Here is a 51,455-nt window from a genome sequence, read left to right on the forward strand (position 1 = left end):
CACTGCGGCCGCCTCCGTTTAACCATTAAACCGGTCCCCCGCCGGTGCCCCGCTCGGTTGCGCCCCCTGCCGGGTCTATCTCGCCCCCCCCCCCCCCCCCCCCCGGGGGGGGGGGGCCCCGGGGGGGGCCCCCCGCCGCCGTCGTCCGTCCGGGCCCCGCTCAGAACGGCCGCAGGGCCGGCTCCTTCCGCCCACCGCCGAGCAGCCGCTCCAGCGCCCCCTCCACGTCGCCCCGCCAGGAGAGCGTGGTCCGCGCCTCCAGCCGCAGCCTCGGGTAGCGCGGGTGCGGCCGTACGGTCTTGAAGCCGACCGCGAGCAGATGGTCGGCCGGCAGCACGCAGCTGGTCGGCGTCCCGCCCGCCGAACCGAAGGCCTCGATCGCCCGCACCCCCCGCCCCAGCAGGTCCTTGGCCACGGCCTGCACCAGCACCCGGCCCAGCCCCTGCCGCTGGTAGCCCGGCAGCACCCGGCTGACCATCAGCTGAACGGCGTCCGGCGAGACCGGACTGGTCGGGAAGGACTGTGAGCGGGGAACGTAGGCCGGCGGCGCGTAGAGCACGAAACCGACGGGCTGGTCGTCCACGTAGGCGATCCGGCCGCAGGACCCCCACTCCAGCAGCACCGCGGAGATCCACCCCTCCTTCTCCAGCTCCGGCTTCCCCGACTCCACCGCCTCCTTGCCGCTGACCGGGTCCAGCTCCCAGAACACACAGGAGCGGCAGCCCGTCGGCAGGTCCGCGAGGTTGTCCAATGTCAGCGGAGCGATCCGGCGTCCCATGGCCCGTACCTCCTCCTCCCTTTCACGGTCGAGCATTCCCCCACGAACGCCGATGGGTGCATGTTTCACGTGAAACAGCGCTCACGTGGCACATGCACCCATCGGGTCGTTTGCCCTCGATCCGGTCGACCGGCTCAGCCCTGCGACAGCCGCAGACCGTCCTCGCCCGGAGCCATGCTGTCCAGGATCCGGTTGAGGTCCTCCACCGAGCCGAACTCCAGCACCACCTTGCCCTTGCCGAGCTTGCCGCCGCGCTGCGACACCTCGACCTTGACCCGGGTGTCGAAGCGGTCCGACAGCCGGCTCGCCAGGTCGTTGAAGGCCGGGGAGATGATCTTGCCCGCCTTCGGCGCCTGGCGCTTCGCCCCCCGCGACTCCTCCGAGCGCAGCAGCACGACGATCTCCTCGACGTTGCGCACCGTGAGGCCCTCGGCGATGATCCGCGCGGCCAGCTTCTCCTGGTCCTCGGGATCCGTCAGCGGAAGCAGCGCCCGCGCGTGCCCGGCCGTCAGCGTGCCGGCCGCCAGTCGACGCTGGACGGACGCCGGGAGCTTCAGGAGCCGCAGGGTGTTGGAGACGTGCGGCCGCGAGCGGCCGAACCGGTCGGCCAGCTCCTCGTGGGTGCAGGAGAAGTCCCGCATCAGCTGGTCATAGGCGGCCGCCTCCTCCAGCGGGTTCAGCTCGGCCCGGTGCAGGTTCTCCAGGAGGGCGTCCAGCAGCAGCTTGTCGTCCTCGGTGGCCCGGATAATCGCCGGGATCCGCTCCAGCCCCGCCTCGCGGGAGGCCCGCCAGCGGCGCTCGCCCATGATCAGCTCATAGCGCTCGGCCGCGACCTGGCGCACCACGATCGGCTGGAGCAGGCCGACCTCCCTGATGGAGATCACCAGCTCGGCCAGCTTGTCCTCGTCGAACACCTCACGCGGCTGGCGCGGGTTGGGGGTGATCGCGTCCAGCGGCAGTTCGGCGAAGGAGGCACCGGGGACCGGCGCCGGCTGCTCCGCCTGGCGCCCGACGGCCGCCCGGGCCGCCACCGTGGCGCGGCCGCCCGGCAGCACCGGCACCGAGGCCGGCGACGTCGTGCCGGTCGCCACCACCGAGGTCGGCGCGGACGTGGCGGCGGCGGGCTGCGCCGCCCCGCCGTCCGCCGGCGTGGCGGGGCCGATCAGCGCCCCGAGCCCTCGTCCCAGACCCCTGCGACCACTCACTGCTGACCCTCCGTCGTACCGTGCTGTGCCATCGGGGCGCCGTGCCCCGTACCGCTGCCGCCCCGCTGCTGACCCACCAGCGAGCCGCCGCCCTGGCCCGCCGCACGCAGCGCGAGCTCGCGGGCGGCCTCCAGGTACGAGAGCGCCCCGGTCGAGCCCGGGTCGTAGGTCAGCACCGTCTGCCCGTAGCTGGGCGCCTCCGAGATGCGTACCGAGCGCGGGATCGCCGTGCTCAGCACCTCTTTCTGGAAGTGGGTCCGGACCTCCTCGGCGACCTGGGCGGCCAGCCTGGTCCGGGCGTCGTACATGGTGAGCAGGATCGTCGAGACGTGCAGCGTGGGGTTGAGGTGCGCGCGCACCAGCTCGACGTTGCGCAGCAGCTGGCCAAGGCCCTCCAGCGCGTAGTACTCGCACTGGATCGGGATCAGCACCTCCTGACCGGCCACCAGGGCGTTGACCGTCAGCAGGCCCAGCGAGGGCGGACAGTCGATCAGGATGTAGTCCAGCGGCTGCTCGTAAGCGGCGATCGCCCGCTGCAGCCGGCTCTCCCGGGCCACCAGCGAGACCAGCTCGATCTCGGCGCCGGCCAGGTCGATGGTCGCGGGGACGCAGAAGAGCCCCTCGACGTCCACGACCGGCTGGACCACGTCGGCCAGGGGCTTGCCCTCGACCAGGACGTCGTAGATGGACGGCACTTCGGCGTGGTGGTCGATGCCGAGGGCGGTGGACGCGTTGCCCTGGGGGTCGAGGTCGACCACCAGGACGCGCAGCCCGTGCATGGCCAGCGAGGCGGCCATGTTCACGGTGGTGGTGGTCTTGCCCACCCCGCCCTTCTGGTTGGCGACCACGATCACCCGGGTGGCGGCGGGCCGGGGCAGCCCCTCCCCCGCTCGGCCGATCGCCTGAACCGCAGCCTGGGCAGCCCGTGCGATGGGCGTGTCATCGATCTGGTCGATGGTCTCCGAGTCCTGCATGGGGCTCAGTGTTTCACGTGAAACCGGAGCGGCAACAGTCGCCGCCCGGCTGCGACCAAGGATTCCGGAGAGCAGAGAGCGACGTTTCACGTGAAACACCATGCCCGCTATGTCGGAAATCTGACGTTGCGACACTCCGGTGGCCCGCCGCAGGCCCGCCGGTCATCCGAACGACGACGGGCGGACGTTCCCCCTCGGAGAGGGACCGTCCGCCCGCTGTCGTGGTGCTCGCCGGGGTCAGCGGGTGCGGCGCCGCCCGCCCCGGGCGCCCTGGCCGTTCTTGGCACCGGTGTTGCGGCCGGCCCGGGCCATCTTGGCCCGCCGGGTCGCGGCCTTCACCCCGCCGGGGCTCTCCCCCGCCTTGACCTGGACCACCCGGGTCGAGGTCTCCAGGGTGCCCTCGCCGACCGCGATCACGCTGCACTCGATGGCGCCCAGCTTGGCCAGCCCGGCCCGCGAGTCGGCCAGCTCCTGCTCGGCGCTGTCGCCCTTGAGCGCCAGCATCTGCCCGTGCGGGCGGAGCAGCGGCATGCCCCAGCCGGCCAGCCGGTCCAGCGGGGCCACGGCCCGGGCGGTCACCACGTCCACCGCGAGCTTGCCGACCATCTCCTCGGCGCGGCCGCGCAGCACCGTGACGTTCTCCAGCCCCAGCTCCCGGACGACCTCCTCCAGGAAGGTGGTCCGGCGCAGCAGCGGCTCCAGCAGGGTCACCGAGACGTCCGGACGGGCCAGCGCGACCGGGATGCCGGGCAGGCCGGCGCCGGAGCCGACGTCGCACAGGGTGGAGCCGGCCGGCAGCAGCTCGGCCAGCACCGCGCAGTTGAGGACGTGGCGGTCCCACAGCCGGGGCACCTCGCGGGGCCCGATCAGTCCGCGCCGGACGCCCGCCGTGGCCAGCAGCTCGGTGTAGCGGACGGCGGCGTCGAAGCGGTCACCGAAGACCTCCCGGGCGGCGGCCGGTGCCTCGGCCAGTACGTCCAGCTCGGGCACCTCGGTCCGCTCCTCGGCGTCAGGGTTCACGTCCGCCCCCGGACGGCCGGTGGCCGCGCTCTCCGTGTCCATCTCGACTCTCCGATCTCCGGATCCACCGACCCGCTCAACGCACTGTTTCACGTGAAACATCCCAGAAGGAACAACGACCCCGCCCGCACGAGGCGGACGGGGTCGCGTTCGGTAAGGCCCACCGGCCGCCGCGGCGACCGGTCGTCGGTCCGACGGCCTCAGGCCGGCAGCACGACCACGCACCGCTGGGGCTCTTCGCCCTCCGACTCGCTGCGCAGACCGGCGGCCGCGACCGCGTCGTGGATGACCTTGCGCTCGAAGGGCGTCATCGGCCGCAGCTTGACCTGCTCGCCGCTGCTCTTGGCCTGCTCCGCGGCCTTGGCGCCCAGAACGGCCAGTTCCTCGCGCTTGTGGGCGCGGAAGCCGGCAATGTCCAGCATGAGACGGCTGCGCTCGCCGGTCTCCCGGTGGACAGCCAACCGGGTCAGCTCCTGCAGGGCCTCCAGCACCTCGCCGTCCTGGCCGACCAGCCGCTGCAGCGCGCGGTCGTTGCCGTCGCTGACGATGGAGACCAGGGCGCGGTCGCCCTCGACGTCCATGTCGATGTCACCGTCGAGGTCCGCGATGTCGAGCAGACCCTCCAGGTAGTCCGCCGCGATGTCGCCCTCCTGCTCCAGGCGGCTGATGACGCTCTCGTCCGTGCTGGCGACGTCCTCGGCCTCGACGGCGGAGGTGGTGCCTTCCGTCACTGATGGACTCCTTCGGAGATGGGCCCGGCTGGCGGGCGGGGAACGAAGCTCTACGCAGAAGTCCGGTCAGGACTTCTTCTTCGGCCGCTGGCCGCCGCCGCGCTTGGGCTGCTGCCGGGTGCCCTGCTTGGTGCCGCCGGGCTTGGCCGCGGTCTGCTTGGCGGCCGTCGGCTCGGCACCGGAGTCGGCCGGGGCGGCGTCCTCGGCGGGCTGCTCGACCTGGGAGTCCTCGCTCGGCTCGGCCGCCTGGGCGGCGCCGCCGTGCTGGCGCTGGGCCTTGCTCTGGCGACGGGGCTGCTGGCGGCTCGCCCGGACCGACTCCTCGACCACGGCGGCGGCGGAGGCCGCCTCGGCGATGGCCGCCTTGGACGGGGGCAGCATGCCCCAGAGCGCGCCCTTGATCTCCGTACCGTCCGAACGCAGTCGGCCGGCCTTCTTCAGGCGCGCCTGGCGCTCCTCGAAGGCCTTGCTGCCCGGGGTCGGGTTGTTGTGGATGACGACCAGCTGCTGGCCCATCGACCAGACGTTGGTGGTCAGCCAGTAGACCAGGACACCGACCGGGAAGTTGATGCCCATCACGGCGAACATGATCGGGAAGACGTACATCAGCATCTTCTGCTGCTGCATGAACGGCGTCTTCACCGTGAGGTCGACGTTCTTGGTCATCAGCTGGCGCTGGGTGACGAACTGCGACAGCGACATCATGATGATCATCACCGCGGTGACGATCTTGACGCTGGTCTCGGGGCTGCTGACGAAGGTCGCGGAGAGCGGGGCACCGAAGATGTGCGCCTTGCCGGCGCTCGTCAGCAGGGAGCCGTGGATCACGCCGATGTCGTGGCCCTTGGCGACGTTGGACAGCACGCCGTAGAGGGCGGTGAAGAACGGCGCCTGAACGATGATGGGAAGGCAGCTGGAGAACGGGTTGGTACCCGCATCCTTGTACAGCTTCATCATCTCTTCGGACTGGCGCTGCCGGTCGTTCTTGTAGCGCTCCTGGATGGCCTTCATCTTCGGCTGGATCGCCTGCATGGCCCGGGTCGCCTTGATCTGCTTCACGAAGAGCGGGATCAGGCAGATCCGGATGACGACCACCATCGAGGCGATGGCGAGACCCCAGGCCCAGCCACCGTCCGGGTCGAAGATGTTGCTGTACAGCGAGTGGAACTGGACGATGATCCAGGACACCGCCGTGTAGAGGGGACTCAGAAAACCGAAGGTCACCGGTCAGACTCCTTGGACATCGGGCTTCGCCACCGGCTCCGGCTCGGCGGTCCCGCTCTTGGGGCTCAGCAGATCACGCAGCCGGCGGTGCCACACCGGGTGCTTGCGAGGCGGAACGTGGTCCACCCCGCCGGGCGACCAGGGGTTGCAGCGCAGGATGCGCCAGACGGTCAGCCCGCCGCCTTTCACCGCCCCGTGCACCTTCACGGCCTCGTAGCCGTAGTGCGAGCAGGAGGGGTAATAACGGCAGACCGGACCGAGCAGTGGGCTGATGGTCCACTGGTAGACCCTGATCAGTCCCATCAGCAGGTACTTCATCGCCCTGCTCCCGTCGGCGCCGTCGCGGCGGGCTCGACCCTCAGCAACCGCTTGAGCGCCGTGTCCAGGTCACGTTCGAGGTCCTGGTACGAGGCGGTCGCGGCCTGGGGCAGCGCACGCACCACTATCAGGCTACCGGCGGGCAGCCTGGACAGACGATCACGGAGAAGATGGCGCAACCGGCGCTTCACCAGGTTGCGAACGACCGCCGGGCCAACGGCCTTGCTCACGACGAAACCCGCACGCGCCGAAGGAGTCCCCTCGGCGACGTGCGGGCGGATGTCGCTGGTCCGGTCGGTCTGCCCCTGCTGCTCGCCCTCTCTGCTGAGATGGACGACCAGAAGGGGCCGGCCGGCCCGGCGACCGCGTTTCACCGCGGTCGCGAAGTCCTGGCGCCGCCGCAGCCGATTCTCGGAGGGCAGCACAACAGACTCTGGTGCGGATCAGGCGGACAGGCTGGTGCGGCCCTTGCCACGGCGGGCAGCCAGGATGGCGCGGCCGGCGCGGGTACGCATCCGCAGCCGGAAGCCGTGGGTCTTCGCGCGACGACGGTTGTTCGGCTGGAAGGTGCGCTTGCTCACTCGGGGGCTCCTGAGGTGAATCGTAGGATGACGGGAGGTCGCTTGGCCGTCACCGTGCGTCCGCGTGATCTCCCTGTGATTCGGAAATCCGGCCCATCGCCCCAGTTCGGCTGGGGTCTGAGGCAATCCACGGCGCCCGTGCTGCGCGCCTTATGGAGCGGGCGGACCCGCGGACATGCGGCAGCGGCCATCGACAACTCGACCTGGTTACGGTACGCGGGACGGGGGTCGAGGGTCAAACCAGCCGCCCGGGGGGCGTTTACCCACAGCCTGTGGACAACGACTTGATCCGTCCCTGTTCGCTGACTACCGTTGCAGGACTTGTCTGGTTTTGTTCTTGGAAAGCGTGCACCAGTGGCTGATGTCAACAGCGACCTCGTCCCGGTCTGGGCGAGGGTCGTCGAGCGGCTGGTCAGCGACCCCGATGTCGGGGAGATGGACAAACAGTGGGTGCAGCGCACCCAGCCCATGTGGATGATGCACGACACCGCCCTGCTGGCGACCCCGAACGAGCGGGCCAAGCAGGTGCTGGAGGGTCGGCTGCTGCCCCAGCTGACCGACGCGCTCAGCCGCGAGCTCAACCGGCCGGTCCGGATCGCCGTGATGGTCGACGCCAACGCCGCGCCGACCACCCCCGCCCCCCAGGCCCCCGCCGAGCCGTACCCGAGCCCGGCCGAGGACGACGCCGACTACGGCGACCAGGGCTACCGGCAGCCGTACGAGCCGGACTACGAGCGCCCCCGCTACGACACCGGCGGCTACGAGCAGCGCCCCGCGCCCTATGGCGGCCAGCCGGCCCAGCCCTGGCCCGGCTACCAGGAGCCGCAGGCGCCGTACCACGAGACCGAGGAGCCCCCGCCCCGCCAGGCGCCGCGGCACCTTCCCAGCCCGCCCTCGACCACCCAGGGCGACCTCTTCGGCGGCGCGTACGGCCCCGGCCCGGGCGAGCAGCCCCGCGCCGGCGCCGGCCGCCGCGGGCACGGCACCCGGCCCTCCGGCGGCCGCCCGGCCGAGAAGCCCGCCGCGGAGCGGTCCGCCGAGCGCCCCGGCGTCCCCGGAGTGCCCGCCCCGCCCGGCGCTCCCCCGGCCGGCGGCTCGCGCAAGGACGAACCGGCCGCCCGGCTGAACCCCAAGTACCTGTTCGACACCTTCGTCATCGGCGCCAGCAACCGCTTCGCGCACGCGGCGGCGGTGGCCGTCGCCGAGGCCCCGGCCAAGGCGTACAACCCGCTCTTCATCTACGGCGAGTCCGGGCTGGGCAAGACCCACCTGCTGCACGCCATCGGGCACTACTCGCGCAGCCTCTTCCCGGGCACCCGGGTGCGCTACGTGTCCTCCGAGGAGTTCACCAACGAGTTCATCAACTCGATCCGGGACGGCAAGGCGGACACCTTCCGCCGCCGCTACCGGGACATGGACATCCTGCTCGTGGACGACATCCAGTTCCTGGCGAGCAAGGAGTCCACCCAGGAGGAGTTCTTCCACACCTTCAACACCCTCCACAACGCGAACAAGCAGATCGTCCTGTCCTCGGACCGGCCGCCCAAGCTGCTGACCACGCTGGAGGACCGGCTGCGCAACCGCTTCGAGTGGGGGCTGATCACCGACGTCACCCCGCCGGAGCTGGAGACCCGGATCGCGATCCTGCGCAAGAAGGCGATCCAGGAACAACTCAACGCCCCCGCCGACGTGTTGGAGTTCATCGCGTCCCGGATCACCCGCAACATCCGGGAGTTGGAGGGCGCGCTGATCCGGGTCACCGCCTTCGCCAACCTCAACCGGGCCCCGGTGGACCTGGAGTTGGCCGGGATCGTCCTCAAGGACCTGATCCCCGGCGGGGACGAGGACGCCGGCCCGGAGATCACGGCGCAGGTCATCATGCAGCAGACCGCCGCGTACTTCGGCCTGAGCGTGGACGACCTCTGCGGCTCCTCGCGCAGCCGGGTGCTGGTGACGGCCCGGCAGATCGCCATGTACCTGTGCCGGGAGCTCACCGACCTCTCGCTGCCGAAGATCGGCGCGCAGTTCGGCGGCCGCGACCACACCACGGTGATGCACGCGGACCGCAAGATCCGCTCGCTGATGGCCGAGCGGCGCTCCATCTACAACCAGGTCACCGAACTCACCAACCGCATCAAGAGCTAGCGTCACGGCGCGAGTTGGGTGCCGTCGGCCGCGAAGCCCGGCCCCGGCACCGGGACGGGCCCCGAAGGGCGTCAGGAGCGATCCTGACGCCCTTTCGCCGTTTCCACAGGTGTGCGTCGCGCCTCGGCTGGGCAGGGATCCGCTCGACGGACGTTCCACCAGTCCACAGCCCGCGCCGAACAACTGAGCGGTGATTCGAAAACCGAGGGCGCGCAGGGCCGTTGTCCACAGGACGGGCCCCTTCTGCACGGTCCACAGGCCGGGGAGTCCGGAGTTATCCAGAATTCGTCCACAGGCCCGTCGCCGCTACGCTCTTCCGCGCAGGTCAGGTGCCTGTGGACTTGTGCACAACGGTTATCCACAGGGTGTGGACAATTGACGGGCCGCCAGTGGGCCATCCGGGTTATCCACCGGTTGTCCCCAGGGACGGGGCGGTTATCCCCAGGTTGTCCACAGCTGGGTCCACAGTTCGACAACCTTGTGCCGCCGTTCATACCCTGGTGTGAAAGGCGTCACGAAAAGTTGACCGGCGCCCGTGGATAACCGGGCCCGGATCTGGGGACAGCCCTGGGGATAACCTGTGGATACCCTGCGTGCCCTGTGGGTAACGCTCGGCTGTCCACAGCGCGCTCTCCCCGTCCACAGCCGCCGTCCACACCCACTGTGGACAAAATTTGGGCGCTGACCTGCGGAAACGGGGTTATCCACGGTTTCCACAGGCCCTACTACTACCGCTACACAGTTAGACCGTGAACCTGCTTTCAAAGTGGGTGGGCCCGAAATCTGTGGACAACCGCTCCCCGACATCTGTTCGGTTTGCTTCCGCCCGTCTGCCCCGTCTGTCGGCGGAGTACGTCAGACTGTCCTTTGCGACTGGAAGCGGAGTGGTAGAGCTCGGCGGACAGGCGGACCGACGATCAAGATCAGACGAACCAGAGTGCGAGCGGGAGCGCTCGATCCAGGAGGCGGTTACCGGTGAAGTTCCGGGTGGAGCGTGACGTCCTCGCGGAGGCGGTGGCCTGGGCTGCTCGCAGCCTCCCGGCACGGCCGCCGGTGCCGGTGCTGGCCGGCCTGCTGCTGACCGCGCAGGAGGGCAGCCTGGCGCTGTCCGGCTTCGACTACGAGGTCTCGGCCCGGGTCGAGCTGGAGGCGGACATCGAGGAGGCCGGCACCGTCCTGGTCTCCGGTCGCCTGCTCAACGACATCTCGCGGAACCTTCCCAACAGGCCGGTGGAGATCTCCACCGACGGCCAGCGGGTCAGCGTGGTCTGCGGCAGTTCCCGCTTCACCCTCCCCACCCTGCCCGTGGACGAGTACCCGGCCCTGCCGCAGATGCCGACCGCCACCGGCACCGTCTCCGGTGACGTCTTCGCCTCCGCGGTCAGCCAGGCCGCCGTCGCGGCCGGCCGGGACGACACCCTGCCGGTGCTCACCGGTGTCCGGGTCGAGATCGAGGGCGACCGGATCACCCTGGCCGCCACCGACCGCTACCGCTTCGCCGTCCGCGACCTGCTGTGGAAGCCCGAGCAGTCGGACATCTCCGCGGTCGCGCTCGTCCCGGCCAAGACCCTCCAGGACATCGCCAAGTCCCTGGGCAGCGGTGACACCGTCTCCATCGCGCTCTCCTCGGGTGGCGCGGGCGAGGGCCTGATCGGTTTCGAGGGCGCCGGCCGCCGCACCACCACCCGGCTGCTGGAGGGCGAGTTCCCCAAGTTCCGCAGCCTCTTCCCGACCGAGTTCAGCGCGGTCGCCGCGATCCAGACCCAGCCCTTCCTGGAGGCGCTCAAGCGCGTCTCGCTGGTCGCCGAGCGCAACACCCCGGTCCGGCTCAACTTCGAGCAGGGCGTGCTGACCCTGGAGGCCGGCTCGGGTGACGACGCCCAGGCCACCGAGCGGGTCGAGGCCGACCTCGAGGGCGACGACATCTCGATCGCCTTCAACCCGGGCTACCTGGAGGAGGGCCTCAAGGCCATCGACTCCCCCTTCGCCCAGCTGAGCTTCACCACCCCGACCAAGCCGGCCCTGCTGAGCGGCAGGGTCTCGGTGGACGCCGAGGAGGACAAGGCGTACCAGTACCTGATCATGCCGGTCCGCCTCTCCGGCTGATCCCCGGCCAGGTCGGTCATCCACAGGCTGTGCACACCCGCTGTGCACAGCCTGTGGACGTCTCCCCCGGTCGGCCCGGCAGCGCGGAGCCCGGATCCGCCGGAAGCGTAGGCTCGGGGAAGTGCGGCAACGGCGCCGCCGCCAGGCACGTCCCCACAGTAAGGATTTGGTCATGGAGCTCGGCCTCATCGGTCTCGGCAAGATGGGCGGCAACATGCGCGAGCGGATCCGCCGCGCCGGCCACACCGTCATCGGATTCGACCGCAACCCGGAGATCTCCGACGTCGAGAGCCTGCAGGAGCTCGTCACCAAGCTCCAGGGCCCGCGCGTGGTCTGGGTGATGGTCCCGGCCGGTGCCGCGACCCAGGCGACCGTCGACGAGCTCGCCGAGCTGCTCTCCCCCGGTGACGTCGTGGTCGACGGTGGCAACTCCCGCTGGACCGACGACATCAAGCACGCCGAGACGCTGGCGGCCAAGGGCATCGGCTTCGTCGACTGCGGCGTCTCCGGCGGCGTCTGGGGCCTGGAGAACGGCTACGCGCTGATGTACGGAGGCGACGCCGAGCACGTCGCCCGCGTCCAGCCGGTGTTCGACGCGCTCAAGCCCGAGGGCGACTTCGGCTCGGTGCACGCGGGTGCGGTGGGCGCCGGCCACTTCGCCAAGATGGTCCACAACGGCATCGAGTACGCGATGATGCAGGCCTTCGCCGAGGGCTGGGAGCTGCTGGAGGCCGCCCCCGAGGTCACCGACGTGCGCGAGATCTTCCGCAGCTGGCAGGAGGGCACCGTCATCCGCTCCTGGCTGCTGGACCTGGCCGTCCGCGCCCTGGACGAGGACGAGCACCTGGACAAGCTGCGCGGCTGGGCCGCCGACTCCGGCGAGGGCCGCTGGACCGTCGAGGCCGCGATCGACCACGCCGTGCCGCTGCCGGCGATCACCGCCTCGCTGTTCGCCCGTTTCGCCTCCCGCCAGGACGACTCCCCGCAGATGAAGATGATCGCCGCGCTGCGCAACCAGTTCGGCGGCCACGCGGTCGAGTCCAAGTAACCGACCCGGCCGGGGCCCGGGGGTCGTCCCCCGGGCGGCCACAGACACAGAAGGCGGGCGCAGTCCACAGCCATGCACGTCGCGCACCTGTCGCTCGCCGACTTCCGGTCGTACGCCCGGGTCGAGGTTCCCCTCGACCCGGGCGTGACGGCCTTCGTCGGGCCCAACGGCCAGGGCAAGACCAACCTGGTCGAGGCGATCGGCTACGTCGCCACCCTGGGCAGCCACCGGGTCGCGACCGACGCCCCGCTGATCCGGCTGGGCACCGAACGGGCGGTCATCCGCACCTCGGTGGTGGACCGCGGCCGCTCCACCCTGATCGAGCTGGAGCTCACGGCCGGCAAGGCCAACCGGGCCCGGATCAACCGCTCCGACAACGTCCGCCCGCGCGACGTGCTGGGCCTGCTGCGCACCGTGCTGTTCGCCCCCGAGGACCTCAGCCTGGTCAAGGGCGACCCGGGCGAGCGCCGGCGCTTCCTGGACGAGCTGCTGACCGCCCGGGCACCCCGGCTGGCCGGGGTCCGGCAGGACTACGAGCGGGTGCTCAAGCAGCGCAACGCCCTGCTGAAGACCGCCGCGATGGCCCGCCGGGCCGGCGGCGGCAAGGGCGCCGACCTGTCCACCCTGGAGGTCTGGGACGGCCATCTGGCCCGCGCCGGAGCCGAGTTGACGGCCTTCCGGATCCAACTGGTGGCCGCCCTGCAGCCGTTGGTGACGGCCGCGTACGGCCGGGTGGCCCCGGGCGGCGGCGAGACCACGCTGGAGTACCGCAGCTCCTTCGAGGGCGAGCTGCCGACCAGCCGGGAGCAGGCCGAGGAACAGCTGCTGGCCGCGCTGCAGACGGTCCGCAAGCAGGAGGTCGAGCGGGGGATCACCCTGGTCGGCCCGCACCGCGACGAGCTGGTGCTCAAGCTGGGCCCGCTGCCCGCCAAGGGCTACGCCAGCCACGGTGAGTCCTGGTCGTTCGCGCTGGCGCTGCGGCTGGCCTCGTACGAGCTGCTGCGCGCCGACGGCGGCGAGCCGGTGCTGGTCCTGGACGACGTGTTCGCCGAGCTGGACGCGGCCCGCCGGGACCGGCTGGCCGAGCTGGTGGCCGACGGCGAGCAGGTGCTGGTGACGGCGGCGGTGGCCGAGGACGTGCCGAAGGCGCTGGCCGGCGCCCGGTTCGCGGTCTCCGACGGCGCCGTCCGCCGGATCGACGCCTGATCCCCTCCCAGCCACACCACGGCACTGCAGGTGCCGACGTCCGGCGTCCGCGCACTCCCGTAGGCTGGACGGCTCATCGGGTTGTCCACAGGCTGGGGAAAGGAGATCGCCATGAGCGAGTCGGCGGAGACCTCCCCCGGCCCCGGCGCCGCCGAGCCCACCGGTGCCGACCTCGCCCGGTCCGCCCTGCGGGCCGCCCGCGCCCAGGCCCGTCAGCGCGGTGAGCAGGTCCAGCAGAAGCGCGAGGCGAAGCGGCACGGGCTGCGCAGTGGTGCCCGTTCGGACGGCCGCGACCCGGTGCCGCTGGGCGCGGCGCTGAACCGGCTGCTGACCGAGCGCGGCTGGGAGTCCTCGGCCGCGGTCGGCGGCGTGATGGGCCGTTGGCCGCAGATCGTCGGCCCGGACATCGCCGCGCACTGCCACCCCTCCTCCTACGACGAGGCCGCCGCGGTGCTCACCGTGCAGTGCGACTCCACCGCCTGGGCCACCCAACTGCGCTGGCTGGCACGGCAGTTGGTGGCACGTCTGAATCACGAGCTGGGCCACGGCACGGTCCGCACCATCAAGGTGCTGGGCCCGGCCGCGCCGGCCCGCGGCTACGGCCGGCTGCGCGCGCCGGGCAGCAAGGGCCCGGGCGACACCTGGGGCTGAGCCCGGCCGGCGCCGGTCGGCCCCGGCCGGGATCGGAGCACGATCTTCCGGAACCCCTGACGGCCCTTCCAGGCGCCTCAGGCCCCCCGGGCGAGTATCGGGACTCGTGCCGAGGGGATTCAGGGCGGCATATCTGCCTTCAAGGGCTGCCAAACGCCCATCTCTGTCAGTCGTACCGGTAGACTGAAAGCCAAACACTGTTGCTAGTGGCAACCGAGTCGAAACGCCGTGGTCGCACGCCCGCCCGCACGGGGTGGGAATGCGGCCCGTGCTGTGCCAGAGAGGGCGCTTCGTGGCCGATTCCGGCAACCCCAGCCAGACCCCAGACCAGACCGAGCAGGCTTCCTACACCGGTAGCAACATCCAGGTGCTGGAAGGCCTCGACGCCGTCCGCAAGCGCCCCGGCATGTACATCGGTTCCACCGGCGAGCGCGGCCTGCACCACCTGGTGCAGGAGGTCGTGGACAACTCCGTCGACGAGGCGATGGCGGGGTACGCCGACACCATCGACGTCACGATCATGGCCGACGGCGCGATCCGCGTCGTCGACAACGGCCGAGGCATCCCGGTGGACATCGTCCCCGGCCAGGACAAGCCCGCCGTCGAGGTCGTGCTCACCGTCCTGCACGCCGGCGGCAAGTTCGGCGGCGGTGGCTACGCCGTCTCCGGCGGTCTGCACGGCGTCGGCGTCTCCGTGGTGAACGCGCTGTCCACCAGGCTGTCGGTGGAGATCCACAAGGACGGCAGCGTCTGGACCCAGGACTACAAGATGGGTGCCCCGGCCACCCCCCTGGCCAAGGGCGCGGAGACCGACCGCACCGGCACCACGGTCACCTTCTGGGCCGACGGCGACATCTTCGAGACCACCGTCTACTCCTTCGAGACGCTCTCCCGGCGCTTCCAGGAGATGGCCTTCCTCAACAAGGGCCTGTCGATCTCGCTGACCGACGAGCGCCCCGAGCACGTGGACGAGGAGGGCAAGCCGCTCACCGTCACGTACAAGTACGACGGCGGCATCGCCGACTTCGTCGCCCACCTCAACTCCCGCAAGGGCGACGTCATCCACCCCTCGGTGATCGACTTCGAGGCGGAGGACAAGGACAAGGCGATCTCGGTGGAGATCGCGATGCAGTGGAACTCCTCCTACACCGAGGGGGTCTACAGCTTCGCCAACACCATCCACACCCACGGCGGCGGCACCCACGAGGAGGGTTTCCGCGCCGCGCTGACCGGCCTGGTCAACCGCTACGCGCGGGACAAGAAGCTGCTCCGCGAGAAGGACGACAACCTCTCCGGCGAGGACATCCGCGAGGGTCTGACCGCGATCATCTCGGTCAAGCTCGGCGAGCCGCAGTTCGAGGGCCAGACCAAGGACAAGCTCGGCAACACCGAGGCGAAGACCTTCGTCCAGAAGGTCGTCCACGAGCACCTCAACGACTGGATGGACCGCAACCCCACCGAGGCCGCGGACATCATCCGCAAGTCCATCCAGGCCGCCACCGCGCGCGTCGCCGCCCGCAAGGCCCGCGACCTCACCCGCCGCAAGGGCCTGCTGGAGTCCGCCTCGCTGCCGGGCAAGCTCTCGGACTGCCAGTCCAAGGACCCGTCCGAGTGCGAGATCTTCATCGTCGAGGGTGACTCCGCCGGCGGCTCGGCCAAGCAGGGCCGGGACCCGCGCACCCAGGCCATCCTGCCGATCCGCGGCAAGATCCTGAACGTCGAGAAGGCCCGGATCGACAAGGTGCTGCAGAACACCGAGGTCCAGGCGCTGATCTCGGCCTTCGGCTGCGGCATCCAGGAGGACTACGACGAGTCCAAGCTGCGGTACCACAAGATCGTCCTGATGGCGGACGCCGACGTCGACGGACAGCACATCCGCACCCTGCTGCTGACCCTGCTGTTCCGCTTCATGCGGCCGCTGGTCGAGTCCGGGTACGTCTACCTCGCCATGCCGCCGCTGTACAAGATCAAGTGGGGCAAGGACGACTTCGAGTACGCCTACTCGGACCGCGAGCGCGACGCGCTGATCGCCGCCGGCGTCGAGGCCGGCCGCCGCCTGCCCAAGGACGACGCGATCCAGCGCTTCAAGGGTCTCGGCGAGATGAACGCCGAGGAGCTCCGGGTCACCACCATGGACGCCGAGCACCGGCTGCTGCTCCAGGTCACCCTGGAGGACGCCGCCCGCGCCGACGAGCTGTTCTCCGTGCTGATGGGCGAGGACGTCGAGGCCCGCCGCTCCTTCATCCAGCGCAACGCCAAGGACGTCCGCTTCCTGGACGTGTGACGCCTGCGACCCAGGCCCCGCACGTACCAGTCCGCGTGAAAGGAAACTGACCACCAGTGGTCGACGACAACCGTCCCGAAGGCGAACAGCCCGAGACTCCCGAGACCCCCGCGGCCACCACCCAGGTGACCATGCGGATCGAGCCGGTCGAGCTCGAGACAGAGATGCAGCGCTCGTACCTCGACTACGCGATGAGCGTGATCGTCAGCCGGGCGCTCCCCGAGGTCCGCGACGGCCTCAAGCCGGTGCACCGCCGCGTGCTCTACGCGATGTACGACGGCGGGTACCGCCCTGAGAAGGGCTACTACAAGTGCGCCCGCGTCGTCGGCGACGTCATGGGCAACTACCACCCGCACGGCGACACCTCGATCTACGACACCGTGGTCCGGCTGGCCCAGCCGTGGTCGCTGCGGATGCCGCTGGTGGACGGCAACGGCAACTTCGGCTCCCCGGGCAACGACCCGGCCGCGGCCATGCGCTACACCGAGTGCAAGATGATGCCGCTGGCCATGGAGATGATGCGCGACATCGACGAGGACACCGTCGACTTCGCCGCCAACTACGACGGCCGCTCGCAGGAGCCGACCGTCCTGCCCGCGCGCATCCCCAACCTGCTGGTCAACGGTGCCACCGGCATCGCGGTCGGCATGGCCACCAACATCCCGCCGCACAACCTGCGCGAGGTCGCCTCCGGCGCGCTCTGGGCGCTGGAGAACCCCGAGGCCTCCGCCGAGGAGCTGCTGGAGGCCCTGATCGAGCGGATCAAGGGCCCCGACTTCCCCACCGGCGCGCTGATCGTCGGCCGCCGCGGGATCGACGACTACTACCGCACCGGCCGCGGCTCGGTCACCATGCGCGCCGTGGTCGAGGTCGAGGAGATCCAGGGCCGCCAGTGCCTGGTCATCACCGAGCTGCCCTACCAGGTCAACCCGGACAACCTCGCGCTGAAGATCGCCGACCTGGTCAAGGACGGCCGGATCGCCGGCATCGCCGACGTCCGCGACGAGTCCTCGTCCCGCACCGGCACCCGCCTGGTGGTCGTGCTCAAGCGCGACGCGGTCGCCAAGGTCGTGCTCAACAACCTGTACAAGCACACCGAGCTGCAGACCAACTTCGGCGCCAACATGCTGGCCCTGGTCGACGGCGTGCCGCGCACCCTGTCGCTGGACGCCTTCATCCGGCACTGGGTCAACCACCAGGTCGAGGTCATCGTCCGGCGCACCACCTTCCGGCTGCGCAAGGCCGAGGAGCGCGCCCACATCCTGCGCGCGCTGCTGAAGGCCCTGGACCTGATCGACGAGGTCATCGCGCTGATCCGGGCCTCGGCCAGCGCCGACGCCGCCCGCACCGGCCTGATGGGCCTGCTGGACATCGACGAGCTCCAGGCCAACGCGATCCTGGAGATGCAGCTGCGCCGGCTGGCCGCCCTGGAGCGCCAGCGGATCATGGACGAGCACGACGAGCTGCAGCGCAAGATCGACGAGTACAACGCGATCCTGGCCTCGCCGACCCGTCAGCGCGAGATCATCTCCGAGGAGCTCACCGCGATCGTCGAGAAGTACGGCGACGAGCGGCGCTCGACCCTCATCCCCTCGGACGGCGACCTCTCCATCGAGGACCTCATCGCCGAGGAGGACATCGTCGTCACGATCACCCGTGGCGGCTACGTCAAGCGGACCCGCTCCGACCTCTACCGCTCGCAGAAGCGCGGCGGCAAGGGCGTGCGCGGTGCCCAGCTGAAGCAGGACGACATCGTCGACCACTTCTTCGTGACGACGACCCACAACTGGATCCTGTTCTTCACCAACAAGGGCCGGGTCTACCGCGCCAAGGGCTACGAGCTGCCGGACGCCGGGCGCGACGCCCGCGGCCAGCACGTGGCCAACCTGCTGGCCTTCCAGCCGGAGGAGCACATCGCCCAGGTGATGGCCGTCCGCACCTACGAGGACAAGCCGTACCTGGTCCTCGCCACCCGGGCCGGCCTGGTGAAGAAGTCCCCGCTGAAGGACTACGACTCCCCGCGCTCCGGCGGCCTGATCGCGATCAACCTGCGCCAGGACGAGGAGGGCCAGGACGACGAGCTGATCGGCGCCGAGCTGGTCTCCTCCGAGGACGACCTGCTGCTGGTCTCCAAGAAGGCCCAGTCGATCCGCTTCACCGCGACCGACGACGCGCTGCGCCCCACCGGCCGCGCCACCTCCGGCGTCAAGGGCATGGCCTTCCGCGAGGACGACGAACTGCTCTCGATGAACGTCGTCCGTCCGGGTACCTACGTGTTCACCGCCACGGACGGCGGGTACGCCAAGCGAACGGCCGTGGACGAGTACCGTGTCCAGGGACGCGGCGGCTACGGCACCAAGGCGGCGAAGATCGTCGAGGGCCGGGGCTCGCTGGTCGGCGCACTCGTGGTCGACGACAGCGACGAGATCATGGCGATCACCCTGTCGGGTGGGGTGATCCGCACGAGGGTTTCCGAGGTTCGTGAAACCGGACGTGACACCATGGGCGTCCAACTGATCAACCTCGGAAAGCGCGACGCGGTCGTGGGCATGGCCCGCAACGCGGAGGCCGAGGACGAGGAGACGGCGGAGGACGAGGTCGCCGGCACCGAGTCCACCGAGACGGCCGAAGGTACGGAGACGGCGGTCGGCGGCGACGCCGAGGTCTGAACCGAACCGCGGACCGGTGCCGTCGCGTCCAGAGAAGAGGACGCGGCGGCACCGGACGCCGACCAGTACCGGGCAATCCCGCCGGGCGCTGGATGACGAGTGACGGATCAGGGCGCCGCCCTGGTGGGAAGTGCGGGAGGACCAGGTGAGTGGAGCCACGGGTGCTGCGGGAGGACCCTCCGGCGGCCGTCCGGGCGCGCAGGGCGGGGGGTCGTACGGCGTGCCAGGACAGCCGCCGACCGAGCACTCGGCCGCGTCCACGTCGCTGATGCCGCCGGTCGGTGGAGCGGGCCAGGCCGGTGCGACCTACGGGGGCCAGACCCCGCCCCCCTCCGGCAGCCCGGCCGCCGGACAGAGCGGCTTCTCGCCGCCGACCACGTACGCCAAGGGCCAGCCGACCCCGCCCCGGGGCACCCGGACCAGCGGCAACACCCCGGCCGGCGGCACCCCGGTGCCCGGCGCGCCGCGCCGCCCCGCCGGCGGGCCCGCGACCGTCGGGGGCGGCCTCGGCCGGACCCGCAAGGCCCGGCTGCGGGTGACCAAGGTCGACCCGTGGTCGGTGATGAAGGTCAGTTTCCTGCTGTCGCTGGCCGTCGGCATCATCATCATCGTGGCCTCGGCCGTGCTGTGGATGACGCTGGACTCGCTCGGCGTCTTCGACTCGCTGACCAAGACGCTCAAGGACGTCACCGGGGGCGGCGCGGACAACGCCAGCAGCCAGCTCAACCTGATGGACTACATCGGCTTCGGCCAGGTCATGATGTTCACCACGCTGATCGCCGTGGTCGACGTCGTCCTGCTGACCGCGCTGTCCACGCTCTCGGCCTTCATCTACAACGCGGCGGCCGGCTTCACCGGCGGCGTCGAGCTGACCCTGGCCGAGGAGGACTGATCCCGGCCGGATCCTGACCACAGGTCAGTTCACCGTCCACGGACGGAATGTACGGGCCCCGAAGGCTGTTGCAGCCTTCGGGGCCCGTCGGCATTTCGGGTGACAGCCGGCACCCGCGGCGTGCCGCCCGGAAACGGGTTGCCCGCGGTGGGATTAGCTGGACGCCGCCCGTTCCCACCCCTGGGAGTGCCGCAGGCCGCCCCGGTCGGTCGACCGGGTCAGATGAGGTTCCGCAGGACGGCTGACGGAGGCACGCGGTGGCGAAGCTCGCAGGTCAACTGGTCGAGGCCCTGGACGGGCTGCTGGGCATCCCGGTCCCGGTGCGGGTGCAGGCCTGGGACGGCAGCGTCGCCGGTCCGCCCGGAGCGCCCACCGTGGTCCTGCGCAACCGCCGGGCACTGCGCCGGCTGATCTGGCAGCCGGACGAGCTGGGCCTGGCCCGGGCCTACGTCTCGGGGGACTTGGACCTCGCCCCCGGCACCGACCTGTACGAGACGCTCTCCGTGGTCGCCCGGTTCGCCGAGCTGCCGGAGATCCGCACCAGGGCCCTCGGGCCGCGCGACGTCCTCGGCGCCAAGGGCCGCCGGGCGGTCGCCGCCGCCCTCCGGGCCGGGGCGATCGGCCCGGAGCCCACCCCGCCCCCGGAGGAGGTCCGCCGGGCCCAGGGGCGGCTGCACAGCCGCAGCCGGGACCGCGCGGCCATCAGCCACCACTACGACGTCGGGAACGACTTCTACGGCCTCGTGCTGGGCTCCTCCATGGTCTACTCGTGCGCCTACTGGACGCCCGAGGCGAAGAGCCTGGAGGCCGCCCAGGAGGCCAAGCTCGACCTGATCTGCCGCAAGCTCGGCCTGCGGCCCGGGATGCGGCTGCTGGACGTCGGCTGCGGCTGGGGCTCGCTGGTGCTGCACGCGGCGAAGCACTACGGGGTCACCGCGGTCGGCGTCTCGATCTCCGAGGAGCAGGTCGCGCTCGCCCGGGCCCGGGTCGAGGAGGCCGGCCTGGCCGACCGGGTCGAGATCCGGCTCCAGGACTACCGGGAGATCACCGACGGCCCCTTCGACGCGATCTCCAGCGTCGGCATGGCCGAGCACGTCGGCGAGGAGCAGTACCGGGTCTACGCCGACGGCCTGTACCGGCTGCTGGCCCCCGGCGGCCGGCTGCTCAACCACCAGATCGCCCGCCGCCCCGACTACCCGGGCGAGGCGCACCGCACCAGCCCCTTCATCGACCGCTACGTCTTCCCCGACGGCGAGCTCTCCCCGGTCGGCTCCACCGTGGCCCGGCTGGAGGAGGCGGGCTTCGAGGTCCGGGACGTCGAGGCGCTGCGCGAGCACTACGGGCTGACCCTGCGCGAGTGGGTGGCCAACCTCGAGGCGCACTGGACGGAGGCGGTCCGGCTGGTCGGCCTCGGCCGGGCCAGGGTCTGGCGGCTGTACATGGCCGCCTGCGCGCTCGCCTTCGAGCAGAACCGGATCGGCGTCAACCAGATCCTCGCCGTCCGCGGTACCGAGGAGGGCGGATCGGGCCTGCCGCCGACCCGCGAGGAGTGGCTGGTGCGCCCGGCCGCCGAGGTCATCGCCGCGACCCCGGCCGGAACGGATTTGGGAGATCGGCGGTCGGTCCGCTAATCTTTCAGTGCGGCAAGGGCCTATAGCTCAGACGGTTAGAGCGCTTCCCTGATAAGGAAGAGGCCACAGGTTCAAGTCCTGTTAGGCCCACCACCGCGAAGGGCCCGGAGTGATCACTCCGGGCCCTTCGACGTTTTCGCGGATCGAGCGGCTTCCGGTACGCTCTGCTGTGCAGCGAGGGCCTATAGCTCAGACGGTTAGAGCGCTTCCCTGATAAGGAAGAGGCCACAGGTTCAAGTCCTGTTAGGCCCACCGCCCCGAAGGGCCCGGAGTGATCACTCCGGGCCCTTCGACGTTCCCCGGTGGACAGGCTCCGACGGGCCTTCCCCGGGCGGACCGCGTGCGGACGATCCGTACGACAGGAGGTGTGGCGTCAATCCTCGGACCGGACCGTCGGGTTGACGGCGCCGGTGGCTGGTCACGATTGGGACACCGGTGTGTATCATCGGCCGCAAGGGCAGTCTGGCACCCGGCAGCCCGTTCGCGCTCGAAACACATCTGGACTCGTCGGCCCGGTCGGTCCGGCCGGAGCACCGGCTCTTGAGTCCATCAACGCAAGAAGGACGAGGTCCCGCGGTGAAGAAGCTCCTCCTGGTCGCCCTGGTCGCCCTCGGCGGCTTCTTTGTCTACCGTCAGGTCCAGGCGGACCGCGCCGAGCAGGACCTGTGGACCGAGGCCACCGACCCGGTTCCGGCCGGTCGCTGAGCCCCGGTCGATCTGACGATCGACGGTCTTCGGAGGCGCTGATCGCGCCTCCCGAACCGGTCGGCCCGTTCCTTCGATCGGACCGGCCGGTTCCCCCCAGGGGGACGGCTCTCGGAACCACGCCGGAACCCGGTACGCTAGTGCCCGTTGGCACGGGCCGTGCCATCGAGGGGCATTAGCTCAGTTGGTAGAGCGCTGCCTTTGCAAGGCAGATGTCAGGAGTTCGAGTCTCCTATGCTCCACAGCGCCTGAACGGCGGTCGACCTGTTCTCCAGGTCGGCCGCCGTTCGGCTTTTCCGGGCCCGACCGCTAGGACTGCGGGCGGTCGTCCTCGGAGCCGTTCACCGGGGCGGTGGCGGCGGTCGCACCGGTCGGCGGCGGCGACTGCGGGGCCGAGGGCTCGACCAGCCACTCCGGGTTGCTGTGCCGGCGCCACCACTGCCAGGCGACCAGGCCGCCGCCGACCGCCAGCACCCCGGCCACCACGAGGCCGGTGGACCAGCCGCACCGCTGCCGCCGCTTGGCGTTCCGAGCGGCCAGTTCGCTGATCTCGGCCGAGCTGACGTTGCCATGGAGGGCGGTCAGCGCGGCGGCGCCGCGGAACTGGGCCTCGTGCGCGACCGGGGAGACCGCGGCGCGGGCCTCCTCGACCGCCAGGGCGACCCTGGGGCCGACCGTGGTGCGGGCCTGGTCGGCGGCGTGGGCGGCGGAGAGCCGGGCCGCCAGGGCGGCCTCCTGGGCCCGGTGGAAGGCCCTCAGGGCGTTCTGCTGGGCCTCGGGCGGCAGGCTGGCGAAGGCCTGGCAGATTTGCGGGGCGAGGTGCTTGTCGTAGTGGACGCGGAGTTGGTGGGCGGCCTGGGCGGCCTTGGGGCCGAGGGCGTCCAGGGCGGGCCCGAGGCGCTGCTTGGCGCCGTCCGCGAACTGTGCGGCGGTGTCCCGGGTCCTGGTGGCGGTCTCACGGGCCGAGTCCGAAAAGCTCACGAGTCTCTCCTCCTGGGTGGCGTCCTTTTATGCACATATCCACCTGAATGCTGATCATGCATGTGGATTTGTCCCCCGGCACGCCGGGGTGGGCCGTACGCGGGGTCCGCGGGGGAGCGGGGCGGGGGAGAAAGGCCGGCCGCCGGGGCGGGGGACCGCAGTAGGCTGGCGGCTTCGGTGATCGGGTAGGGAAGGGGAAGCCGCTGATGCTCCCGGACGAGCCGCGACGGTCCACGGGCCGCTCCCCCGAAGCCGAGCCGCCCGGCTGCTACCGGCACCCGCGGACGGCCACCGGGATCTCCTGCACCCGCTGTGATCGGCCGATCTGTCCGCAGTGCATGGTGGCCGCCTCGGTGGGCTTCCAGTGCCCCGAGTGCGTCGGCGAGGGCCACGCGGGGGCGCGGCGGGCGACCACCCGGTTCGGTGGGGCGCCGACCCTGGACGGCGGGCTGGTGACCCGGGTGCTGGTCGGGATCAACCTGGTCGTCTGGGTGCTGGCCGCCTACGTGCTCGTCCCGCGCCTGGGCGAGGTCTGGGCGCTGGCCAGCGCCGGGCGGGCGCACGCCGGCGGCCCGTACGGGGTCGCGGACGGCCCGGGGCAGTGGTACCGGCTGCTGACCGCCACCTTCCTGCACCTCCAGTGGTGGCACATCGGGCTGAACATGCTGGTGCTGCTCTGGCTCGGCCCGCCGCTGGAGGAGGCGCTCGGCCGGCTGCGCTTCCTGGCCCTCTACCTGCTGGCCGGCCTGGGCGGCAGCACCTTCACCTTCCTGGTGGCGGGCGACTGGGTGAACTCGCTCGGTGCCTCCGGGGCGGTCTTCGGCCTGATCGGCGCCACGATCCTGATGCAGTTGCGGGACCGCGGCCCGCTGGCTCCGGCGGTGGCCTTCCTGGTCTTCAACCTGGTGGTCACCTTCTCCGCGTCGGGCATCGACTGGCGGGCTCACATCGGCGGGCTGGTGATCGGTGTCCTGGTCGCTTCCGGCCTGATGTACGCCCCGCGCGAGCGCCGCGGCCCGGTCCAGGCGCTGACGGTGGTGGTGGCGCTGGCCCTGGAGGCGGCGATGCTGCTGGCCGGGATGGCCCTGTACGGCGCGTGACGCCCCGGGCGTTTGTCCACAGCGGGTGCGGGGTTGGGCGCAGGCTGTGCGCCGACTCGGCTGTGGACTGCTGTTCTACGCGTGTCCTCCTGTGCGGTTCCCGTGCCTTCGGGGAGTTGTGCACAGCTGTGGACAGTCCGGACCGCGAAAGTTATCCACAGGCTGTGGGGACTTTTCCCCAGTGTGGATAACCATGTGGATAAGCCTGACGGTGTGATGGTGGGACTGTCAGATGGGTGGCCGACCGCGTTCCGGCCCGGCTCCGGGCACGCCGAACCGCCGCCCCGGGGCCCGCGATCCGAAGCGGCGGAAACGGCTCGAATGCGAGCCTCAGGACGCGCGGAGCGTCACTTCCACTGGGTGGAGACGCCGAACCCGGCCGCGATGAAGCCGAAGCCGACCAGGATGTTCCAGTTCCGCCAGCTCTCGACCGGGTAGCTGCCGCTCGTCACGTAGTAGGTGACGATCCAGACCAGGCCGATGAGGAACAGTGCCAGCATCAGCGGGGCGACCCAACTACGGCCCGAGCTGATCTTCACCACGGCCGTGGTCGGCGGGGTGTAGTCGGACTTCTTGCGGAGTCGAGACTTCGGCACGAGGAGTTCTCCTGTCGATGCGCTGTGAGACCGCGCAGGGGTGCAGCGGGTGAGAGGTGCAGCGGGCGAGAGCCGACGGTCGGACGTGGAGAGCGCTCTGGGACCGCTCCCCCGCCTGCCACCGGCGTCCGTTAGCGTAGTGGCTCGGCGGGTCTCAAGGAGATAAGGGTACGGTGACTAATTTGTCGATTCCCCCCGGGAAGGCCGTTACCCGCCGTTCCGGCACCCGAATTGTCGGACGTGCCCTGACCTGCGCCGTGTTCGCACTCGCCGGTCTGCTCTTCTACATCAGCGCCCAGACCGCCCGCGGCACCGACCTGCGGACCGACAACTCGCTGCTGAGCCTCGGCGACGTGGTCCGCCAGCGCAGCTCGCAGAACCAGCAGGCGCAGGCCCAGCTGGCCGACCTCCAGGCCCGGGCGCAGCAGCTCACCGAGCAGCAGGGCCACGACCCCGCCGACGCCGCCCAGCTGGACGGCCTGCGGCTCGGCGCGGCCCTGGAGCCGCTGCAGGGCGGCGGACTGACCGTCACCCTCAACGACGCCCCGCCGAACGCCACCGCGCGCATCCCCGGTGTCCCCGAGCCCGGCGTCAACGACCTGGTCATCCATCAGCAGGACATCCAGGCCGTGGTCAACGCGCTGTGGCGGGGCGGCGCGGCGGGCGTGCAGGTGATGGACCAGCGGCTGGTCTCCACCAGCGCCGTGCGCTGCGTGGGCAACACCCTGCTGCTCCAGGGCCGGGTCTACTCCCCGCCGTACGTGGTCAAGGCGGTGGGGAAGACGGACGCCCTGCGGTCGGCCGTCGAGGCGGACCCGACGATCCGCAACTACCTGCAGTACGTCCAGGCCTACGGGCTGGGCTGGAAGGTCCAGGAGAGCGGGGACCTGACCCTGCCCGGATACTCCGGCACCACCGAACTGCGCTCGGCGGGTGGGTAGCGGGAGCGGCAGTGGCGGACCGGCCTCACGGCCGTTGAACCCGGGTCTACTCTTGACCCCAGTCCGCTACCTCGAGGGAGCACCATGTACGGCTGGATCTGGCGTCACCTGCCGGGGAACACCCTGGTCCGGGCCGTCATCTCGCTGCTCCTGATCCTGGGGATCGTCTACCTCCTCTTCACCTACGTCTTCCCGTGGGCGGAACCGCTGCTCCCCTTCGGCGACGTCACAGTGGACGGCGGCGACGGCGCCTCGGCCGGCTGACCCGGCGGGCCCGGAACTTCCCCCCAGCACCGCATCCCACGGAGACCACGCGCGCATGACCACCCAGTCGACCCCGCCCCGCATCCTGGTCGTGGACAACTACGACAGCTTCGTCTTCAACCTGGTCCAGTACCTGTACCAGCTCGGCGCCACCTGCGAGGTGGTGCGCAACGACGAGGTGACCGTCGAGCACGCCGTCCGCCGGGCGGGGGAGGAGGGCTTCGACGGGGTGCTGCTCTCCCCCGGGCCCGGATCGCCCGAGGAGGCCGGGGTCTGCGTCGCGATGGTGCACCACTGCGCGGGGATCGGACTGCCGGTGTTCGGCGTCTGCCTGGGCCTGCAGTCGATCGCGGTCGCGTACGGCGCGGTGGTCGGCCGGGCGCCGGAGCTGCTGCACGGCAAGACCTCGCCGGTGGAGCACGAGGACGGCGGGGTGTTCGAGGGGCTGCCCTCGCCGCTGACCGCGACCCGCTACCACTCGCTGGCCGTCGACCCGGCCACCGTGCCGGACGAGCTGGTGGTCACCGCCCGGACCGGGAGCGGCGTGATCATGGGCCTGCGGCACCGTGAACTCCCCGTCGAGGGCGTGCAGTTCCACCCCGAGTCGGTGCTGACCGAAGGCGGGCACCGGATGCTCGCCAACTGGCTGGCGGAGTGCGGCTTCCCGCAGGCCGTGGACCGGTCGGCCGGGCTCGCCCCGGTGATCGGCCGGGGCTGAGCGGCGTGACCGCGGTGCGCCCGGAGGGGCGTTACCAGCCGGAGGCCGGCCCGTACGGCGGCCCGCAGCCGTACGACGGCGTCCAGCAGCAGGGGGGCCCGCAGTACGGCACCCGGCAGCCCGCCGCGCCGCAGCCCGCCGCGCCGCAGCCCGCCGCGCCGCAGCCCGCCGCGCCGCAGTACGGTGCCGCGCAGTCCGGCGGGCCGTACCCGCAGGATCAGCCGGTTCCGGGGACGCCGGAGGACGGCTGGGGCGTGTACGAGCAGGCCGAGCAACCGGTCGAGGGCGGCCCCGAGTACCCGTGGCTGCCCGACCAGACCCTCCAGCTGCGGCTGCCCGTCGACGGCGGCGAGCCTGCCACCGAGCCCGCTCCGGCCACCGGCGGCCGGGCCGAGCGCCGTCGGGCCGCCCAGGGCCGGACCTCGGTCCGCGCGGGCGGTGGCCGGCGCCGGGCGAAGGGCCGGGGGGCCAGGGGCGCCCGTCCCAAGGAGTCGGCGCTCGTGGTGGCCGCCCGTTTCGTCGGCGAGGCGTGCATCACCCTCGGCGTGGTGATGCTGCTGTTCGTCGCGTACCAGCTCTGGTGGACCAACGTGCAGGCCGACGCGGCCGCCAGCAGCGCCCGTGACCAGCTGGAGCAGCAGTTCGACGCCCCGCCGCCCGGCCCGGGCCAGCCCGCCGCGGACCCGAACAAGCCGGAGGCGTTCGCGCCCGGCAAGGGCTTCGCCATCATCTACCTGCCCAAGCTGGGGCTGAAGTTCCCGATCGCCGAGGGCACCGACAAGGCGGCGGTGCTGGACAAGGGCCTGGTCGGCCACTACCCCGGCACCGGGATGCCGGGCGACCAGGCGGGCAACTTCGCGCTGGCCGCCCACCGCAACACCCACGGCGAGCCGTTCCGCTACATCAACGAGCTCGGCAAGGGCGACAAGGTCGTGGTGGAGACCGCCGCCGGGTACTTCACCTACGAGATCACCGGGGGCATCCCGCAGACCCCGCCCAGCAACGTGAGCGTGATCAAGCCGGTGCCGAACGGCTCCGGGTACACCGGCCCCGGCCGGTACATCACCCTGACCACCTGCACCCCGGAGTTCACCTCCAAGTACCGCCTCATCCTCTTTGGCAAGATGATCGAGGAGCGGCCGCGCAGTCAGGGCAAGCCGGCCGCGATCACGGGCGGGTAGCCGCCCGGAGGCCGGGTTTCGGAGGGGGAGCAGCGCAGATGCAGGACGACGGGACCGCGCGGTCGGCCGATCCGGAGGGGGAGGCCTTCCCCCCGCCCGAACGGGCGGAGAGGAAGGGCCGGAGCCGGGCGCTGGCCGCGCTCGGCGTCTTCGGCGAGCTGCTGATCACCCTGGGCCTGGTGCTCGGCCTGTTCGTGGCCTACTCGCTGTGGTGGACCAACGTGCAGGCGGACCGTTCCGCGGCGGACGCCTCGGACCGGCTGCGCGGCTCCTGGGCGGCCGGTCCGACCGCCGGCCCTTCGGGCGCCACCGCCGGGCCGGGCGGCGCCGTCGCGCCGCCCGCGATCGGGGACGACGTGGGCTTCCTGCACGTGCCGGCGATGGGCCGGGACTTCCAGGTGCTGATCCGGATGGGCACCTCCACCGACGTCCTGGACGAGGGCGTGGCGGGCGTGTACGAGCAGCCCTACAAGGCCGCGATGCCCTGGGACCAGGCGGGCAACTTCGCGCTGGCCGCCCACCGGGACGGCCACGGCGCCAAGTTCCACGACCTGGACGCCGTCCACAGGGGCGACGCGGTCGTGGTCGAGACCAAGGACAAGTGGTACGTCTACAAGGTCGACAACACCCTGCCGGAGACGTCCAAGTACGACACCGGCATCGTCGCGCCCGTCCCGGTCAGCTCCGGCTACACCGCCCCCGGCCGCTACATCACCCTGACCACCTGCACGCCGGTGTACACCTCGCGGTACCGGATGGCCGTCTGGGGGAGCCTGGTGCGGGTGGACGGCATGGACGCCAAGCGCACCCCGCCGCCGGAGCTGCGCTGATCCGGGGCCTCGGCCGAACGGAACGCCCGGGGGCCCGTCGCGATCACCGCGACGGGCCCCCGGGCTCTTCGGCCCTCCTGCTCCCCGGTCTCAGAACCAGGGGAAGAAGGGCTTAGTTGTTGCCCCCTTTGCCGGGGGGTGTGGTGGCGGAGTCCCCCCCTTTGGCCGGATCGGCCGGCCGGGTCATCAGCTGCACCTGGGTGTTCGGGTCCAGCTGGGTGCCGGCTGCGGGGATGCTCTGGATGACGATCGCGTTCGGGTCCTGCGGGCCGGCGACCACCGTGTAGAGCAGGCCGACCTTGGACAGCGCGGCGATGGCGTCCGACAGCTTCTGGTTCTGCATCGGCGGGACCTGGGCCTTGTCCGGCGCCTTGTAGATCGTCAGCCAGATCTTCGTGGCGGTCGGCGCCTTGGTGTTCGGCGCGACCGACTGCGTGGCGACGGTGTTGACCTTGGTCGGGTCGTTGGTCGGCGTCGTCTTGGAGGTGTCGACCTGGAAGCCGGCGGTCTGCAGCGTGTTCTGCGCGTCGTCCTTCTGCGCGCCGACCACGTTCGGGACGGTCTGCTTGGTCTTGCCCTGGGAGATCGTCAGCTTGACCTGGGCGCTCGGGTCGGCGGGGGTGCCGGCCGCCGGGTCCTGGGCGAGGACGGTGTCCTGCGGTGCGGTGTCGTCGTCCTTGTAGTCGGGCGTGGCGACATTGGTGAAGCCGGCCGCCGTCAGGGCCTGCATCGCCTGGTCCTTGGTCTTGCCGGTCAGGGTCGGCATCTGGGTCTTGGCCGGACCGGAGGAGACCTGCACCGTGATGTGGGCGTCCTCGGAGACCTGGGTGCCCGCCGTCGGGGTCTGGGTGCAGACCTGGTCCTTCTTGACGTTGGTGTCCGGGCAGGCGATCTTGTCGCCCTCGGTGACCACGAGCTTGGAACCGGCCGCGGCCGCGGCGGTCTTGGCGTCCGCCAGGCTCTTGCCGACCAGGTTGGGCGCCGTGACCTTCGGGGCGTCCTTGGTGCCCTTGTCGCTGAACATCGCCTGGGCCACGAAGAAGGTGCCGACCAGGACCAGCACGGCGGCCACCGCCAGCACGATCCAGGAGGTGTTGCTCTTCTTCTGCCGGTCGTCGCCGCGCCGGCCGCCGCCCTGGCCGTAGCCGTCGTCGTGGCCGCCCGCGCCACCGGCGGAGGTCTGGCCGTAGCCGTCGTCCTGGTAGCCGGAGGCCTGCGGCAGGACGGTGGTCGGGCCGCCGGGCTGCTGCGGCAGCACGTTGGTCTGGCCGTACGGGTCGTGCTGCTGCGGGTAGCCGTTCTGGTCGTAGCCGTACCCGGCGGCGCCCATGCCGTAGGCGGCGGCCTGCTGGGCGGCGGCGACCGGGAGGCCGTCGAGGAAGCGCTCGATGTCGTCGCGCATCTCGTCGGCGCTCTGGTAGCGGTAGTCGCGGTCCTTGGCGAGCGCCTTGAGCACGATCGCGTCGATCTCGGGCCGCACCTCGGGGTCGAAGACCGACGGCGGCTGCGGCTCCTCCCGGACGTGCTGGTAGGCGACCGCGACGGGGGAGTCGCCGACGAACGGCGGGCGGACGGTCAGCAGCTCGTAGAGCAGGCAGCCGGTGGAGTAGAGGTCGGAACGGGCGTCGACCTGCTCGCCCTTGGCCTGCTCGGGGGAGAGGTACTGGGCGGTGCCGATCACGGCCGAGGTCTGGGTCATGGTCATCCCGGCGTCGCCCATCGCGCGGGCGATGCCGAAGTCCATGACCTTGACGTTGCCCTGCCGGGTCAGCATCACGTTGGCCGGCTTGATGTCGCGGTGCACGATGCCGGCCCGGTGCGAGTACTCCAGGGCCTGGAGGATGCCGATGGTCATCTCCAGCGCCCGCTCGGGCAGCAGCCGGCGGCCGGAGTGCAGCAGCTCGCGCAGGGTCGAACCCTCGACGTACTCCATCACGATGTACGGGATGGAGATCCCGTCGATGTAGTCCTCGCCGGTGTCGTACACGGCGACGATCGCGGGGTGGTTCAGGGACGCCGCCGACTGTGCTTCGCGGCGGAAGCGGGCCTGGAACGACGGATCCCGGGCCATGTCGGCCCGGAGCGTCTTCACTGCGACGGAACGGCCGAGCCGGGTGTCATGGCCGAGGTACACCTCGGCCATGCCGCCGCGTCCGAGGACGCCGCCGAGCTCGTACCTGCCGCCTAGGCGACGAGGCTCTTCCATAGTTCCGACCCTCTCCCTCACCCGCCGGTGAGGTTGTGACGTAGGTGTCCCCGCACGCTCTGGGTGACGCCGCGCGGGCCGTGGCCGGTTCTCCGGCCGGGCCGTGCGCCACCTCGCGGGCGGCAACGGGCACACCCGCTGCTGGCGGATACGCTACCGGTCGCACCGCACCGGACCGGAGTCAGCCGTCGGCCGATATCAGACCGGTATCCGGACCGGGGTGCCGATCGTGACATTCACCTCACCCTCGCCCTACTTGCCGAGCGCGGCCTGCATCACCGCCTTGGCGATCGGGGCCGCGAGGCGGCCGCCGCTGATGCCGTCACGGTTCTGGGAGCCGTCCTCGACCACCACCGCGACCGCGACCGACTGGCCGTCCTGGGTCTTGGCCCAGGAGGTGAACCAGGCGAACGGCAGGCCGGCGTTGTCCTCGCCGTGCTGGGCGGTGCCGGTCTTGCCGCCGACCTGCAGGCCGGGGATCTTGGCGTTCGTACCGGTGCCGTTCTCGACCACCGAGACCATCAGGTCCTGCATCTTCTGCGCGGTGGTGGGGCTCATCGCCTGGGAGAACTGCTTCTCGGTGTGCTTGGAGATGGTGGTCAGCGAGGCCGAGCGCTCCTGGTCGACCAGGTACGGCTGCATCAGGCTGCCGTTGTTGGCGATCGCCGCGGAGACCATGGCCATCTGCAGCGGGGTGGCGCGGGTGTCGTGCTGGCCGATCGAGTCCTGGGCGGTGCCGTCCAGGCTCGGGCTGTCCGGGAAGATGCTCTTCTCGGAGCGGATCGGGGTGTCGATCGTGCTGTTGAAGCCGAACTTCTCGGCCTGCGCGCGCATCTTGTCCTTGCCGAGGTCCGCGCCCATCTTGGCGAAGACCGTGTTGCAGGACTGGTCCAAGCCGGACTTGATGGTGGCGTTCTCGCAGCGCTCGTTGGGGCTCTCGTTCTTCAGCACCGTCTGGGTGTTCGGCAGGGTGTACGGGTCCGGCGTCTGGGTGACGTCGTTGACGTTCTGGTAGAGGCCGTTCTCGAACGCGGCGGTGGCGGTGACCAGCTTGAAGGTCGAGCCGGGCGGATAGGTCTCGCGCAGCGCCCGGTTGAGCATCGGCTTGTTCGGGTCCGCGTTGAGGTCCTGCCAGGCCTTGGTGTCGCTGCTGTCACCGCCGGCGAAGCTGCCCGGGTCGTAGGACGGGGTGGAGACCAGGGCCAGGATCGCGCCGGTCTTCGGGTCGAGCGCGACCACCGCGCCCTTCTTGTCGCCCAGGCCGTCGAAGGCGGCCTTCTGCACCTTGGCGTTGATGGTGGTGAGGACGTCGCCGCCGCGCTTCTGCTCGCCGGTCAGCATGTCCAGGGTGTTGCGGAAGAACAGCCGGTCGTCGGTGCCCGAGAGGATGCCGTCCTCCAGGTTCTCCAGCTGGCTGGAGCCGTAGGCCTGCGAGGAGTAGCCGGTGACCGGGGCGTACATCGGGCCGCTGAGCCAGGAGCGCTTGTACTTGTAGCGCAGGCCGTTCACGAAGTCGGAGTTCGTCACCGGCTGACCGCTGACGATGATGTTGCCGCGCGGGTGGGCGTAGCGGTCGTACAGCTGGCGCTTGTTGTTCTTGTTGGAAGCCCAGGAGTCGGCCTGGACGCCCTGCACCCAGTTGGTGCGCACCATCAGGGCCAGGATCAGCACGAGGCAGAAGATCGAGACCCGTCGGATCGGCTTGTTCATCGGGCGGGTCCTCCCTGGCCCTCGGTGGCCGGGGCCGGTTCGACCCCGGGTCGGCGCGCGCTGTCGCTGATCTTCAGCAGGATGGCGACCAGCGCCCAGTTGGCGACCACGGACGAACCACCCTGGGCGAGGAACGGCATGGTCATACCGGTCAGCGGGATCAGTCCGGTGACCCCGCCGGCCACGACGAAGACCTGCAGCGCCATCGCCGAGGCGAGCCCGACGGCGAACAGCTTGCCGAACGGGTCGCGGGCGGCGAGGGCGGTGCGCAGGCCGCGCTGCACCAGCAGGGCGTACAGCAGGAAGATCGCCATCAGGCCGGTGAGCCCGAGCTCCTCGCCGAAGGAGCCCAGGATGAAGTCGCTCTTGGCGGCGAAGTTGATCAGCCAGGAACGGCCCTGGCCGAGGCCGGAGCCGGTCACCCCGCCGGAGCCGAGCGCCATCAGCGACTGGCCGATCTGCTCGGTGGCGCCCTTGGGCGGGTTCGCCGAGAAGGCGGCCATCGGGTCGAGCCAGGCGTCGATCCGGACCTTGACGTGGCTGGTGGTGGTGGCGACCGCGACCGCGCCGCCGACCGACATCAGCAGGCCGAACAGGATCCAGCTGGTCCGCTCGGTGGCGACGTAGAGCATCACCACGAACAGGCCGAAGAACAGGAAGGACGTGCCGAGGTCGTTCTCGAAGACCAGGATCAGCAGGCTGAGCAGCCAGATCACGATGATCGGGCCGAGGTCGCGGCCGCGCGGCAGGTACAGGCCCATGAAGCGGCGGCTGGCCAGCGCCAGGGCGTCCCGCTTGACCATCATGTAGCCGGCGAAGAAGACGGTCAGGATGATCTTGGCGAACTCGCCGGGCTGGATCGAGAAGCCGCCCAGCCGGATCCAGATCTTCGCGCCGAAGTCCTCCGCCCGGGCCGGGAAGAAGGCCGGCGCGGCGAGCAGCACCAGCGCCACCACCATCGAGATGTAGGTGTAGCGCTGGAGCACCCGGTGGTCCTTCAGGAAGACCATCACCCCGATGAACAGGGTGATCCCGAGGGCCGACCACATCAGCTGGTTGCGGGCCGCCGGGAAGTTGCCGCTGAGCAGGTGGCCCGCCTTGTCCAGCCGCCAGATCATCACCACGCCCAGCCCGTTCAGCAGGGTGGCGATCGGCAGCATCAGCGGGTCCGCGTACGGCGCGAAGCGGCGCACCAGCAGGTGCGCGACCAGCGCCAGCGAGCCCATGCCCAGGCCGTAGGCGAGCATCCCCGCCGGGACCCGGGAGTCCATCGCCAGGCCCACGTTGGCGTACGCCAGGATCGGCAGCAGGACGGCGAAGACCAGCAGGGCCAGCTCGGTGTTGCGCCGGTTCGGTGCGCCCTGGAGCGAGATGGTGGTGTTGCCGCGCCGCCGTGGTCCGGCGCGCTCGGCCGCCGCCCGGCGGCGGCCGCCGGCGCGGCCGGTGTCGCCGCTCAGGTTGTAGCTGCTCACGTGGTGACCGCTCCCTGACGGCCGGCCGGCCCGCTCCGGGCGGACCTATGTCGGATCACGGACGTCACGGCTTCGGGCAGGACTCGGCCCGGCTGCGCTCGTCGTCGTTCAACGGGGGCTGGGCCTGCTCGGTCGGGGCGGCCGCCGGCGGGGTGGCGTTCTGCGTCGGGGCGGACGTGGCCGGGGCGGACGGGGTCGGCGTGGTGCTCGGCGCGGCCGCGGCCGGGTTGCGGGGCTTCTCCCGCTCGGCCGGGGCGGTCGGGGTGGCGGCCACGAACGCGGTCTTGGTGGCCTGGGTGCCCTGCGGGGCCGCGCCGGTGGAGACGGTGGCGGCCTTCTGGCACAGCTTGGCCCAGTCCACCAGGCCGGTCATCGTCTTCTCGGCGTCCTGCAGGCTGCCGACCGAGATGGTCCGGTTCACCTGGGTGCGCTGGTCCTGCGGCAGCCACTTCAGCGGGGCGTCGCTGTGCGACTCGTGCACCGAGGACAGGCTCAGCCCGGCCAGGTTCTGGTTGACGCCCTGGTAGATGGCGACGTGGTCGCCGTCCTCGCCGATGTAGTACTGGTCCTGGGTCCACTGGTAGCCGAAGTACCCGGCGCCGCCGAGCAGGCCGAGCGTGACCAGGACGGCCAGCGAGACGGTCAGGCCCCGGCGCTTGCGCTTGGGGGGCTGCTCCTCGTCGAACTCCTCGGAGCCGTACACCGAGGGCTCGGCGGGGTAGCCGTGGCCGTCCTCGCCCGTGTAGCCCTCGGCGGGGCCGAAGCCGCCCTGGGCGGCGCCGTAGCCGCCCTCGTAGCCCTCCGGCGGGCCGAAGGCGCCCTGCGGGCCGCGGCCCAGTCCGGCGGCGCGGCCGGCCGGGGTGTCCGCGATCGAGTGGTCGGCGGCGGCCGAGGACGGCGGGGTCTCGGCGACCGCGCCGACCACCACCGGGACGTCGTTGAACTGGCCGCTGGTGGTGTCCGTGGCACCGACGTCGATGACGTCCGCCACGATGCAGGTGATGTTGTCCGGACCACCGCCGCGCAGTGCGAGCTGGATCAGCTCCTGCACGGTCTGCTCGGGCGAGTAGTAGCTGCCCAGGGTGTCCTGGAGGGTCTGGTGGCTGACCGGGCCGGAGAGGCCGTCGGAGCAGATGAGGTAGCGGTCGCCGGCCCGGACCTCGCGGATCGACAGGTCGGGTTCGACCTGGCCGCGGCCGTCCAGGGCCCGCATCAGCAGCGAGCGCTGCGGGTGGGTCTCGGCCTCCTCGGGCGTGATCCGGCCCTCGTCGACCAGGCGCTGCACCCAGGTGTGGTCCTGGGTGATCTGCACCAGCGAGCCGTCGCGCAGCAGGTAGGCGCGGGAGTCGCCGACGTGCACCAGGCCCATCCGCTGGCCGGTCCAGAGCATGGCCGTCAGGGTGCAGCCCATGCCCTCCAGCTGCGGGTCCTCCTCGACCATCTGCCGGAGCCGGTCGTTGGCGCCCTGGACGGCGTCGCCCAGCAGGGTCAGAAGGTCGGCGCCCGGCACGTCCTCGTCCAGTCGGACGATCGAGCCGAGCACCTCGGAGGACGCGACCTCGCCGGCCGCGGCGCCGCCCATGCCGTCGGCCACGGCCAGCAGCCGCGGCCCGGCGTAGCCGGAGTCCTCGTTCCCCTCCCGGATCAGTCCCTTGTGGGAGCCGGCGGCGAAGCGCAGCACCAGGGTCATGCGACCTGTGCCCCCCTCTGGGTCATGGACGGGATGCTGTCCCTCATGCGCTACTACTTCCGCAGTTCGATGACGGTCCTGCCGATACGGATCGGCGTGCCCGGCTGGAGCGGAGTGGGCGCGGTCAGGCGCTGCCGGTCCAGATAGGTGCCGTTGGTGGAGCCTAGATCCTCGACCGTCCACTGCCCAGTCTGATCCGGATAGATCCTGGCATGCCGGGAGGACGCGTAGTCGTCGTCCAGCACGATGGTCGAGTCGTGCGCGCGGCCCAGCGTGATGGTCTGGCCCTGCAGCGCGACCGTGGTCCCGGCCAGCGAGCCCTGCACGACCACGAGCTGGGTCGGGGCGCCGCGGCGGCGGCCGCCGCCCTGGGTCTGGCCCGCTCCGGCGTTGCCGGGGGCGGGTGCCGCGGGACGTCCGGGTGCCGTGGCGGTCGCCGCCGCGGCACCGCCGGACGGGGCGCCGTTGCCGGCACCGCGACGGGAGCTGCGGGGGTTCACCTTGGTACCGAACAGGTCGCTGCGGATCACCTGGATCGCGACGATGACGAACAGCCACAGCACGGCCAGGAAGCCCAGCCGCATGACCGTGAGGGTCAGTTCTGACATGACCGTCCCGCCAGTCGGTGAGCGAGGCGCGCGAACAACTCGGACACTACCCTTCGACCTGCCGGTAGACGATGGTGGTGGAGCCCACGACGATTCGGGAGCCGTCGCGGAGCGTAGCGCGCTGGGTGTGCTGTCCGTCCACCACGATGCCGTTGGTGGAACCCAGGTCGAGGACCATCGCCGGGGTGCCGGGGCGGATCTCGGCGTGCTTGCGGGAGACCCCGGGGTCGTCGATCCGCACGTCCGCCTCGGTCGAGCGCCCGAGCACGCAGGCCGCGCCGGTGATCTGGTGGCGGGCGCCGTTCACCTCGATCCAGCGGCGGACCGAGGCGCCGTGGCCGGCGCCCGGGAAGGCCCGGACGTTGCCGCCGGCCGGTGGGGCCGGGGGCAACGCGGGGGGCGCGGGGGGCGGCGGGGGCGCGCTGTACTGCCCGGCGCCGCCCTGCTGCCACGGTGCGCCGGGGGCCGGTGCGGACGGCTGGCGGTCGTAGCCGGGCTGCTGCGGGGCGTACTGCTGGGGCTCCTCGGCCGCCAGGGTGCGGCTGCGCACCCGGTACAGGCCGGTGTCCAGGTCGTCGGCCTTCTCCAGGTTCACCTGGAGCGGGCCCATGAAGGTGTACCGCTGGGCCTCGGCGTACTCGCGGACCATGCCGGCCAGCTCGGTGCCGAGCTGCCCCGAGTAGGGGCTGAGCCGCTCGTGGTCGTGCGGGCTGAGCTCGACGATGAAGTCGTTCGGCACGACGGTGCGGTCGCGGTTCCAGATGCTCGCGTTGTTGTCGCACTCGCGCTGCAGAGCGCCGGCGATCTCCACGGGCTGGACCTCGGACTTGAACACCTTGGCGAAGGTGCCGTTGACGAGACCCTCCAGCCGCTGCTCGAACTTCTTCATCATCCCCATGGGGCACCCCCTTCCAGGGTTCGTTCGCCTGCCTGCCGACCAGCCTCCTCCGAGGAGTGGCCCTCCGGGGAGTCGGTCGTGCCTACTTGCGGTACTTCCGTACTGATCGTATCCACGCCGGGCCCTTCCGTACGGTTCCCGGACCGCGTGGTGCCGGGGGGTGGGCTCGGACACACAGGGTGACGCATTTCGGGTGCGGCACGCCAGGTGTGCCCGTCGGAGCCGTCCGCCGCCCTTCGCTCGCCCGTTCGTCGCGCGTCCGTTCGGAGGTGGTCGGTCTCCCCGGGAAACGGATTCGGAGCCGCCCTCCAGGTCGTGCTAATGTTTTCCACGTCGGAAGGGCCGCCCGGAAGGGAGCCGGACCGAGGAAGCGCGAAGGCCACATGGTACCGAGCGGATCCGAGGGACGGACGGCGAAGAAGACAACACCCATGCGCGGGTGGCGGAATAGGCAGACGCGCTGGATTCAGGTTCCAGTGCCCGAAAGGGCGTGGGGGTTCAACTCCCCCCTCGCGCACAGCGAAGCCCCCCAGATCTTCGGATCTGGGGGGCTTTCTCGTTGTCCCGACCGACCGGGCCGACCCGGCTGCCCCGTCCCGCCCCGCGGGGTCAGGAGCAGGTGGCCGGGAGTTCGGCGCGGACCTCGAAGCCGCCGTCCTGGGTGGGGCCGGCGGTCAGGGTGCCGCCCAGCAGCTGGGCGCGCTCGCGCAGGCCGACCAGGCCGTGGCCGCCGCCCGGCAGGGTCTCGGCCGGGTGGACCGGCGGCGCCCCGTTGCGGACCTCGACCCGCAGCCGGCGGCCCTTCGCCCGGACCCGCACGTGCACCGCCGCCTCCGGGGCGTACTTGGTGATGTTGGTGAGCGCCTCCTGGACGGTGCGGTAGGCGGCCCGTTCGACCGCCTCCGGCCACGGACGGTCACCGGGGTTGAGTTCGGTGTCGGCGGCCAGTCCGCTCTCCTGGATCAGCCGGGGCAGGTCTGCCAGCCGGGGCTGCGGGGCGAGCGGGGCGTCCGGGAGCGGGCCGCCGGTGCCGCGCAGCACTCCGACCATCTGGCGCAGCTCGTCCAGGGTCCGGACGGACAGTTCGCGGATGGTGCGGGCGACCGTCGCGGCGGCCGGGTCGGCGGTGCTCACCTGGAGCGCCCCGGCCTGGATGCTGATCAGGCTGACCTGGTGCGAGACCACGTCGTGCATCTCCCGGGCCAGCCGGCCGCGCTCGCTGATCAGCACCCGCTCGGCGAGCAGCCGGCTCTCCCGCTCCTGGCCCCGGGTCAGCTCGTCCAGGCGGGCGGCCAGCTCCCGCCGGGTGCGGGAGAGCAGGCCGGTGGCGGCCGGGCCGGCGGACAGCATCACGGCCTGGATGGCGTCCAGGGCGGTGTTCCGGCTGAGGTCGATGATCGGGGTCGGCAGTGGCCAGTGGAAGAAGCTGACCAGGGTGAACAGGGCCGCGCAGGGGAACAGGGCCTTCGCGCCGGGGCGCTCGGTGGCCACCGTGTAGACGGCGGTGATCGGGGCCAGCCAGATCGCCTCGACCCAGGTGCCGGGCATGGTGAGCAGCAGCGCCGTCACCGGGAAGCGACGGCGCCAGAACAGTGCGACGGCGGCCAGCGTGGAGAGTGTCATCTGCCACCAGGTGGCGTCCCGGGCCACCAGTGCGGCGTCCATCAGGGAGTAGAGGACGGGCAGCAGCAGCATCAGCCAGGGGGCGGTGCACCAGGCCGGCAGCCGTCCGGACGGCAGCTGGTCGGCGGCCGTCATGCCCCGTCGCCGGGCTTGGGCCGCACCAGGCCGGCCCGGTGGGCGAGCACGGCGGCCTGCACCCGGTTGGCGGCACCGAGCTTGCCGAGGATCGCGCTGATGTGGTCCTTGACCGTGCCGGTGCCGAGGAAGAGCCGGTCGGCGATCTCGGCGTTGGACAGGCCCTCGCCGAGCAGCGCGAGCACGTCCAGCTCCCGGCCGGTCAGGGTGCGGGCCAGCGAGGTGGCCTCGGCGTCCGGGCCGCCGCCGTCCACGTAGCCGCCGATGACGGTGCGGGTGACGGTCGGGGAGAGGATGTTGCCGCCCGCCGCGAGCACCCGGACGGCGTGCACCAGCTGTTCGGGGGCGGTGTCCTTGAGCAGGAAGCCGGTCGCCCCGGCCCGCAGCGCGGTGCCGATGTACTCGTCGGTGTCGAAGGTGGTGAGCATCGCCACGGCCGGCGGGTCCGGCAGGGCGCGCAGGCGGCGCAGCACGGAGATGCCGTCGAGGTCGGGCATCCGGATGTCGAGCAGCACCACGTGCGGGCGCAGCCGCTGGACGTACTCCTCGGCCTGCCCGCCGGAGCAGTCGCCGACCACCTCCAGGTCGGGGGCGGAACCGACGATCAGGCCGAGGCCCGAGCGGACCAGGATCTCGTCGTCGACGATCAGCACGCGGGTGGTGGTAATGGGTGCCTCCTCGGTTCGGGCGGCCGGGTTCGGTCGGTCCGCGGGGGTCGCTCTGAGAGTAGGGGCACGGGGGGCGGGTCGCCGAACCCTGGCGGCTACGGACCCCCGCCGTTCGGCGGGGGTGGGAATCCGCTACCCGGTTCACGCAATTCTCAGGAATAGTGCGGAACCATGGAGTTGGCTGCCTTTTTCCGGCCTGCCGCTCGATGCGGGCGGCCGGTGGGCGGGGGCGGCCGGTCAGTCCGTCGGGCCTGTGCGGGCGTCCGGCGCCGGGCCGTGTGCGGATGCGCCCCGCCATCTGATCGTTTGGAATTGAGCTGTGTCGTCCACTGTGAAGTCGGAGCCCTCCGCCACCTCCGCCGGGTCACCGCCTGCCGGACCGCTCGACCGCTGGCGCCCGAGGGCCGCCGCGGCCTCCGTCTGGTACCTCCGGCTGCTGGCGCTGCTGAACGTGACCACGGTGCTGCTGGTGCCGTGGCGTGACCAGGTCTCCGAGCACAACGAGGGCGAGTACTTCACCCCGTACCTGATGACCTCCGGCCTGGCGGCCGCGGTGCTCTCGATCTTCCTCGCGGTCGCGATGCGGCGGCGCAAGCGGGCCGCGTGGATCTTCAACGCGGCGCTCGGCAGTGTCTTCGCCCTGCTGTACCTGGCGGCCATGGTGCTGCCCGGCGAGCGCTTCAACAAGCACCCGCTCAACTACGTCTCCACCATCCTGACCTGCCTGTTCGTGCTGTCGCTGCTGATCGGGCGCAAGGAGTTCACCTCCAAGGGTGACCGCTCCAACCCGAAGACCGCGGCGGCCACCTTCGTCGGCGGGCTGTTCTTCGGCGGCGCGGTCGGCGCCCTGCTGGTCTGGGCGACCAACGAGCTGGGCGGCGCCGGCTGGTGGGACCTCTTCCGCTACTCGGTCGGCCGGATGATCACCATCACCCCGTCCGAGCACCTGCGCTCCGTGATCGCCGCCCCGACCTGGGTGAACGCGGTGATCAACGCGATCGGCGCGGCGCTGTTCCTGCTGGTGCTGTACGTGGCCTTCCGCAGTCCGCGCGGCAAGGAACTGCTCACCCCCGAGGACGAGGCCAAGCTGCGCGGCCTGCTGGACAAGCAGGGCGAGCGGGACTCGCTGGGCTACTTCGCGCTGCGCCGGGACAAGGCGGTGATCTTCTCCCCCAGCGGCAAGGCGGCGGTGACCTACCGGGTGATCGGCGGGGTCTCGCTCGCCTCGGGCGACCCGATCGGCGACCCGGAGGCCTGGCCGGGCGCGATCGAGGCCTGGCTGTCCGAGGCCCGCGAGCACGCCTGGGCGCCGGCCGTGATGGGCGCCTCCGAGGAGGCCGGGGTGATCTACGCCCGGCACGGGCTGGACGCGCTGGAGCTGGGCGACGAGGCGATCGTCGAGCTGGACGAGTTCTCGCTGGACGGCCGCGCGATGCGGGTGGTCCGGCAGGCGTACAACCGGGTCAAGCGGGCCGGGTACACGGTGCGGATCCGCCGCCACGAGGACATCTCCGAGGAGGAGATGGCGCAGCTGGTGGCCAAGGCCGACGAGTGGCGCGACGGGGCGACCGAGCGCGGCTTCTCGATGGCGCTGGGCCGGCTCGGCGACCCGGGCGACGGCCGCTGCGTGATGCTGGAGTGCAGCGACGGGGACGGCGAGCTCAAGGCCCTGCTGAGCTTCGTCCCGTGGGGCCCGGACGGGCTCTCGCTGGACCTGATGCGCCGGGCCCGGGACACCGAGAACGGCCTGATGGAGTTCATGGTGATCGAGCTGCTGCAGCGCGCCGAGGAGGTCGGGCTGAAGCGGGTCTCGCTGAACTTCGCGATGTTCCGCTCGGTCTTCGAGCGCGGCTCGCGGCTCGGCGCCGGTCCGGTGCTGCGGCTGTGGCGCTCCGTCCTCGGCTTCTTCTCCCGCTGGTGGCAGATCGAGTCGCTGTACCGCGCGAACGCCAAGTACCGGCCGATCTGGGAACCGCGCTACCTGCTCTTCGAGAAGAGCAGCGAGATTCCGCGGATCGGCATCGCCAGCGCGCGCGCCGAGGGATTCATCGTCGCGCCGAGCCTGCCCGCGCTGTTCCGTCGCCGGCACGCCAGGCCCGCCGTGGTGGCTCCCCGGGTGCCGGTGGCGGCACGGGACGGGAAGGGGTAGCCCTCCGCCGGGGGGCGGAGGGGGGCCGACACTCCTCCGGCGGAGAGTGCCATCGGTCGTAAGGGGGGTCCGGAGGGGGGATTCGTCTCCCTCCTGAGGATGACGTAACTCCCCATCCATGCCGATGTGGATTTGTTAACAGGCTTCTAATGTTGGAGTAGCTGACAAGTTCGGGGATTCGGGAGAAACAGTTGTGATTCACAGGACCCACGCGGGGGGCGTGCGAAAGGGGCCGCTGGCGCTTGCCAGAAAGGCCGCTGTCGCCGAGTGGGGAACGTTGTACCTGACGGTCCGGGACGCGGTGGCGCGGAAGAAGTTCGCCGCGTTCCCGCTGGCCACGGTGGCGACGTTTCTGATCCTGCTGTTCAGCGTCGTCCAGCACCTGCCGGGCGGCGAGCGCTTCGTGAGCCACATCGGGGTGGTGCGGGCCTCGCTGCCGCTGGAGGTCTCGCTGCTGCGGACGCCGCTGTCGTTGTACGTGCCGGCCCTGGACCTGCCGGTCTGGGGGGCGCTGGCCCAGGTGTTCGTGGTCTTCGCGATCGCCGAGGTCGTGCTCGGCCGGCGGATGACCCTGGTGGTCGCCTACGCGTGCACCCTGGCGGGCACGCTCTTCGCCCGGGTCGGCGTGGCGGTCGGGCCGGGCCACCTGTTCGGCTTCCCGAAGTGGGTCGCCTTCGTGCGGGACACCGGGCCGTCGGCCGCGGTGGTGGCGCTGGCGATCTGCATCGCGTTCCGCACCCGGTCCTGGTTCACCGCCACCATGGTCGTGGTGCTGATGGTCGGCGAGGCGGTCATGCTGCCGAACCTGGCCGGTCTGGAGCACGTGGTCGCGGTGATCACCGCGCTGCTGATCGCCGTCTCGGTCGAGGTCTTCGGGGACTTCTGGCCGCGGGTGCTGGCCGGGGTCGGCGCCGCCACCACGGTGGCCACCGCCACCTCCCTGGAGGTGGCGGCGGAGGCCCGGCGCCGTTCGGCGGGCGCGCTCATTCCCTGAGCGTCGCTCCACCTGGCCTGTCGGCCGCGTACGGGACGTTGCCCGTACGCGGCCGTCACGCGTGCGGGAGGGGCAGCTCGAACCAGACGACCTTCCCCACCGCCTTGCGGGCGGTGCCCCAGTGTTCGGCGAGTTTGGTGACCAGGGTGAGGCCGCGGCCGGTCTCGCCGAGCTGCTCGGCCGGCTCCAGCGAGGGCAGGTTGTGGTTGTCGTCGCTGACCTCGACCAGCAGCTTGTCCACCCGGATCAGCTGGAGCTGCACCCGGTCCCTGGCCACCCGTACGGCGTTCGTGACCAGCTCGCTGACCAGCAGCTCGGTGGTGTCGCTGAGCGCCTCCAGGTGCCAGGCGGCCAGCTGCTCGCGGACCAGTGAACGGGCCCGGCGGACCTCGCGCTGGTCCACGGTGAGGTCCCAGGTGGCCACCTCGGACGGGGCGACCCCGTCGAACCGGGCCACCAGCAGGGCGACGTCGTCCTTGCGGTCGTCCGAGTGCAGCCGCCGCAGCACCTCGTCGCAGGCCTGCTCGGGGCTCTGCTGCGGGTCGATCAGGTTGCCGCACAGCGCGGCCAGGCCGGCCCCTATGTCCCCGCCCCGGACCTCGACCAGTCCGTCGGTGCACAGCACCAGCATCGAGCCGTCCGAGACGTCGATGGTCTTGGCGACGAACGGCACCCCGCCGACGCCGATCGGGGCGCCGGCCGGGATCTCCAGCAGCTCGCCGGTGCCGTCCGGATGCACCAGGACGGGCGGGACGTGGCCGGCGCTGGCCAGCTCGCAGGTCCGGTTGATCGGGTCGTAGACCGCGTACAGGCAGGTGGCGAGGTGGTCGTCGCCGAGCTTCTGGGCCAGGTTGTCCAGGTGCCGCAGCAGCTGGCCGGGCGGCAGGTCCAGGGCGGCGAGGGTCTGCATCGCGGTGCGGAAGCGGCCCATCGCGGCGGCCGAGTGGATGCCGTGGCCCATCACGTCGCCGACCACCAGGGCGACCCGGCTGCCGGGCAGCTGGATCGCGTCGAACCAGTCGCCGCCGACCTCGGCCTTCGGATCGCCGGGCAGGTAGCGGTGGGCGATCTGCACGCCGGGGATCTGCGGCGGACGGGTCGGGATCATCGAGCGCTGCAGGGTGGTGGCGACCCGGGCCTCGGCGCGGTGCAGCCGGGCGTTGTCCAGCGACAGCGCGGCCCGGACCGCCAGCTCCTTCAGCGTGGCGGCGTCGCTCTCGTCGAAGGGGGCGCGGTCCGGCAGCCGGAGCAGCTTGAGGATGCCCAGCACGGTGCCCCGGGCGGACAGCGGGACCACCAGCATCGAGCGGCCGGACACCACCGGCGCCAGCCGGGCGCCGCCGAGCGCGATCGCGTAGTCGACCGCGACGTCGGCGCTGACCACCGGGACCAGCACCGGCTGGTTCAGCTGCAGAGCCAGCCCGGGCGGGGTCCGGCGCGGCATGCTGACCAGCGAGCCCTCGGAGAGCACGTGGTCCCAGGCGCCGCCGGTCTGGTTGAAGACCAGGGCGACCCGGCGCAGCATCGTGTCGTCGTCGGGGCGGGAGACCGGCAGCTCGGAGTCCGAGATCAGGCCGTCCACGAGGTCCACGCAGGCGAAGTCGGCGACCCGGGGGACCAGCACCTGGCACAGCTCGTGGGCGGTGAAGCCGAGGTCCAGGGTGGTGCCGACCTTGCCGCCGACCTCGTTCAGCAGCTGCAGCTGCTCGCCGGCCTGGCCGTTGGTGAGGAACGGGCCCAGCCGGCCGCTCGGTGCGTCGCTCGGTGGGCCCTCGGCGCGGCACGGCGGGAGGCCGTGGGCGGACGACTCGGCGGCGGCCTGCTGCTCGATGGTGGCTCCTCCTCCGGTGGGGGACTGGACGGGTGGGGGGACGGCGCGGGTGGTTCCGCGCCCGGCCGGTTCGCGCGGGGCGGGCAGCGGGCCGGGGGGACGCCGGACGGGCGCGGACTGGTCGGCCTGCGGCGGCGGCCCGAGCCGGGCGGCGCGCTGCTGCGGGGTCGGGTAGCGGCGGCCCAGGCCGGCGGCCGCGTGGGCGGTGCCGTGCTGCGGATCGGCGGGCAGCACCGGCAGCGCGGTGGTCGCGTCCAGCCGCAGGGCGGGCAGCCCGCCCACGGCCACCGCCTCCCGCAGCGGGCCCCGGTGGGCGGCGGGCAGCAGCCGGGCCAGCGGCTCGGGCAGCTCGGCGGCGGGCGCGGTGAGCGCGGCCGTCAGCCCGTGGAAGCCGCCCCGGGCGCCGGGCGCGGCGGCGAACGGCAGCCGGCGCTCGCCGAGTGCCAGCCGGGGCCCGGTGGTGCGCAGCGGGCGGGCGTCGGCCGCGAGGGCGAGCAGCCCGCCGGCCGGGCCGGGCAGCGGGTAGGCCCACCAGAGCACGTCGCGCTGGTGCTCCTCGCGGTCGGTCACGGTCAGCCGGCCGGCCCAGGGGCGGCCGGCGGCGGTCAGCCCGGCCAGGGTGTCCAGGGCGTCGCAGCGCCGGCGCACGGCGCAGCGGCCGAGCACCCGGGACTCCAGGGCGGGCAGCAGGCCCGCGGCCGGGCGGTCGGTGACGGCCTCGGCGCGGTGCCCGAACAGTTCCTCGGCGGCCCGGCTCCACTGGGTGATCCGGCCGGTCCGGTCGACCAGGACGAGGGCGAGCCGGACCAGCGCGGCCACGCCGGTGGGCTGGTCGCCCGGGGCGGTTCCGGCGCCCGCCGGAAGCGGTGTGGAGTTGGACTCGGCCACCATGGATTCGGTCTGCTCCCGCCTGGCCGCCACGCCTGGAGGCGGCCGTTTCTCCGGAGGAAGGCACGCTGTGCGGATACCAGCGAAGCACGGACCGGCCCGGGCCCGACACCGAAACGGGGAGATTCATCAGGATCGGTTGCGTGTCACGCACCGCGCGCCGGTTCGTACGCCTGCTTCACCCGGACGGGGGCTGGCAACGCGGCGGTAGGGTGGCAGGCCGGGCCGCCCGCGCGGGCGGCCCCGCAGGACCCAGCCGGCCGGACGAGACAGAGGCGAGATCGTGACCGCGCAGAGCCCCGTTCGCTGGACGGACCCGGAGCAGCAGGAGCTGGAGGAGCGGGTCGCCGCCGCCGAGCTGGCCTGGCTCAGCATGGACGTGGACGTGCAGACGCTGCGGGTCGAGATCGACAACTTCGCGCTGATCCACCACCAGCTGCTCGGCCCGCTCTACGCCCGGCTGGACGAACTCGACGCGCTGGTCGCCGAGGCCGTCGCGGCCCGGACCGGCGACCCCGAGGACCGGCGGCGGGCCGCCGAGGCGCGGCGGCAGGTCGACGAGCTGCCCGACCTGGACGCGCTGTTCGACTCGGTGCGGTCGGTGCGGGAGGAATCCGGCGAGGGCGCGGACCAGGTGGCCCCGCCGCCCGCCGCGCCGTCCCGGGTGCGGCCCGGGAAGGAGGCCCAGCGGATCTACCGCGAGCTGGTCCGCCGCGCCCACCCGGACCTGACCACCGACGGGGACGAGCAGCAGCGCCGGGCCGACTTCCTGGTCCGGGTCAACGAGGCCTACGCGTACGGGGACGCCGCCGCGCTGGCGGACCTGGCCGCCGAGTGGTCCACCGCGCCGGAGGCCGCGCCCGCCCTCGACTCCCCCGACCGGCTGGGCTGGCTGCGCCGCCGACTGGACTGGCTGACCGCCAAGATCACCGAGACCGCCACCGAGCAGGTCCGGCTGGAGCAGACCCCGATGGGCCAGCTGCTCGCCCTCGCCCCGCAGGACCCGGACCGGCTGCTGGAGCAGCTCGCCGAGGAACTGCTCGCCAAGGCCGCCGCCCAGCAGACCGAGCTGGAGCGGCTGCTCGGGGCGCCCGACCCGGCCCGGGGCCCGGCGGCCGTGGGCGACAATGGCACCGACGGCACCGACCAGAACCGAGTTCAGGAGAGCCACACGATGTTCGCGCAGATCCCCACCACCGACGCCGCCGCCGTGCCCGCCGACGCCGCCCTGCTGGACGTGCGCGAGCAGGACGAGTGGGACGCCGGCCACGTGGACGGCGCGCTGCACATCCCGATGGGCGAGGTGATCGCCCGGATCGACGAGCTGCCGGACGGGAAGCTGTACGTGCTCTGCCGGGTCGGCGGCCGCTCCGCGCAGGTCGTCCAGTACCTGGTGCAGCAGGGCCGGGACGCGGTGAACGTGGACGGCGGGATGTACGCCTGGGAGGGCGCCGGCCGTCCGATGGTCAGCAGCGGCGGTCAGACCGCCGTCGTCCTGTAGGGCGCGGTGCCCGCTCGGTGACGGGTAGGGCAGGATGGGCGCGCGATGCGCCGGTACCGGCCGGCCGCGCGCCGATCGGGCGGGGAGGCCATGACGGGGACCACGGACCGGGCCGCCCCCGGACGTGTCTGGTCCGGGCCCGCGCAGCTCGTCCTCGGCCTGGCCGCCGCCGTGCTGGTGAGCGGCACCGGACTGTTCCTCGCCGCGGTGTTCCTGCACGTCGCGCCGGGCAACACGCTGTCCCGGCAGTACCGGGACGAGGTCGACGGGCTGGTGTACCCGGAGTTCGAGCAGAACTGGAAGCTGTTCGCCCCCAACCCGCTGCAGCAGAACGTCAGCCTGGACGCCCGGGTGCGTACCGTCGCCGACGGCGGCGCCACCCGGACCCACGACTGGACCGGACTCACCGCCCGGGACCTCGCCGCGATACGGGACAACCCGGCGCCCAGCCACGTCGACCAGAACCTGCTGCGCCGCGCCTGGGACTTCTACGACGGCTCGCACGACCCGCAGGACGAGAAGCTCACCAACCCGCGCGGCAAGCTCGCCGAGCAGTACCTCAAGCGGATCGCGCTGCAGCGGATCGGCCGGGAGGCGGACGGCGAGCGGGTGCTGGAGATTCAGTTCCGGGTGACCTCGGCCACCGTCCCGCCGCCGTCCTGGAGCGGTGAGGCCGCGCCGCCCGCGCCCAGGGTGCGGGAGCTGCCGTGGTGGCCGGTCGGGGACGAGGACTACCGGGGGTTGGGGTGAACGAGGCTTCGGAGCTGGAGCCGGCCGAGGCGCGGCCGGTGGACGGGATCCCGCGGCAGGGCGGGCCCGTACCGGGTGGTCCGGATGTTCCGGATGTTCCGGATGTTCCGGATGTTGCGGGTGGTCCGGTGGCGCCGGCGCGCGGGCCGGCGGCGGCGTTCGGGCGGGCGGTGGAGGCCTTCACCGGGCGGGCGCTCGGACGGCACCAGGCCGCGGTGGTGCGGATCGGCTTCGGGCTGGTCTGGCTCGCCTACCTGCTGCGCGAGTGGCCCAACCGGCGGGTGCTGTACGGCGACCACTCGCCCTGGTCGATGGACCTCGCCCGGCGGCTGCTGGCCGACGACGGAGCGTTCACCGTGCTGTCCTGGTTCGGCGGGCGGCTCTGGTTCGAGCTGGTCTACCACCTGGCCGTACTGGCCGCCCTGGCGGTGCTGCTGGGCTGGCGGACCAGGGCGAGCAGCGTGCTGTTCCTGGTCACCGTGCTCTCGCTGCAGAACCGCGACGTCTTCCTCGGCGACGGCGGGGACAACATCGTCCACCTGATGGCCGTCTACCTGGTCTTCACCCGCTGCGCCGAGGTCTGGTCGCTGGACGCTCGCCCGGCCTCCGGCCGGGAGGTGCCCGCGGACAGGGCCCGGACCGGGTGGGGCGGGGTGGTGCTCTGGGCACTGCTCGGCGCGGTGCTGGCGGTCTGTCAGGCCGGAGACTTCTCCGGGGACAGCCTGACCTGGAGCAGTCCGGCCTTCCCGTACCTCGGCTGGGCACCGCTGTTCTGGGGGCTCTGGGCGGTGGCCGGGCTCTGGTGGACGCTCGGCCGGCTGCGGCCGGAGGGCGAGCCCCGGGCGGTGCTCGACGCGCTGGCGAACATGGTGCACAACTGCGCGATGCTGGTGATCGTCACCGAGGTGGTGCTGGTCTACGCCACGGCCGGCTGGTACAAGGTGCAGGGCTCGCGCTGGCAGGACGGCACGGCGCTGTACTACCCGCTGCACCTGGACTACTTCACCCCCTGGCCGGGGCTGTCCGGGCTGCTCGGCTCGGCGCTGCTGCCGGTCTTCCTGATCTCGTACGGCACGGTGATCCTGCAGGTCGCCTTCCCGTTCACGCTGCTCAACCGGCGGGTCAAGAACGTGCTGCTGGTGGTGCTGATGGTCGAACACCTGGGGATCGCGGTGGTGCTCGGGCTGCCGGTGTTCTCGCTGGCGATGGTCGCGGCGGACGCGGTGTTCCTGCCGACCGGTGCCCTGCTGTGGGCGGCGGCCCGGCTCGGGCGGCTCCGGCGGCGGCCGGCGGGGTCGCCCGCCGCCTAGGATGTCGGTATGTCCTGGTTCGCCGCCCTTCGTGACACCGCGCGGACCGGGCTCACCCTCGACCGGGCGCTCACCGACCCCAAGCGGGCCCTGCGCGGGGCCGTCGCCGTGGCGCTGGTGCTCTTCCCCACGCTCGCCCTCGGCGGGGTCGCCCTCGCCACCTCGGCCGCGATGGGCGCGTTCATCGCCGGCTCGGCCACCTTCCAGCGCAGCTTCCGGCCCCGCGCCAGCCTGGCCGTCGCGGCCGGGTTCGGCCTCGGGATCAGCACCTTCCTCGGCTACCTGGCCGCCGGTGTGTACGGGCTGTTCCCGGTGCTGCTCGCGGTCTGGGCCTTCGGCGCGGGGCTCGCCTGGGCGATCGGGCCGACCGCCGGAGTGGTCACCGCCAACACCCTCTCGGTGATGCTGATCGTGGTCCAGCTCCCGGTCAGCGCCACCGCCGCGCTCGGCCACGGACTGGTCGCCGCGCTCGGCGGCGTCGTCCAGGCCGCCGTCATCACCCTCTGGCCGATCGGCAGTTGGAGCGCCCAGCGGGACGCCCTCGCCGACACCTACGCCGAACTCGCCGACTACGCCCGCAGGTTGCGGCAGGACCCGACCGCGCACGTGGACCCGGAACCGTTCATGACCGCCCGGCACGCCTCCGCCGTGACCCCCTGGCAGGACCGCCACCGGCCACCCGAACTGCGCGGCCTGCGCGGCATCGCCGAACGCATCCGCCCCACCCTCGCCGCGCTCGCCGACCCCAAGGTCGGCGCCCCCGAGGAGGGGCCGGAACGCGACCGGGCCCGCGAGGTGCTGGCCGCCGCCGCCGAGGTGATGGACGCCCTCGCCCGCGCCGTCCGCAGCGGCGACCCCGTCCGGCTCCCCCGTTCGGCTCCCACGCTGACGCTGGTCCGGCCGGACGAGGGGACGCCGCTGCGGGGCGCGGCCCGGCGCTCCGCCCGACGCCTCGGCGGGCTGCTGCGCAAGGCCGCGGACACCCTGGACCGCAACGACGAGGACACCATCACCACGCCCGTGGTCGGCGCGGGCGGGGCGCTGCACAAGCCGTCCATCTCGCGGATGCTGCCGGTCGCGCTGCGGGCCGTCCGGCGGCAGCTGCGGCCGCGCTCGGCGATCTTCCAGCACGCCGTCCGGCTCGCCGGGGTGGTCACCGCCGCCTACCTGCTGGCCCGGCTGGCCGGGTTCCACCACGGGTACTGGGCGCCGATGACCGCCGCCATGGTGATGCGGCCGGACTTCGCCCAGACCTACAGCCGGGGGGTGGCCCGCCTCGCCGGGACGGTCGTCGGGGTCGCCGTCTCCACCCTGGTGGTGCAGCTCGCCCACCCGGGCGAATGGGTGCTGGCGGTGCTCGCGGTGCTGTGCATCGGCGGGGCGTACCTGGCGTTCCGGACCGGGTACGCGCTGACCACCGTCGGGATCTCCTCGTACGTGGTGTTCCTGCTCGGGCTGCAGGCCGGGGATCCGTTGCAGACGGCCTTCGAGCGGGTCGGGCTCACGCTGCTCGGCGGGTCGCTGGCGCTGCTGACGTACGCGCTGTTCCCCACCTGGCAGACCGCCCGGCTCGGGGAACGGCTCGCCGAGTGGCTGGCGGCGGCCGGGCGGTACGCGGCGGCGGTGATCGCCTGCTACGAGCAGCCGGCGACGCCGCGGGGGCGTGCGGTGCGGTCCGCCCTGCTGGACTCGCGGGAGGCGCGGTCCGAACTCCTCCAGGCCATGCAACGGGCCGACGCCGAACCGGGGCGCCACGAGTCCGGGCTGACCGGGGTGACCCGGCGCCAGATCGACCGGGCCCGGGCGGCGGTCGGGCACCTCGGGCGGGCGGCCGTCCTGCTGGAGGCGCACCTGCCGGCCGCCGACGCCGAACCGGTGCCGGGGGCGGCGGAGTACGCGGAGGAGCTGCAGCTGGCGACGGCCTTGGCGGCGGGGGCGCTGCTGACGGGGCGGCCGGTGGAGTTCGGGGCGGTGCGGGAGGCGCAGGCGCGGTTGGAGGAGAGGCTGGCGGGGGGGTCGGCGGGGGTGCAGGGGGAGGTGGTGCGGGCGGGGACGCGGTTGGTGGAGGGGGCTCTGCGGGATCTGGAGCGGGCCCTTCGGGGGAGTTCTTCGGGGTAGGGGGCTCTCGGGAGGGTGGGTGGGTGCCGGGGGGGGGGGGGGGGGGGGGGGGGGGGGGGGGGGGGGGGGGGGGGGGGTGGGGCGGGGCGGCGGCGCGGGCGGGGGCGGGGGGGGGGGGGACGGGG

42 protein-coding genes and 4 tRNA genes are annotated in these 51,455 nt (G+C 72.1%); 26 read left to right on the plus strand and 20 right to left on the minus strand.

The window, feature by feature from the left end:
• Positions 1–160: 160 nt before the first annotated feature.
• The 9 genes from ACZ3YL_RS37600 to rpmH all read right to left on the minus strand — a co-directional run bounded on the left by ACZ3YL_RS37600 (position 161) and on the right by rpmH (position 6,831).
• Positions 161–778, minus strand: a complete 618-nt coding sequence (locus ACZ3YL_RS37600) for a GNAT family N-acetyltransferase (RefSeq protein ID WP_188307730.1) — start codon at positions 776–778, stop codon at positions 161–163.
• Between the two features lie 134 nt (positions 779–912).
• A complete protein-coding gene (locus ACZ3YL_RS37605) occupies positions 913–1,983 on the minus strand; it encodes a ParB/RepB/Spo0J family partition protein (RefSeq protein WP_465661978.1) in 1,071 nt (356 codons plus the stop codon).
• Positions 1,980–2,930, minus strand: coding sequence for a ParA family protein (locus tag ACZ3YL_RS37610; protein ID WP_465662006.1), 951 nt, complete (start codon positions 2,928–2,930; stop codon positions 1,980–1,982). Before ACZ3YL_RS37610 ends, ACZ3YL_RS37605 begins: the two co-directional genes overlap by 4 nt.
• A 264-nt stretch (positions 2,931–3,194) precedes the next feature.
• Positions 3,195–4,019: a 16S rRNA (guanine(527)-N(7))-methyltransferase RsmG gene (gene rsmG, locus ACZ3YL_RS37615; protein WP_188307183.1), complete on the minus strand. Its 825-nt coding sequence runs from the start codon at positions 4,017–4,019 to the stop codon at positions 3,195–3,197.
• Positions 4,020–4,177: 158 nt separating this feature from the next.
• A complete protein-coding gene (locus ACZ3YL_RS37620; protein ID WP_188307182.1) occupies positions 4,178–4,708 on the minus strand; it encodes a Jag family protein in 531 nt (176 codons plus the stop codon).
• 66 nt (positions 4,709–4,774) lie between these two features.
• Positions 4,775–5,932, minus strand: a complete 1,158-nt coding sequence (yidC, locus tag ACZ3YL_RS37625; RefSeq protein ID WP_188307181.1) for a membrane protein insertase YidC — start codon at positions 5,930–5,932, stop codon at positions 4,775–4,777.
• Positions 5,933–5,935: 3 nt separating this feature from the next.
• Positions 5,936–6,250, minus strand: a complete 315-nt coding sequence (yidD, locus tag ACZ3YL_RS37630; protein WP_188307180.1) for a membrane protein insertion efficiency factor YidD — start codon at positions 6,248–6,250, stop codon at positions 5,936–5,938.
• Positions 6,247–6,675: a ribonuclease P protein component gene (rnpA, locus tag ACZ3YL_RS37635; protein WP_188307179.1), complete on the minus strand. Its 429-nt coding sequence runs from the start codon at positions 6,673–6,675 to the stop codon at positions 6,247–6,249. Before rnpA ends, yidD begins: the two co-directional genes overlap by 4 nt.
• An 18-nt stretch (positions 6,676–6,693) precedes the next feature.
• Positions 6,694–6,831 carry a 50S ribosomal protein L34 gene (gene rpmH, locus ACZ3YL_RS37640; protein WP_030392420.1) on the minus strand — a complete coding sequence of 46 codons (138 nt, stop codon included), beginning with the start codon at positions 6,829–6,831 and terminating at the stop codon, positions 6,694–6,696.
• A gap of 354 nt (positions 6,832–7,185) precedes the next feature.
• Between rpmH and dnaA the strand changes: the two genes are divergently transcribed.
• The 13 genes from dnaA (at position 7,186) to ACZ3YL_RS37705 (ending at position 22,410) form a co-directional block, all read left to right on the plus strand.
• A complete protein-coding gene (gene dnaA / locus ACZ3YL_RS37645) occupies positions 7,186–8,976 on the plus strand; it encodes a chromosomal replication initiator protein DnaA (protein ID WP_465661982.1) in 1,791 nt (596 codons plus the stop codon).
• Between the two features lie 975 nt (positions 8,977–9,951).
• Positions 9,952–11,082 carry a DNA polymerase III subunit beta gene (gene dnaN / locus ACZ3YL_RS37650; protein WP_188305736.1) on the plus strand — a complete coding sequence of 377 codons (1,131 nt, stop codon included), beginning with the start codon at positions 9,952–9,954 and terminating at the stop codon, positions 11,080–11,082.
• A gap of 172 nt (positions 11,083–11,254) precedes the next feature.
• Entirely contained in the window at positions 11,255–12,130 is an 876-nt protein-coding gene (gene gnd, locus ACZ3YL_RS37655; protein ID WP_188305737.1) for a phosphogluconate dehydrogenase (NAD(+)-dependent, decarboxylating), read from the plus strand.
• Positions 12,131–12,202: 72 nt separating this feature from the next.
• A complete protein-coding gene (gene recF / locus ACZ3YL_RS37660; RefSeq protein ID WP_188305738.1) occupies positions 12,203–13,336 on the plus strand; it encodes a DNA replication/repair protein RecF in 1,134 nt (377 codons plus the stop codon).
• Positions 13,337–13,447: 111 nt separating this feature from the next.
• Complete coding sequence (locus ACZ3YL_RS37665; RefSeq protein WP_188305739.1) at positions 13,448–13,987, plus strand: DciA family protein; 540 nt, start codon at positions 13,448–13,450, stop codon at positions 13,985–13,987.
• Between the two features lie 268 nt (positions 13,988–14,255).
• Positions 14,256–16,271, plus strand: a complete 2,016-nt coding sequence (gene gyrB, locus ACZ3YL_RS37670) for a DNA topoisomerase (ATP-hydrolyzing) subunit B (RefSeq protein ID WP_188305740.1) — start codon at positions 14,256–14,258, stop codon at positions 16,269–16,271.
• 131 nt (positions 16,272–16,402) lie between these two features.
• Positions 16,403–18,940: a DNA gyrase subunit A gene (gene gyrA / locus ACZ3YL_RS37675; protein WP_188305741.1), complete on the plus strand. Its 2,538-nt coding sequence runs from the start codon at positions 16,403–16,405 to the stop codon at positions 18,938–18,940.
• 220 nt (positions 18,941–19,160) lie between these two features.
• Complete coding sequence (locus ACZ3YL_RS37680; protein ID WP_465661986.1) at positions 19,161–19,832, plus strand: DUF3566 domain-containing protein; 672 nt, start codon at positions 19,161–19,163, stop codon at positions 19,830–19,832.
• A 257-nt stretch (positions 19,833–20,089) separates the two neighbouring features.
• Positions 20,090–21,463, plus strand: coding sequence for a class I SAM-dependent methyltransferase (locus ACZ3YL_RS37685; RefSeq protein ID WP_188303011.1), 1,374 nt, complete (start codon positions 20,090–20,092; stop codon positions 21,461–21,463).
• Positions 21,464–21,479: 16 nt separating this feature from the next.
• Positions 21,480–21,556, plus strand: a tRNA-Ile gene (locus ACZ3YL_RS37690).
• Positions 21,557–21,641: 85 nt separating this feature from the next.
• Positions 21,642–21,715 (plus strand) — tRNA-Ile (locus ACZ3YL_RS37695).
• Between the two features lie 324 nt (positions 21,716–22,039).
• Positions 22,040–22,168, plus strand: a complete 129-nt coding sequence (locus ACZ3YL_RS37700; protein WP_014137031.1) for a DLW-39 family protein — start codon at positions 22,040–22,042, stop codon at positions 22,166–22,168.
• Positions 22,169–22,337: 169 nt separating this feature from the next.
• Positions 22,338–22,410: transfer RNA gene (locus ACZ3YL_RS37705), tRNA-Ala, on the plus strand.
• A 67-nt stretch (positions 22,411–22,477) separates the two neighbouring features.
• Here the strand turns inward: ACZ3YL_RS37705 and ACZ3YL_RS37710 are convergent.
• Positions 22,478–23,149, minus strand: a complete 672-nt coding sequence (locus ACZ3YL_RS37710) for a DUF5324 family protein (protein ID WP_465661988.1) — start codon at positions 23,147–23,149, stop codon at positions 22,478–22,480.
• A 206-nt stretch (positions 23,150–23,355) separates the two neighbouring features.
• Between ACZ3YL_RS37710 and ACZ3YL_RS37715 the strand changes: the two genes are divergently transcribed.
• Positions 23,356–24,249: a rhomboid family intramembrane serine protease gene (locus ACZ3YL_RS37715; protein ID WP_188303013.1), complete on the plus strand. Its 894-nt coding sequence runs from the start codon at positions 23,356–23,358 to the stop codon at positions 24,247–24,249.
• A 347-nt stretch (positions 24,250–24,596) separates the two neighbouring features.
• On the opposite strand, the gene crgA is transcribed toward ACZ3YL_RS37715, so the two are convergent.
• Complete coding sequence (gene crgA / locus ACZ3YL_RS37720) at positions 24,597–24,845, minus strand: cell division protein CrgA (protein WP_188303014.1); 249 nt, start codon at positions 24,843–24,845, stop codon at positions 24,597–24,599.
• 188 nt (positions 24,846–25,033) lie between these two features.
• Here crgA and ACZ3YL_RS37725 point away from each other — a divergent pair, with 188 nt between their 5' ends.
• The 5 genes from ACZ3YL_RS37725 to ACZ3YL_RS37745 all read left to right on the plus strand — a co-directional run bounded on the left by ACZ3YL_RS37725 (position 25,034) and on the right by ACZ3YL_RS37745 (position 28,779).
• Complete coding sequence (locus ACZ3YL_RS37725) at positions 25,034–25,786, plus strand: DUF881 domain-containing protein (protein ID WP_465662008.1); 753 nt, start codon at positions 25,034–25,036, stop codon at positions 25,784–25,786.
• Positions 25,787–25,870: 84 nt separating this feature from the next.
• Complete coding sequence (locus ACZ3YL_RS37730) at positions 25,871–26,050, plus strand: hypothetical protein (RefSeq protein ID WP_030278236.1); 180 nt, start codon at positions 25,871–25,873, stop codon at positions 26,048–26,050.
• A gap of 55 nt (positions 26,051–26,105) precedes the next feature.
• Complete coding sequence (locus ACZ3YL_RS37735; protein WP_188303015.1) at positions 26,106–26,768, plus strand: aminodeoxychorismate/anthranilate synthase component II; 663 nt, start codon at positions 26,106–26,108, stop codon at positions 26,766–26,768.
• Between the two features lie 5 nt (positions 26,769–26,773).
• Positions 26,774–27,949: a class E sortase gene (locus tag ACZ3YL_RS37740; RefSeq protein WP_465661992.1), complete on the plus strand. Its 1,176-nt coding sequence runs from the start codon at positions 26,774–26,776 to the stop codon at positions 27,947–27,949.
• Positions 27,950–27,987: 38 nt separating this feature from the next.
• Complete coding sequence (locus ACZ3YL_RS37745) at positions 27,988–28,779, plus strand: class E sortase (protein ID WP_188303017.1); 792 nt, start codon at positions 27,988–27,990, stop codon at positions 28,777–28,779.
• A gap of 112 nt (positions 28,780–28,891) precedes the next feature.
• Here ACZ3YL_RS37745 and pknB read toward each other — a convergent pair whose 3' ends face one another.
• The 6 genes from pknB to ACZ3YL_RS37775 all read right to left on the minus strand — a co-directional run bounded on the left by pknB (position 28,892) and on the right by ACZ3YL_RS37775 (position 37,363).
• Positions 28,892–30,985 (minus strand): Stk1 family PASTA domain-containing Ser/Thr kinase, encoded by a 2,094-nt coding sequence (gene pknB, locus ACZ3YL_RS37750; RefSeq protein WP_188303018.1) that lies wholly within the window; start codon positions 30,983–30,985, stop codon positions 28,892–28,894.
• 252 nt (positions 30,986–31,237) lie between these two features.
• Complete coding sequence (locus ACZ3YL_RS37755) at positions 31,238–32,695, minus strand: peptidoglycan D,D-transpeptidase FtsI family protein (RefSeq protein ID WP_188303019.1); 1,458 nt, start codon at positions 32,693–32,695, stop codon at positions 31,238–31,240.
• Positions 32,692–34,068, minus strand: coding sequence for an FtsW/RodA/SpoVE family cell cycle protein (locus ACZ3YL_RS37760; protein ID WP_465662010.1), 1,377 nt, complete (start codon positions 34,066–34,068; stop codon positions 32,692–32,694). Before ACZ3YL_RS37760 ends, ACZ3YL_RS37755 begins: the two co-directional genes overlap by 4 nt.
• A gap of 163 nt (positions 34,069–34,231) precedes the next feature.
• A complete protein-coding gene (locus tag ACZ3YL_RS37765; RefSeq protein ID WP_188303021.1) occupies positions 34,232–35,857 on the minus strand; it encodes a protein phosphatase 2C domain-containing protein in 1,626 nt (541 codons plus the stop codon).
• A gap of 53 nt (positions 35,858–35,910) precedes the next feature.
• Positions 35,911–36,465: an FHA domain-containing protein FhaB/FipA gene (locus ACZ3YL_RS37770; protein ID WP_188303022.1), complete on the minus strand. Its 555-nt coding sequence runs from the start codon at positions 36,463–36,465 to the stop codon at positions 35,911–35,913.
• Between the two features lie 46 nt (positions 36,466–36,511).
• On the minus strand, positions 36,512–37,363 hold the full coding sequence (locus ACZ3YL_RS37775) for an FhaA domain-containing protein (RefSeq protein WP_465661996.1): 852 nt from the start codon (positions 37,361–37,363) through the stop codon (positions 36,512–36,514).
• A 433-nt stretch (positions 37,364–37,796) separates the two neighbouring features.
• Here ACZ3YL_RS37775 and ACZ3YL_RS37780 point away from each other — a divergent pair.
• Positions 37,797–37,880: transfer RNA gene (locus tag ACZ3YL_RS37780), tRNA-Leu, on the plus strand.
• 92 nt (positions 37,881–37,972) lie between these two features.
• Here ACZ3YL_RS37780 and ACZ3YL_RS37785 read toward each other — a convergent pair.
• A complete protein-coding gene (locus ACZ3YL_RS37785) occupies positions 37,973–39,121 on the minus strand; it encodes a sensor histidine kinase (protein ID WP_188303024.1) in 1,149 nt (382 codons plus the stop codon).
• Positions 39,118–39,768, minus strand: a complete 651-nt coding sequence (locus ACZ3YL_RS37790; RefSeq protein ID WP_317620915.1) for a response regulator transcription factor — start codon at positions 39,766–39,768, stop codon at positions 39,118–39,120. The genes ACZ3YL_RS37785 and ACZ3YL_RS37790 overlap by 4 nt, the downstream gene beginning before the upstream one ends.
• A gap of 340 nt (positions 39,769–40,108) precedes the next feature.
• Here ACZ3YL_RS37790 and ACZ3YL_RS37795 point away from each other — a divergent pair, with 340 nt between their 5' ends.
• Positions 40,109–41,938, plus strand: coding sequence for a phosphatidylglycerol lysyltransferase domain-containing protein (locus ACZ3YL_RS37795; RefSeq protein WP_411292881.1), 1,830 nt, complete (start codon positions 40,109–40,111; stop codon positions 41,936–41,938).
• A 277-nt stretch (positions 41,939–42,215) separates the two neighbouring features.
• Complete coding sequence (locus tag ACZ3YL_RS37800) at positions 42,216–42,932, plus strand: hypothetical protein (RefSeq protein WP_465661999.1); 717 nt, start codon at positions 42,216–42,218, stop codon at positions 42,930–42,932.
• Positions 42,933–42,987: 55 nt separating this feature from the next.
• On the opposite strand, the gene ACZ3YL_RS37805 is transcribed toward ACZ3YL_RS37800, so the two are convergent.
• Positions 42,988–45,684, minus strand: coding sequence for an ATP-binding SpoIIE family protein phosphatase (locus ACZ3YL_RS37805; protein WP_465662001.1), 2,697 nt, complete (start codon positions 45,682–45,684; stop codon positions 42,988–42,990).
• A 250-nt stretch (positions 45,685–45,934) separates the two neighbouring features.
• On the opposite strand from ACZ3YL_RS37805, the gene ACZ3YL_RS37810 reads away from it, so the two are divergent.
• The 4 genes from ACZ3YL_RS37810 (at position 45,935) to ACZ3YL_RS37825 (ending at position 51,330) form a co-directional block, all read left to right on the plus strand.
• Positions 45,935–47,152, plus strand: a complete 1,218-nt coding sequence (locus ACZ3YL_RS37810) for a rhodanese-like domain-containing protein (protein WP_188307114.1) — start codon at positions 45,935–45,937, stop codon at positions 47,150–47,152.
• Between the two features lie 90 nt (positions 47,153–47,242).
• Positions 47,243–47,902 carry a DUF5819 family protein gene (locus ACZ3YL_RS37815; protein WP_188307113.1) on the plus strand — a complete coding sequence of 220 codons (660 nt, stop codon included), beginning with the start codon at positions 47,243–47,245 and terminating at the stop codon, positions 47,900–47,902.
• Between the two features lie 128 nt (positions 47,903–48,030).
• A complete protein-coding gene (locus tag ACZ3YL_RS37820) occupies positions 48,031–49,212 on the plus strand; it encodes an HTTM domain-containing protein (RefSeq protein WP_465662004.1) in 1,182 nt (393 codons plus the stop codon).
• Between the two features lie 9 nt (positions 49,213–49,221).
• Complete coding sequence (locus ACZ3YL_RS37825; RefSeq protein ID WP_188307111.1) at positions 49,222–51,330, plus strand: FUSC family protein; 2,109 nt, start codon at positions 49,222–49,224, stop codon at positions 51,328–51,330.
• Positions 51,331–51,455: the final 125 nt, after the last annotated feature.

The sequence above is a fragment of the Kitasatospora sp. NPDC023176 genome (assembly GCF_055560495.1).

Bases quoted from the DNA above. Each gene is read 5' to 3' on its own strand.
- ACZ3YL_RS37600 (WP_188307730.1), bottom strand. From the start codon at position 778: ATGGGACGCCGGATCGCTCCGCTGACATTGGACAACCTCGCGGACCTG.
- rsmG (WP_188307183.1), bottom strand. From the start codon at position 4,019: ATGGACACGGAGAGCGCGGCCACCGGCCGTCCGGGGGCGGACGTGAAC.
- yidD (WP_188307180.1), bottom strand. From the start codon at position 6,250: ATGAAGTACCTGCTGATGGGACTGATCAGGGTCTACCAGTGGACCATC.
- gnd (WP_188305737.1), top strand. From the start codon at position 11,255: ATGGAGCTCGGCCTCATCGGTCTCGGCAAGATGGGCGGCAACATGCGC.
- recF (WP_188305738.1), top strand. From the start codon at position 12,203: ATGCACGTCGCGCACCTGTCGCTCGCCGACTTCCGGTCGTACGCCCGG.
- ACZ3YL_RS37665 (WP_188305739.1), top strand. From the start codon at position 13,448: ATGAGCGAGTCGGCGGAGACCTCCCCCGGCCCCGGCGCCGCCGAGCCC.
- gyrA (WP_188305741.1), top strand. From the start codon at position 16,403: ATGCGGATCGAGCCGGTCGAGCTCGAGACAGAGATGCAGCGCTCGTAC.
- ACZ3YL_RS37715 (WP_188303013.1), top strand. From the start codon at position 23,356: ATGCTCCCGGACGAGCCGCGACGGTCCACGGGCCGCTCCCCCGAAGCC.
- ACZ3YL_RS37730 (WP_030278236.1), top strand. From the start codon at position 25,871: ATGTACGGCTGGATCTGGCGTCACCTGCCGGGGAACACCCTGGTCCGG.
- ACZ3YL_RS37735 (WP_188303015.1), top strand. From the start codon at position 26,106: ATGACCACCCAGTCGACCCCGCCCCGCATCCTGGTCGTGGACAACTAC.
- ACZ3YL_RS37745 (WP_188303017.1), top strand. From the start codon at position 27,988: ATGCAGGACGACGGGACCGCGCGGTCGGCCGATCCGGAGGGGGAGGCC.
- pknB (WP_188303018.1), bottom strand. From the start codon at position 30,985: ATGGAAGAGCCTCGTCGCCTAGGCGGCAGGTACGAGCTCGGCGGCGTC.
- ACZ3YL_RS37755 (WP_188303019.1), bottom strand. From the start codon at position 32,695: ATGAACAAGCCGATCCGACGGGTCTCGATCTTCTGCCTCGTGCTGATC.
- ACZ3YL_RS37765 (WP_188303021.1), bottom strand. From the start codon at position 35,857: ATGACCCTGGTGCTGCGCTTCGCCGCCGGCTCCCACAAGGGACTGATC.
- ACZ3YL_RS37770 (WP_188303022.1), bottom strand. From the start codon at position 36,465: ATGTCAGAACTGACCCTCACGGTCATGCGGCTGGGCTTCCTGGCCGTG.
- ACZ3YL_RS37775 (WP_465661996.1), bottom strand. From the start codon at position 37,363: ATGGGGATGATGAAGAAGTTCGAGCAGCGGCTGGAGGGTCTCGTCAAC.
- ACZ3YL_RS37785 (WP_188303024.1), bottom strand. From the start codon at position 39,121: ATGACGGCCGCCGACCAGCTGCCGTCCGGACGGCTGCCGGCCTGGTGC.
- ACZ3YL_RS37815 (WP_188307113.1), top strand. From the start codon at position 47,243: ATGACGGGGACCACGGACCGGGCCGCCCCCGGACGTGTCTGGTCCGGG.
- ACZ3YL_RS37825 (WP_188307111.1), top strand. From the start codon at position 49,222: ATGTCCTGGTTCGCCGCCCTTCGTGACACCGCGCGGACCGGGCTCACC.